The 47,674-nt window shown below is 62.2% G+C and carries 33 protein-coding genes (1 of these 33 only partly in view); 9 read left to right on the top strand and 24 right to left on the bottom strand.

Translation table 11 applies throughout. The annotated features are described in order from the left end of the window. The 8 genes from BCA01S_RS25155 to BCA01S_RS25120 all read right to left on the bottom strand — a co-directional run. The coding region (locus tag BCA01S_RS25155) for an AMP-binding protein (RefSeq protein WP_042319393.1) at window positions 1-3,680 on the bottom strand (3,680 nt) is incomplete at its 3' end. Window positions 3,681-3,771: 91 nt separating this feature from the next. Further along, entirely contained in the window at window positions 3,772-7,524 is a 3,753-nt protein-coding gene (locus tag BCA01S_RS35295; RefSeq protein WP_042319350.1) for a condensation domain-containing protein, read from the bottom strand. A gap of 224 nt (window positions 7,525-7,748) precedes the next feature. Then, entirely contained in the window at window positions 7,749-8,567 is an 819-nt protein-coding gene (locus tag BCA01S_RS25145; RefSeq protein WP_027779285.1) for an ATP-binding cassette domain-containing protein, read from the bottom strand. A 17-nt stretch (window positions 8,568-8,584) separates the two neighbouring features. Further along, window positions 8,585-10,231 carry a cyclic peptide export ABC transporter gene (locus tag BCA01S_RS25140; RefSeq protein ID WP_027779284.1) on the bottom strand — a complete coding sequence of 549 codons (1,647 nt, stop codon included), beginning with the start codon at window positions 10,229-10,231 and terminating at the stop codon, window positions 8,585-8,587. 101 nt (window positions 10,232-10,332) lie between these two features. Then, the gene (locus BCA01S_RS25135) at window positions 10,333-11,235 is read right to left on the bottom strand and encodes a YqcI/YcgG family protein (protein ID WP_027779283.1); all 903 of its coding nucleotides are present in this window, start codon (window positions 11,233-11,235) and stop codon (window positions 10,333-10,335) included. A 193-nt stretch (window positions 11,236-11,428) separates the two neighbouring features. After that, window positions 11,429-12,865, bottom strand: a complete 1,437-nt coding sequence (locus BCA01S_RS25130; protein ID WP_042319392.1) for a cupin domain-containing protein — start codon at window positions 12,863-12,865, stop codon at window positions 11,429-11,431. Between the two features lie 100 nt (window positions 12,866-12,965). Beyond that, window positions 12,966-13,775, bottom strand: coding sequence for a thioesterase II family protein (locus BCA01S_RS35290; RefSeq protein WP_042319347.1), 810 nt, complete (start codon window positions 13,773-13,775; stop codon window positions 12,966-12,968). An 18-nt stretch (window positions 13,776-13,793) separates the two neighbouring features. After that, window positions 13,794-14,027 carry an MbtH family protein gene (locus tag BCA01S_RS25120; protein WP_027779281.1) on the bottom strand — a complete coding sequence of 78 codons (234 nt, stop codon included), beginning with the start codon at window positions 14,025-14,027 and terminating at the stop codon, window positions 13,794-13,796. Window positions 14,028-14,330: 303 nt separating this feature from the next. On the opposite strand from BCA01S_RS25120, the gene BCA01S_RS25115 reads away from it, so the two are divergent. Together BCA01S_RS25115 and BCA01S_RS36555 are read left to right on the top strand one after the other, a co-directional pair. Beyond that, window positions 14,331-14,954: a nitroreductase family protein gene (locus BCA01S_RS25115; protein WP_027779280.1), complete on the top strand. Its 624-nt coding sequence runs from the start codon at window positions 14,331-14,333 to the stop codon at window positions 14,952-14,954. 256 nt (window positions 14,955-15,210) lie between these two features. Then, window positions 15,211-15,726 (top strand): BLUF domain-containing protein, encoded by a 516-nt coding sequence (locus BCA01S_RS36555; protein WP_027779279.1) that lies wholly within the window; start codon window positions 15,211-15,213, stop codon window positions 15,724-15,726. 67 nt (window positions 15,727-15,793) lie between these two features. On the opposite strand, the gene BCA01S_RS25105 is transcribed toward BCA01S_RS36555, so the two are convergent. Genes BCA01S_RS25105 through BCA01S_RS25095 form a run of 3 tightly spaced genes read right to left on the bottom strand, consistent with a single transcriptional unit; the run spans window position 15,794 to window position 20,013 of the window. Then, a complete protein-coding gene (locus BCA01S_RS25105) occupies window positions 15,794-17,269 on the bottom strand; it encodes an efflux transporter outer membrane subunit (protein WP_042319344.1) in 1,476 nt (491 codons plus the stop codon). A 16-nt stretch (window positions 17,270-17,285) separates the two neighbouring features. Next, window positions 17,286-18,878 (bottom strand): MDR family MFS transporter, encoded by a 1,593-nt coding sequence (locus BCA01S_RS25100; protein WP_027779277.1) that lies wholly within the window; start codon window positions 18,876-18,878, stop codon window positions 17,286-17,288. After that, entirely contained in the window at window positions 18,871-20,013 is a 1,143-nt protein-coding gene (locus BCA01S_RS25095; RefSeq protein WP_027779276.1) for an HlyD family secretion protein, read from the bottom strand. Before BCA01S_RS25095 ends, BCA01S_RS25100 begins: the two co-directional genes overlap by 8 nt. A gap of 95 nt (window positions 20,014-20,108) precedes the next feature. On the opposite strand from BCA01S_RS25095, the gene BCA01S_RS25090 reads away from it, so the two are divergent. After that, entirely contained in the window at window positions 20,109-20,903 is a 795-nt protein-coding gene (locus tag BCA01S_RS25090; protein ID WP_027779275.1) for a CerR family C-terminal domain-containing protein, read from the top strand. Window positions 20,904-21,063: 160 nt separating this feature from the next. On the opposite strand, the gene argE is transcribed toward BCA01S_RS25090, so the two are convergent. From argE to BCA01S_RS25070, 4 genes are all read right to left on the bottom strand, one after another. Continuing rightward, window positions 21,064-22,227: an acetylornithine deacetylase gene (gene argE, locus BCA01S_RS25085; RefSeq protein ID WP_027779274.1), complete on the bottom strand. Its 1,164-nt coding sequence runs from the start codon at window positions 22,225-22,227 to the stop codon at window positions 21,064-21,066. Next, a complete protein-coding gene (locus BCA01S_RS25080; protein ID WP_027779273.1) occupies window positions 22,220-22,897 on the bottom strand; it encodes a DUF1028 domain-containing protein in 678 nt (225 codons plus the stop codon). Before BCA01S_RS25080 ends, argE begins: the two co-directional genes overlap by 8 nt. A 10-nt stretch (window positions 22,898-22,907) precedes the next feature. Then, entirely contained in the window at window positions 22,908-23,345 is a 438-nt protein-coding gene (locus BCA01S_RS25075; protein WP_006048278.1) for a RidA family protein, read from the bottom strand. A gap of 62 nt (window positions 23,346-23,407) precedes the next feature. Beyond that, the gene (locus BCA01S_RS25070) at window positions 23,408-24,772 is read right to left on the bottom strand and encodes a flavin-containing monooxygenase (RefSeq protein ID WP_027779272.1); all 1,365 of its coding nucleotides are present in this window, start codon (window positions 24,770-24,772) and stop codon (window positions 23,408-23,410) included. Window positions 24,773-24,981: 209 nt separating this feature from the next. Here BCA01S_RS25070 and BCA01S_RS25065 point away from each other — a divergent pair, with 209 nt between their 5' ends. The 6 genes from BCA01S_RS25065 (at window position 24,982) to BCA01S_RS25040 (ending at window position 31,692) form a co-directional block, all read left to right on the top strand. Then, entirely contained in the window at window positions 24,982-25,908 is a 927-nt protein-coding gene (locus tag BCA01S_RS25065) for a LysR family transcriptional regulator (RefSeq protein WP_027779271.1), read from the top strand. A 181-nt stretch (window positions 25,909-26,089) separates the two neighbouring features. After that, window positions 26,090-27,253, top strand: coding sequence for an SRPBCC family protein (locus BCA01S_RS25060; RefSeq protein ID WP_027779270.1), 1,164 nt, complete (start codon window positions 26,090-26,092; stop codon window positions 27,251-27,253). 32 nt (window positions 27,254-27,285) lie between these two features. Beyond that, a complete protein-coding gene (locus BCA01S_RS25055; RefSeq protein WP_027779269.1) occupies window positions 27,286-28,467 on the top strand; it encodes an ABC transporter ATP-binding protein in 1,182 nt (393 codons plus the stop codon). Window position 28,468: 1 nt separating this feature from the next. Then, window positions 28,469-29,515, top strand: a complete 1,047-nt coding sequence (locus BCA01S_RS25050; RefSeq protein ID WP_027779268.1) for an ABC transporter substrate-binding protein — start codon at window positions 28,469-28,471, stop codon at window positions 29,513-29,515. Window positions 29,516-29,552: 37 nt separating this feature from the next. Then, window positions 29,553-30,806, top strand: a complete 1,254-nt coding sequence (locus BCA01S_RS25045; protein ID WP_027779267.1) for an ABC transporter permease — start codon at window positions 29,553-29,555, stop codon at window positions 30,804-30,806. Between the two features lie 58 nt (window positions 30,807-30,864). Further along, window positions 30,865-31,692, top strand: a complete 828-nt coding sequence (locus tag BCA01S_RS25040) for an ABC transporter permease (protein WP_020069962.1) — start codon at window positions 30,865-30,867, stop codon at window positions 31,690-31,692. 529 nt (window positions 31,693-32,221) lie between these two features. On the opposite strand, the gene BCA01S_RS25035 is transcribed toward BCA01S_RS25040, so the two are convergent. From BCA01S_RS25035 to BCA01S_RS35270, 9 genes are all read right to left on the bottom strand, one after another. Then, the gene (locus tag BCA01S_RS25035; protein ID WP_027779266.1) at window positions 32,222-33,067 is read right to left on the bottom strand and encodes a peptidylprolyl isomerase; all 846 of its coding nucleotides are present in this window, start codon (window positions 33,065-33,067) and stop codon (window positions 32,222-32,224) included. A 2-nt stretch (window positions 33,068-33,069) separates the two neighbouring features. After that, window positions 33,070-34,890 carry a ShlB/FhaC/HecB family hemolysin secretion/activation protein gene (locus BCA01S_RS25030; RefSeq protein ID WP_027779265.1) on the bottom strand — a complete coding sequence of 607 codons (1,821 nt, stop codon included), beginning with the start codon at window positions 34,888-34,890 and terminating at the stop codon, window positions 33,070-33,072. Further along, window positions 34,890-36,902 (bottom strand): two-partner secretion domain-containing protein, encoded by a 2,013-nt coding sequence (locus BCA01S_RS25025; RefSeq protein ID WP_027779264.1) that lies wholly within the window; start codon window positions 36,900-36,902, stop codon window positions 34,890-34,892. Before BCA01S_RS25025 ends, BCA01S_RS25030 begins: the two co-directional genes overlap by 1 nt. Before the next feature lie 536 nt (window positions 36,903-37,438). Continuing rightward, complete coding sequence (imm40, locus tag BCA01S_RS38105) at window positions 37,439-37,750, bottom strand: Imm40 family immunity protein (protein ID WP_156955085.1); 312 nt, start codon at window positions 37,748-37,750, stop codon at window positions 37,439-37,441. Window positions 37,751-37,753: 3 nt separating this feature from the next. Beyond that, window positions 37,754-38,407 carry a hypothetical protein gene (locus BCA01S_RS39470; protein ID WP_052369501.1) on the bottom strand — a complete coding sequence of 218 codons (654 nt, stop codon included), beginning with the start codon at window positions 38,405-38,407 and terminating at the stop codon, window positions 37,754-37,756. Window positions 38,408-38,485: 78 nt separating this feature from the next. After that, window positions 38,486-38,737 (bottom strand): DUF7660 family protein, encoded by a 252-nt coding sequence (locus tag BCA01S_RS39650; protein WP_027779262.1) that lies wholly within the window; start codon window positions 38,735-38,737, stop codon window positions 38,486-38,488. Between the two features lie 10 nt (window positions 38,738-38,747). Next, complete coding sequence (locus BCA01S_RS39165) at window positions 38,748-39,797, bottom strand: DUF637 domain-containing protein (protein ID WP_244145940.1); 1,050 nt, start codon at window positions 39,795-39,797, stop codon at window positions 38,748-38,750. Window positions 39,798-40,049: 252 nt separating this feature from the next. After that, the gene (locus BCA01S_RS37335) at window positions 40,050-40,253 is read right to left on the bottom strand and encodes a CPCC family cysteine-rich protein (RefSeq protein WP_244145950.1); all 204 of its coding nucleotides are present in this window, start codon (window positions 40,251-40,253) and stop codon (window positions 40,050-40,052) included. Then, a protein-coding gene (locus tag BCA01S_RS35270) for a two-partner secretion domain-containing protein (protein ID WP_042319340.1) crosses the window boundary here: on the bottom strand, window positions 40,253-47,674 show its 3' portion. 894 nt of this gene lie beyond the right edge of the window; 7,422 of the gene's 8,316 nt are visible here — the last part of the coding sequence; its start codon lies beyond the right edge, outside the window; the stop codon is at window positions 40,253-40,255. Before BCA01S_RS35270 ends, BCA01S_RS37335 begins: the two co-directional genes overlap by 1 nt.

The following is a 47,674-nucleotide window of genomic DNA, read 5'->3' as shown; positions in this document are numbered from 1 at the left end:
GTTGCAAATGAAGCGTCGTCGGTTGGCAGATCGCGCAGCCGCACGTGCGGGTCGTCGCCTTCAACGAGCGCGTTCGCGAGGCAGCCCAGCACCCGCTCGAAATACTCCGCGATGCGGGCAACCCCATCCTCGGACACGCGCGCGGCATGCGTGTGCCACTCCAGTCTCAGCGCGTCGCCGCCTCCCACATGACGCGGCGCGACGACCAGCATCAGCGGAAAATGACTGCGGTTATGTGCGTCGACAGCGCGTATGCGCGGCACGTCGCCAAGCGCATCGAGCGCGTCGTCGAGCGGATAATTTTCGAACACGATGAGGCTATCGAACAGCGCATCGACGTTCGAGTTCGCCCATTGCTGCAAGCTCGTTAGCGGGGTGTGCTCGACGTCGCGCAACTCCGCGTTTTGCCGCTGCAGCGCGGCGAGCCAGGAGCGCACCGTCGCGTCGGATTTCACATCGACCCACAACGGCAAGCTGTTGATGAACAGACCGACAATCGATTGCGCATTCGGCAGATCGACCGGGCGGCCAGACACCGTCATGCCGAACGTCACTTGCGCGCGCCCGGAGAAACGTGCGAGCACGAGCGCCCACGCTGCCTGGACAAGCGTATTCAGCGTGACCTGTGCGCGCCGCGCAGCGCGCGTCAACCGCGCGTGAGACGGGCCGTCGAGCTCGCGGATCAGCGCTTGTGCCGCTACGCCATCGGCGCTTTTTTCAGACGACGGCCGTGACGCACCGCCGAGCGCATCGGCGAGGCGCGCCGGTTCATCGCGCGTCGCGAGCCGTGCGCGCCAGAACGAAGCCGTGTCGGGTTGGCAGCGCAGCCAGTGGACGTAATCGGCGTAAGGCGCCGCCGGCGACGTGTCGGGGACACCGCCCGCGTCGAGCGCCGCATACGCGCGCGCGACTTCACTGACCACCTGCGCGGTGCTCCAGCCATCGGTCAACGCGTGATGGTGAGTCCACAGCAGATCGTGCGCGCCGTCGGGGCGCTCGAAGACGTCGACGCGCATCAGCGGCGCGACGTCCGGCTCGAAACCGCGCGTGGCAATCGCCCCGCGTGCGGCTTCGTATGCGGCGTTGTACTGCTCTTGCGTCGATGCCGCCGCATTGGGCGCGGCGATCGCAGCGGGCACAACGAACACATTACCTGCATGCAATTCGAACGGCATGCGCACGCGCCGCTCGACGACCTGCAACGGCTCGCCGCCGGCCGGCCACACGAAGCGCGTGCGCAAAGCCGGGTGGCGGGCGATTACGGCGTCCCACGCCGCGCGCATGGTGTCGATCTTCAACCCGTCGATCGTGAGACGCAATTGCGATACGTACATGCCTGGCTCGCCATCGAGCATGCCGTGAAACAACAGACCCTGCTGCATCGGCGTGGCGGGATAGACTGCGTCGACCATGTCGCGCGAAACACCGGCCTCGGCGAACCAGCGATCGTCGGCGGCGGGCTGCGTGGTGTGCGGCGGTGTTGCGGCGGCATGGGCCGTTGCGTAACTCGCGCTGGCGCCGGCGCGGGTCCACTCGCCTGTCTTGATGCGTGTCGTCGTGCTTGCCTGCTCGCCAGCGCCGGCACTCGCCTCCGCGCTCACCGGAACGCTTACGTTCGCACTTGCCTGCTGGCTTGTACCTGCACTTGCCTGCTCAGCCGAGCCTGCGCTTGCCCGCTGCTTCGTCCCGGCGCCCCTCTCTCCAGCGCTCCCATGTTCGGACGCCACCTTCAGGGGGACGGCGACGCGCGCCGCCGCCTCGATCGTGGGGTGGTCGAACATCTGTTTTGGCGTGAGCTTGAGTCCCGCGCCGCGCGCCTTGGCAATGATCTGCAAGCTGAGAATCGAGTCCCCGCCAATTTCGAAATAGTTGTCCGTTACGCCAATGTCATCGCGCTTGAGCACCAGCTTCCAGATTCCGATCAGCGTGCGTTCCGCGTCATTGCGCGGCTCGATACGCGCGGCGCCCGCCGTGTTTTCCTGCAGCGGCGCCGGCAACGCGGCACGGTCGATCTTGCCGTTCCGGGTCAGTGGCAACGCGGCCAGCACCTGAAGCGACGACGGCACCATGTAGTCCGGTAGTTCCGCGGCGAGACGGCCGCGGATCGCGTCGACGTCGAGCCGCTCTGCAGCACTCAGATACGCGACGAGGCGAGGCGCGACGCCGTTGCTATCCGCGTAGGCAATCACCACTGCGTCACGCACGCCGTGCTCATCGCGCAGACGTGCGGCGACCTCTTCCGGCTCGACGCGAAACCCGCGGATCTTCACCTGGTCGTCGAGTCGGCCGAGAAACGCGTATTCGCCGTCCGGCAGACGGCGGCTTCTGTCGCCCGTCCGGTAGAGCCGCGCGCCGTTACCGTCGGGATCGGGCACGAAGCGCTCCGCCGTCAGCGCAGGTCTGTTCAGATAGCCGTGAGCCACACTCGCGCCGCCGATGCACAGCTCACCAGTTGCACCTTTGGGCACCGCATTACCGTCGGCATCCACGATGCGAGCCTTCACGTGCGCGAGCGGCTTGCCGAGCGGCAGCGTCCCCGCGCGACTTTGTGCGCCCGCGCGCGTGAGTACGCCGACCGCGCTCTCAGTCGGCCCGTAGTGGTTGATCAACTGGCATTCGGGCCGCAACGTCGCGATGCGCCCGGCCAGACGCGTCGGCGCCGGCTCGCCGCCCAGCACGAGGCAGCGGCGCGGCAGCACCCATTGCGCCGATTGCGCTTGCAACAGCGCGTCGAGATGGCTCGGCACGATCTTGAGCAGGTCGATCGAATGCGTGTGCATGTAGGCGGCAAAGGCGTCCGGATCGGCGGCGACGTCGGCGTCGATCAGATGCAGAGTCCAGCCGTGCCACAGCGCGCCGAACAACGACGTATGGCCAAGATCGGCGGCGGTGGTCGACAGATACGCTGCGCTTGCAATACCTTCGGGCAGCCGTTCGGAGACGCCCTGCAAATAGGCGGCGAGCGCCGCATGGCTGAGCACGACGCCCTTCGGACGGCCGGTCGAGCCCGAGGTGTAGATCACGTACGCGGGCCAGATGAGGATGCTGTCGTCGCTCGATGGACCAGACATCGCGTGGTGAAAGGTTTCGCTGCCTGATGCGTTAGTTGTGTCGAGCACGTCAGCCGCAGCATCGTCGGGAACGCGGAACGCATGCGGGTCGAGTGTCGTCACGCCCTCGGGCAGCCAACTCGGGCCGTGGGTTCTGATTGCGGCGTTGGTCGCGTTGGTCGCGTTGGCTGCATGGACTGCATGGACTGCATGGACTGCATGGACTGCATTGGTTGCATCAGCTGCGACAGCTTCCACCACCGCATCCACCGCCCCACTTGCCAGCGCAGCGCCCGTCACCACCACGCGTGCACCGCAGTCCTCGGCCTGCCAGCGCAACCGCGCTTCCGGAAGCGCCGGGTCGAGCGGCACATAGCATGCGCGCACCCGCCACACCGCGAGAATCGCCGCGACGAACGCCGTGCAGCGCGGTAAAGCGAGCACCACGCGATCACCGGGCCGCACACCTTCAGCGACGAGCGCCGCCGCGAGCGCACCGGACCACTGCCACAAATCACTCCAGACCAGCGGTCCCGAGCTGTCGACAAGCGCAACGGCATCCGGCCGTTCGATGGCAAACCGCGCGACGCGGGCGGGCAAAAAATCGGTGTCGAAAGAGATAGCTTGCATGGTGTCCGTGGTGTGATCCAGGTGTCTTGCACTCGCGCGGGCAAGCGCGGGCTCGATGCGTCGATGCGATGTCAGGACGGCGGCCGCGTGCTCAAAGCGAGTAGGCTCCAGCGATTGGCGCAGTGCCGTCGACCGCTTCATCGTCGTCGAGGTTGAATTCGCCGATCGCGCGCTCTGGGGCGTCGGCGATCTGTTCGAGCAGACCGACGTAGTGCCGCGCGAACTGCGCGATAAAGGCGTCGTCATAAAGCTCGGCGGCGTACGCAAAAACGCAGCGCAGTCCGCGCGCGCCCTCGCGAAACACATCGAGCGCGATTTCGAACCGCGCGTCGCTCGCGTCGGCGTCGACCAGCGCGCAACGCACGCCGCCGAGATTGAGCGCGCGTTCGAACTCGTCGTGCAGCACGAACTTGATCTGCGCAAGCGGGCTGACGCCCGCGCGCCGGCCGACCTGCAACGCGGCCACGACGCGCTCGAACGGCACGTCGGCGTTCGTCTGCGCGTCGATGCTGTCGTCGCGCACCTCACGCAGCAGCGTCGCGAACGACTTCGCGCCCTTCACGGACGCGCGCATCGCCAGCGTGTTGATGAAGAAGCCGATCAGCTCCTCCGTTTCGATCCGGTCGCGGCCGGCGACGGGCACCGCGATCGCCACGTCGTGCGCGCCGCTGTAACGTGACAGCAGCGCGGCGAATGCAGCGAGCAGCACCATGAACAACGTGGCGTTGTGCTCGCGCGCGAGCACTTCCAAACGGCTCGCGAGCACGGCCGGTATATCGGCGCCGACACGCTCGGCGCGAGGCTCATACGGACGGCCGCGCTCATGCAAGATCGGCAGATCGAGCAGCGCGTCGTAGCCCGCCAGACGGTTGCGCCAGTAATCGAGTTGCACAGCGAGTTCGATGCGGCCGCGGCCGTCGTCGGAAAACCGCGCGCGTTGCCATGCGGCGTAATCCGCGTATTGGACCGCCGGAGCCGGCAAAGCCGGCATGCCGCCGAGCCGCGCCATGCGATAGGCTGCCGCAAAATCGCGCAGCAGCACATTGATTGACCAGCCATCGCAGACAATGTGATGCATCGCGATATGCAGCACATACTGCTCCGGACCGCGGACAAACAGCGCCGCGCGAAAGAGCGGGCCGAGCGTCAGGTCGAAGGGCTCGCGAGCGCGTCGGCGCAACTGCGCGTAGAAGTCGCCGGTGGTAAGTTCCATCGCGTTCACATATTCCCAGCGCCAGGCGTCGGTCCCGTCAGCGACGGGACTGATCAGTTGACGCGCCACGCCGTCGACATCCGCAAAGCGCGTGCGGAGCATCTCGTGGCGGCGTACCACAGCGTCGAGCGCGGTTCTGGCGGCATCTGTATCGAGCGGCCCCGTCAGCGAAAGTGCAGCAGAAATGTTGTACGCGGGGCTGTCCGGATCGAGTTGCCACAGCATCCATAAACGCTCCTGCGGCAGAGATAGCGGCGCCTCGCCGCGCTCGCTTTCGGCGCGGCGCGCGAGCGGTGCAACCGGGGCGACCGCATTCGACGGCGTTGCCCAGCGAGCATCGAATGCCGCGGCAAGGTTCGCGAGCGTCGGGTGACTGAACAACAGCCCGACTGGCACGTCGCGACCCAACCGTGCGCGCAGCCGCGACGCGACTTTCGCGGCCAGCAACGAACGGCCGCCGAGCGCAAAGAAATCATCCGATGCACACGGCGTCGGCACGTCGAGAACCTCGCTCCATACTTGTGCAATAGCGCGCGCGGTGGGCGTCAGCATGTCGCCGCAACCGGTCGCCGCGATTGCATCCGCCGGGGCTGTGTCTGTCGCAATGCGTTGCGACTGCTCGGACCTGGCGTCGCGCACTGCGAACGGCACGAGCGCGCCGCTCTGCCACGCGGCAACACACGCGCTGCGCTGCAGTTTCCCGCTCGACGTCCGCGGCAAATCGCCTGGTTCGAGTAACAGGATCAACGCCGCTTCATGTTGGAACGCGTCGCCGAGCGCGGCCGCGATCGCGGCGAAGATAGTCTCGGGCGCCACCTGCCGCGCCCTGCCGCGCGGCACTTCGGCGGCCACGCCGATGGCCTCGGCGCCGTCGGCCGCTTCAACGGCGAACGCGGTGACGCGCCCTCGCCTCAGCCATTCAATGCGATCGGCCAGTACTGTTTCAAGATCCTGCGGATAGATGTTTTCGCCACGCAGCACGATCAGGTCCTTGCGGCGTCCGCAAAAGAACAATTGGCCGCGCTCGACGAAGCCGAGGTCGCCGGTGCGCAGCCAACGCCCCGGAAAACCCGGCGCGTCGTCGAGAAATACAGCAGCGCTCGCTTCGGGATTGCGCCAGTAACCGCGAGTGATGCTCGGGCCGCTGCACCACACTTCGCCGACGTGTCGATCCGGCAAACGCTCACAGGTATTCGGGTCGACGATCGCGAGCGCATGGCCCAACGCGGTCACGCCGCAGCCGACCACGGCCTTGGTGTCGTCGTCGCTTTCGTTATCTTTTTCGCCATGCTTTTCGCCGTCACTTCCGCGGCCGACCGGCAACGCGACCGGCACGCGCCGCGCAAGCGCCGATGCACAGAAGCGCGTCTCGGGCGCGCCCGAGCCGACCTCGACGCCCGTGAAAAACAATGTCGCCTCGGCGAGCCCGTAGCACGCATACATCGCCTGCGGATCGAGGCCGTGCGTGCTGAAACGCGCGGCGAAACCGTCGAGGGTAGTCTGGCGAATAGGCTCCGAACCGCAGAACGCGACGCGCAGCGACGACAGGTCGAGCCCGGCGAGTTGCGCATCGCGCACGCGGTCGGTGCACAGCCGATACGCGAAGTCCGGGCCGCCCGTCACCGTCGCGCGTTCACCTGCAATACCCGCAAGCCAGCGTGCCGGGCGTTCCAGAAAATGCAACGGCGAAATCAGCGTGACCTGGAAGCCGCACAAGACCGGCATCAGCACGCTGCCGATCAAGCCCATGTCGTGATAAAGCGGCAGCCACGAGAACATCCGGTCGCCGGCACGGCAACCCATGCCTCGCGACATTGCGCTGACGTTCGCGCATACGTTCGCATGACTAACAATCACCCCTTTCGGCGACGACGTAGAGCCGGACGTGTATTGCAAAAACGAAACTGCATCGGGCGCCGCGCTGTCGATGCAAAAGCCGTTGCCGTGAACGTCCGCATCGGCGGCGTCGGGCGACAGCAGCGTCGCGCCATGCAAAGAAAGCTCGTCTCTGATGCTGGCAAACGACCCATGCGATGCCTGATCGAGCACCGCGATGCGCGCCATGCAATCGCCGGCGATGCGTCGCAGCCGCGCGAGGTGAGCGCTTTGCGGCGCATCGGGCGGATACGCGGGAACCGCGATCATCCCTGCGTACTGGCAGGCGAAGAACGACACGATGTAATCGAGCCCGCTTTGCAGCATCAGCAGCACCCGATCGTTGGGCGCGCCATGCCGGCGGAGCACGGCCGCGAGACGCCGCGCGCGCTCGTCGAGCGCCGCGTAGGTGATTTCGCGTGCGTCGGCGTCGCCGTCGGCGAGGAATCGCACCGCCAATTGATCGGGGCGCTGGCCGACGTGCAACTTCATCACCGAGACAAGGTCGTTTGCTGGCGCTGCGGCCCAGGTCGCGGTGTGGGGCGCCGTGCTGACCGTTGCGGCTTCGGCTGTTGCGTTGGCCATTGTGTCGGCCGTTGCGCTCGTAGCGCTACCGGCCGCAGAATCGGCACCCGTAATCGCCGCAATATCACCTGCGCCACGATCCACCCTATCTTCTGCCGCGTTGTCCGCGGCGGCCGCACCCGCCGCATGCAGGTTCACGCCATCCTGGCGCGGCGTATTGATAACAGACATCCTCGCCTCCCGAGATTTACCGCGCGCCGCGCGGTCGTCTTCGCCGTGCACCGCATCAGCGCGGCGCACGCAGACCGTCGCCGACGCATGCTTGCGTCGACAACCTGAATTTCGTCATTGCGGGGAAAGCAAGGCGTCTCTTGGGAGCGCCGTTATCTGCTGTCGGTCATGAATGCCGGCAGCGATGCATCATGACGATGCGAGAGCCGGCATGCGCATGCCGCTCAATACGCGAAGCTTATCGGCATGCCGCCGCGCGGATGGGCGACCGTGCCCATCGGCACGCCGTAGATCGCGCCGAGCATCTTTTCCTCGATCAGCTCTGGCGCGGTGCCGCTTGCTAGCAGGCGGCCGCTCTTCAACGCGATCAGGTCGTCGCAGAAACGCGCGGCCATGTTGATGTCGTGCAACACGACGACCACGCCAAGACCGCGTTGCTGACTCAGCGTGCGCACGAGATCGAGCACTTCGATCTGATGCGCGATATCGAGCGCGGAGATCGGCTCGTCGAGCAGCAGGCACTGGCTATCCTGCGCGACCAGCATCGCGATCCATGCGCGTTGCCGCTCGCCGCCCGACAGGCTGTCCACTACACGATCCGCGAATCGGGTGATGTCGGTCAGCTCCATCGCCTCATCGACCTTCTCGCCGTCGACGCCGGTAAAGCGGCCTAGCGCGCCGTGCCAGGGATAGCGGCCGAGCGCAACCAGTTCACGCACCGTCATGCCGCTCGCGGCCGGCTGCTGCTGCGGCAGATAGGCCACCTGTCGCGCGAACTCGCGATTCTCCCACTCGCGCAAAGGGCGGCCCGCGAAACGCAGCGTGCCCGTCGTGGGCGACTGTTGACGCGCGAGCAGTTTGAGCAGAGTCGATTTTCCCGAGCCGTTGTGACCGATCAGGCCACACACGCGACCTCTCGGCAGAGTGAGCGCAAGTGGATGCAACAACACCCGCTCGCCGATGCGAAACGACACGTCATCGAGTTCGTACATCGGTTCGCCGTGCACGGCGCGTGCGGAATCAATGGATAGATCGGCATTCATGTGCGTAGGCATCCTGATCAGTTATCAACGGACGTGAGGTTGGCCGCATGCGCGGCGCCCGGCCCGTCCTCGACGATCTGGCCGAAATCGAGCTTGATGAAACGCTCTGCAAGATGGAAATAGCGGTCGTCATGTGTGATGACCAGCACGGTCTTGCCCTTCGCCTTGAGTTCGGGAAGCAGACGCTTATAGAACACGTCCTTGAAGAGCGGGTCCTGATCCGCAGCCCATTCGTCGAACACATAGAACGGCCGGTCCTCCAGATACGCGACGACGAGCGCGAGCCGCTTGCGCTGCCCTTGCGAGAGATCGAGCGTCGAGAACCTGCCGTCCTTGACGCTCACCTTGTGATCGAGCTGCAGATCTACGAGCAGTTGCTGCGCGAGCGCGTCGAGTCCTTCTGCGTGCATGCCAAGCAGCGTGTCGAACAGGAAGAAGTCGCTGAACACGACCGAAAAATGCTGGCGGTACGCATCGCGCCGTGCTTCGTCGACAGGCTCGCCGTTCAACAGCACCCTGCCGCTCTCCGGCACGTACAGGCCGACCAGCATCTTTGCGAGCGTGGTCTTGCCGCTGCCGTTGCCGCCGATCAGATAAACGAGCTCGCCGCGCCGGAACGTGAGATCGATCGGCCCGAGCGTGAAAACCTCATTCTCCTTCTCGCGAAAGTAACGGTGCGTGGCGCCGTCGAGCGCGATGGTGTCGAACGATGCGGCGACGGGCGGCTCGAGCATGACTTCGCGCGGCAGTTCCGCGTTGACCTGCTCGATCCGTTCGAGCGCGACGCGCGCCGAACTAAGGCTCGGTATCGCGGAAAGCACGGCTTCTATCGGCATGATCATGTAGACGAACACGATCGCGTAGCCGGACATGACATGCGGATCGACTTTGATGTAGCGCGCGAACACGAACAGCGTGAGGCCGATGAACGCGAACAGAATGAAGTTGCCCCAACTGGACGCAGCCGCATACAGCATGTAGCCGCGCGTGCGCTGCACACGCACCGCCTCGACGTTGCTTGCGAGCGTGTCCTCGACGAACGCGTGTTTGCGAGCACGGTGCAGCTTCAGTTCCTTCGCACCGTCGAAGAGTGCGCGGAAGTGCTTGACCAGATCGTCTTCGCGTTTGCGCGAAGCGCGCAGATGGAACATTGCGCGGCTGTGCGCGTAGCGAAAGCCTGCCATGCCCAGCACGATAGTCACGATCGCGACCAGCAGAATCGGCCACGACATGTAGCCGAGATAAGCAAGACAACCGACTATCACCGCGCTTTGCATCGCGAGCGACGGCATGCTCACGAAAAACACCACGATGGTGTCGAGATCCTGCGTGAGCACCGCGAGCGATTTCGCCGCGCCCTGCTTCTCCAGCTGCGCGAACGCGGCGTCGCCGATACGACGAATGGTCCGCATGCGAAGCGTCGCCTTCGCCTGCTGGCCGAGCCACATGAAGAGCGACTGTGCGAGCGCGCGCATCGCCAGAACGCCGAGGCCGATCGCAAGGAACTGCCAGCCGAGGCGCGCGAGCCCCTGCGGCGTCGCGACCAGCGCCTGATTGATGAGTGCGAGCAGCGCCGCATTGCCGAGGCCGCCGAGCACACTTGCGATGAGCGCCGCAGCGATCATCCAGCGTGACTTGCTGACCAGTTGCAAAAGTACGGACATGAATCTCCTTTCGTTGCGGCATGAGAGCAGGAGGACGGCAGGCCGGCTCGCAGTAGCGAATGCCGCGAGCGTCATGCAGACATCCTCGTGCGCCGGCCGCGTCAGTTATCGGCGCCTCGCGCAGTGTCTTTTTGCGCGAAGCCTCTTTCGTGTTCATTGGACGCATCTTGCGGAGCCACCTGACGGCGGGCCTGCCTGGACTGCACTTGCGCCGACTCTGCGTCGCGTGCCTGCGCGCGGCGTTTCAGAAACGGACAGCGCTCCTCGATGGGCACGTTTGCATCGTCGAGAAAGTACTGCTTCCATTCGAGATTGCCCGGATCGCCATAAAAGCCGAGATCGGGATGCGCGGGAATCTCGTCCCATGTTTCCAGACGCTTGCGCACCTGATTGCGCGCCTCGCGGCCAATGACCTTGTTCGTGATCGTATCGACAAACACCGAGCGCGGTTGAAACAGCAGCACCATGCCCGGGCCCAGGTTGCGGCTATGGCGCGCGCGAAACGACGGGCACGCGCACACCACGAACATCTGCACGCCCGCATACGAGAACTCCCACGCCTCGTCCATCGGGTCCGGCTGCTGGTCGGCCGCCGGATCCGGATCGCCGTCGTGCAGACGCTGCAGGACGCCCCAGAACAATGTCCGGTACGCATCGTGCGTAAGCGGCTGTGGGTCCGGTTCGAAAAATACCGCGATGTTGTTTCTCCTGTACTCGGGCTGCACGGCGAGCTCCGCGAAGGTTTGCATCGTCGCGGGCAAGTCGCGCAAATCGCGCCCGTTGACGAACGAGTAGAACATCTCGCCGCGCCGCTCGGCCATCGTGCCAAAAAAGCACGGATACGCCGGATCGAGTACCTGTTCCCGCAGCGTGGCATACGAAGCGCCCAGCCACGCAGGCGCGGACACCGCCGCGCCCGTCGCCCTGCCGGCAATGATCCGGCTCTTCCAGTCGCTGACCTCGAACCGATCGGCCTCTGCGATAGCACTGTTGCCTGCTTGCATCGTTCGCTCTCTCTTCCTGACCCACTGTTGCGCGCGCCGAACGCGCGAGGCATCCCAGCCTGCGCGGCCGGAACGTCGATATTGCTGTCGTGGGGAAGAGGCGCATTTTTTGTCGATCTCCGCCGTTAGCGCCTGCATGGTGCCGGCGGCCTTTTGCCGATCGGTTACGGATATACCGCGCGATCTGCTGCTGTCATGTCGAAGCCGCCGCCGGTTCGTCGAACTCGGCCACGAGGGCCTCGACCCAGTCGTTCGGAATGATCGGCTGGTGGTACGTGCATTCGTTCGATACGACCGTCGAGCCGTGCAGCCTGCCATCCGGAATCAGCACCATGTCGCCTTTGTGCATGGAAAGCTGCATGCCGACGTTGCCCCAGAACAGCATGTCGCCCTCCTCGATCGTGACGAGACGGTGATCGTTGTGCACGTGCGTCGTCGAACACATTTCTTGAGGCTCGACGAAGGTCTCACGGTCGATGCCGGGACACTCCGCGTCGATGCGCGAGCTGATGCGATGCGCGAAGCTCACATAGTCGCGAATCGACGACAGCCAGCGCAACTGTTCGCCAAGATCCCAACGCCCGCGTTCCGCGAGGCGCTCGCCTGCGACAACGCCTTGCACGCATTGAGCGCGCGCCACGTCGCCGAAGCCTTGTGCAACACGCTCCAGCGCACGCGCGCAGCGCTGCTGCAGCGCAGCCCTCAATGCATCGGAATCACCCGGGCCGCGGCTGGCCGGGTGCAGATGCGCGCAAGCCCGTTCGAGCGCGAGCCCGAACGCAAGCCACTCCGCCTCGGCTGCGAACGCCGCGCCGATAAGCGCGAACGCGCGGTCCGGGCGGCGAGCAAGCGCATAGAGCAGATTGCATTTCGCGATGCTCGTCGGCAAATAAAACTGCCAGTACGCATGTTGCCGGCGCGTAATGCAGCTTGCCTCGGCCACGCGTTCGAACAGTGCGTCGTCAGGCACTTGACGGTGAAGGCTCGGCCGCTCGTCGGGCGCGAGCATGTCGAAGAAGCCGCTTGCGCCGGCTCGCGCGAGCGCGCGGCGCTTCGATACCGCGAGCGCCCAGCGCTGCACCATGATGAAACGCAGCCCTTGTTCGAGGTAGTCGTTGCGCATCAACCGCTCGAACGTAGCGCTCCAGAATGCGAGTTCGTCATCGACGATGCGCGTCAGGCGCGTGCTCACGGCGCCTGTCTCTTCGCGGGTATCGACGTCCTTCGTCAGGTATTCGAATGCGTACGCTTCCAGGAACGGCGCAATCTGCGCCCCGAGTTCGCGCGTGTCTTCGCGATAGAAATCGGCAAAACGCTGCCAGTCGGCGGGCTCGCTACTTACCGGCGGGCGCGCGACGTCGAGCTCGTAAATCGACATCAGCGTGCGCCCGGACGCGAGCGCCGGCAGACGACTCACGTTGTGCTCGCGCACGGGTTTCATGAACTTGAGGAAGTCGAAGTCCTCTGGCCGCAGCGGGCGTCGATGGAAGTCGTCGTCGAGCAGCAGTTCAGCGACCGCCGCGCTGCGAAACGGCCCGGCCGCGGCAAACTGTTTGATGAGCGCCACATAGCGCTCGCTGTGCCCAACGAACGGCGAGAAATCGAAGATCGGCAGCGAAGCCTGGCTCATGGTCATTCGTTCCTTATCCGGGTTGCCTCAATATTTCAATTGATGATTACGGCGTGCACGAGGTCAGCGATTCACGCGAGCACTCCGCGCCACCGGTTCGTCATGCCACGACGCCTCGCGCCGGTTGCGCCCGTTGTCCATGCAGCAAGAGCGCTTTGGCTACGGCTGCGAGTACGGCTTCGCGAGCCGTGTCGATGAAGAAGTGCCCGCCGTCGAACCAGTGGACTGCGCATGGGCCGCGTGTCTCGTTTGCCCAGGCGTCGACGTCCGCGCGGTTTGCCGTGGCGGGGTCATCGCGGCCGATGAACACGTCGATCGGACAGTCGAGCATGGCCGATGTATTCGACGTTCCGGGCAGCTTCGCGCGCCTCGCAATATGCGCCGGATGCACGCCGCACAGGTGGAAATCGGCGCGCAGCATCGGCAACATGAAGTCGACGAACTCAGCGTCGTCGAGCAGCTCGGCGGGCGTGCCGCCGCGCTCCCGCAGGCAAGCAATCATTTCGGTATGCGAACAGTTCAGCCAATGCGTTTCGTGCTTGCGGCGGGCGGGCGAGATGGTTGCCGACGCACCGAACCAGACAGGAGCGCGTTCTCCGCGCTCGCACAGCGCGTGCATCAATTCGAGTGCGACGAGCGAGCCCATGCTGTGTCCGAACAACGCAAACGAAGCGCCGCCGACCAGCGCGAGCAGTTCATCTGAGAGTTGCGCGATGAGCGCGGGCCATTCGCTATGCGGCGATACGGACCGGCGCATGCCGTGGCCGGGCAATTCAAGCATGCGTGCCTGCACGAACCAGGGCAACCGTGGCTGCCAGTCCCGGTACAACGCCACGCTGCCGCCTGCATGCGCGAGACACACGAGGACTAGCGGGTCAGACCTACGCGGCAGACCGTTCGACGAGGTCATCGGCTGGACGCCTGTTGATCAAGCATTGGGGACGCTTTCGGCCGCAGAGCTCCCGGCCATGGCCTGGCGCAAGCTCAGCGGACGCATATCCGTCCAGACCTCGTCGATCCATTGCAGGCATTCGTCCTTCTTGCCCGACTTTCCGGCTTCACGCCAGCCGGCTGGAATCGCCTTGTAGCCAGGCCAGATCGAATACTGCTCTTCGTGATTTACAACCACAACGAAGTTCGTGTTTTCGTCACCCCAGCTCATCGCGGCTCCTGAATGAAGTTGTACGTCGGTTTGCGGCTGATCATTCCGGGCAGCCCTCGCAGAAGCGCGGAATATTGCTCCGGCAGATCTTTGAACCGCTATGCATTAAATGCGAATCATTTGCATTTAAATCTACTCGTTGCCCTTGATGGATGTCAAGGTCCATCGCTCGCCCTCTTTGTGTCGGGGCAATGACGGCACAGCTTAAAACAAAACCATTCATCGGACAAGCAAATAGGAATCATTTGCATTTAAATGCGATTGTCGCCATCATCCATCCGACAGAAACTCAATGACACCGTCATGGATACCTCCCAAGTCCGTCAGATCGAGCACACCGCTTCGCCGCGACAACAAGCATTCTTCGAAACGCTGCTCTCGCGCCAGTCGCACTGGCCGCTGGCCGAGCCGGGACCCGGCGCCACCGAGTTAAGCCTGATCTTCGACGCCGCCATGCGAGCGCCGGACCATGGTGCGTTGCGCCCTTGGCGATTCGCGCTGATTCGCGACGACGCGCGCGCTGATTTCGGCGAAGTACTCGTCGATGTCGCGGCGCGGCGCGAGCCGGCAACGTCCCGCGCAGATCACGAGCAACGCCGGCGACGCGCGTACACGGCGCCGCTCGTGATCGTCATAGCCGCAGCACCGACTCCGAATTCGCACATTCCGGAATTGGAGCAACTGCTCGCAGTCGGCGCGGCGGTCATGAACATGCTCAACGCAATTCACGCGCTCGGTTACGGCGGTTTCTGGGCGACGGGCGCCGATGCATACGACCCCCATCTCCAGGCCGCGCTCGACTTCGAGCCAGCCGAGCGCGTGCTGGGTTTTTTATTTGTTGGCACACCGAAATCTCGTGACCATTCGGCGGTGCGGCCACCGCATTCGCTGTATGTGCGTGAGTGGTTGGGGCGCGCATCGGTTTGAAGATGTCTGCAGCGATTGGACAGATCACCCCGCTTCACTAGAAGCTCCGCGAAACGCGGCAGAAAGTGCAATTTCCCAGCAAGCGTTCAAGCACATGATGCGGTCAGTCCCGCGTCAGCCCCGCACTAATCGGACAAACGCATAACGCGTGCCGTCAATTTCCGCCGCATGGGCGCAGCCGTCTAACGTTGGTCGAGTTTAGACAGCCGGCCCTGTACTAAAGTGGAAACGCGCAACGTCTTTTAGAGGTGTCCCTATGTTCTCAGACGAATCCAAACGTCTCGAAACGCGGGACCAGGATGAAACACTATTCGGCGCGGTCTACATCAGCAATGTTGCGTCGGGCGTGGGCATATCAGACGTCGAATCGATTGTGTCGGTGTCTCGCGTGCTCAATCGCGCCGATGCACTGACCGGTTTTCTCGTGCACGCGGGCCGCAATTTTGTCCAGTACCTCGAAGGCGATCCCGCAGCAGTGAGGGAATGCCTGCGCCGTATCGGCAATGACAGTCGTCACTACGACATGCGGATTGTCGCAATCGGCTCGCTCGAAAACAGGCACTTTGCCGAGTGGTCGATGGGGTACTTCACCGGCGACATTCACGGCTCCGAGCGCATCGAAAATGTGCTGACGAGCTGGTCGGGCACGGACCTCTCGCTTCTGGAGGAAGTCTGGCGCATCACCCAGGCTGCCAAAACGCTGCCGGAAGTGAGCGAATCGCATCTCGTAGCAGGCCGGTTCGACGTTCTGCTGCGACGCGGTGCGAAATGAACGGCGCCTTCGCATCGTTGGTGATCCCTTCGCGCTTTGCGCCACACCACGCAAACGCCCGACCGGACTACCCCTGCGGCGCTTGCCACCCGATGCCAAGGCTCTTCTGCAGCGACACGAAGTCCTTCAGCAACTCCGCCTGCCCTGCCACGACATTCTGCTGCGCGCTGAATTCCTGGCGCTGCGTGTCGAGCAAATCGATCAACGTCGCGACACCCGCTGTGTAGCGTTGCCGCATCAGCGCGGCAGAGTGGGTGGCGGACGTCTCCACTTTCAGCAACGTCACGACATGCTCACGCTGATGCCCATAGCGCGACAACGAAGAGTTCGCGTCCTGAAGCGCGCCGAGAACAGCCTTCGTGTAACGAGCCTCGGCTTCGTCTCGCGACGCCTCAGCCGCATGTACGCTGCCTAGCGTGCGTCCGAAATCGAATGCATTCCATTGCAGATAGGGTGCAGTAATCCAGCTGAAGTTGCTCTTGCGTATGAGATGGCCCGGATCGCTCGCGCTGAAGCCGATATCGCCGAACAACGTCACTTTCGGGAAAAAGTCCGCCACGTGTTCACCGATTTGCGCGTTGCTCGATGCAAGCCGCCGCTCCGCGGCTCGAATGTCTGGACGGCGCTGCAACATCGCAGAGGGGTCGCCAATGGGCACCGTCGCAGGCATGGGCGGCAGCGGCCGGGCAGACGCCAGTTGCTGATCCAGCGCGCCGGGTGCGCGCCCAGTCAACACCGCGAGGCGGTCGAGCGAATCGCTCATTTGCGCGTCGAGCGGAATCAGCGTCGAGCGCGTGTTTTCGACCTGCGTGGTCAGACGTTCGACATCGATATCCGCAGCCGTGCCGCGCTCACGCCGCTGCTGCGTCAGCGTCAACATTTTCTGTTCGATGTCCGCCTGGCGCCGCGCGAGTTCAAGCCGCGTTTGCTGGTCGCGCAGGTCGATGTACGTTTGCGCCACTTCCGCGGCAAGCGACACCTGGGTGTCCGCGAGATCCGCGTCGACAGCTTCGGCATTGGCCGATGCGGCTTCGATCGCGCGCCGGGTGCCGCCGAACAGGTCGATTTCCCATGAGGCGTCGAAACCCGCCGTGTAAAGCTGCAGCGGCCCCCTTCCCGACGACGCCGAACTGCCGCCGGACGAGCCCGCCGAACTAAGCGCGCTCAGATCGGGCTCGCGCGTGCGCAGCGCAGCCGCGTTGGCCGAAAGCTTCGGCAAAGCGTCTGCGCGCTGCGACTGCAGCTGCGCGCGCGACTCGCGCAGGCGCGCCTGCGCAATATGCATGTCCGGGCTATGCGCGAGCGCGGCGGCGATCAGATCGTCCAGTTGCGGGTCGTTCAGCGAGAGCCACCACTCACGGGGTGCCGGCGCCGCGGTCGTGCCCGCCGCCGGCGTGCGCACGAACGCGGCGTCGTGAGCATCCTGCGCAACGGACGGTGCACCGCGATAGTCGGGACCGACTGTGCAGCCCGGCAACACAGACAGCGAAGACAGAAGCGCCGCGGCGGCCAGGGCGAAACTCGAGGGACGGTTGAACATCATGTGAGATCAGAAAACATTAGTGTCCGGCGGACGGAGGCGCCGGCGCATTCCTGCGCGGCGTCTTCAGAAGCAACGCAAGAGGAATGCAGGCGACGAGCGCGATGGCGAGCAGATAGAAAGTTTCCGAATAGGTCATTACGATCGCCTGCTGCTGGATCTGCGCGCCGAGCTGGCCGAGCGCTCGCATTCGCGAGTACGCCATGTCGCCGGTATGGGTGAACCAGTTCGCCGCATTGGCGGCAATGCTGTCCTGACCGATCAGCGAATTCGCGCTCACCGATTCACGGATCATTGCCGTATGAAAGGTCGTGCGCCGGTCGATCACGGTGCCGATGATCGCAAGGCCGATCGAGCCGCCGAGATTGCGCGCCATGTTGTAGAGTCCCGCGGCGTCGCCGGAATCTTCGCGTGACACCGCAGCCATGGACGCCTGATTGAGCGGCATCATTGCGAGCATCTGTGCAGTGCCGCGTATCAGCTGCGACCAGACGAAATCGTGCCCGACGCTTTGCGCCGTCAGGCTGATGTCGAGCATGCAACTGAGCGCGTACAACACGAGCCCGGTGATGACCAGAAGACGGAAATCGAACTTGCCAAGCAGCCGCGGCAGCACCGGCATGATCAGAAATGCCGGCAGCCCCGAGAGCAGCATGATCGCGCCCGACTGCTCCGCGTTATAGCCCGCCACCACGCCGAGAAACTGCGGCAGCAGATACGACACCCCATAAAGCGCGGCGCCGACCGCCGACACGATCACGATCACGCTTGCATAGTTAGGATTGCGCATCAGGCCGAGGCGCACGATCGGCTTCTTTGCCGTCATTTGCGAAACTGCGATCAGGATCATGCCGAAAACCGATACGCAGGTGAGCAGGACGATTGTCGACGACTCGAACCACCGCTCACGCTGCCCTTCCTCGAGCACCACCGTGAGCGAACTGAGCCCGATCGCGAGCCCGACGATGCCGAGCCAGTCCGCCTTGAAGAAAGCTTCCCAGTGGGGCTTGTCCGACGGCAGGCCGACAATCAGCAGCGTCATCAGCGCAAGGCAGATCGGCAGGTTCATGAAGAAGCACCAGCTCCAGCTGACGTTCTCCGCGAGCCAGCCGCCGACCACCGGTCCCAGCAGCGGCCCGAGCAGCACGATCAGGCCGAACATCGTCATGCCGACCGGCAACTGCGAAAGCGGCAGCCGCGTGCGGATGATCGTCTGCGCGGTAGGAATCAGCGCGCCGCCAGTAAAGCCCTGGCCGATACGGCCGGCGATCATCATGGGCAGCGTGTGCGACCAGCCGCACATCATCGAAAATGCAATGAAGAGCGCCGAGTTGGTGAGCAGGAAGTTGCGCAGGCCGAAGACGCGTGTGAGCCATGCCGCGAGCGGAATCATCACGATCTCGGACATCAGGTAGCCGGTGGAAATCCATGTACCCTCCGTTCCTGTCGCGCCGATTTCGCCCTGAATCTGCGGCAGCGCGGAGTTCGTGATGGAGATGTCGAGCGTCGCCATCAATGCGCCGAGCGCGCCGGCGGCGACGGCGATCCAGTCGCCGACGCTCGCCCGCTCTTCACCGTGTGGTGCGGCAGGCGCCGCAGTCGCGTCAGCCACGACGGTTCTCGGCATCGATACGCGCATCGCGCTCACGCGCAGACCGCGTGTCGACATCGACCGTCACAGAGAGGCCAGGCAATAAAACGCTGCGCGTTTCCGCCCCCGTATCGATACGAATCCGCACGGGCACACGCTGCACAATCTTCGTGAAGTTGCCGGTCGCATTCTCCGGCGGCAGCAATGCGAACTGCGAGCCGGTGCCCGGCGAGAAACTGTCGATCACGCCATGCAGCGTATGACCGGGCAACGCGTCGACATGCATTTCCACGGGCTGGCCGACACGCATGCGGCCCACCTGCGTTTCCTTGAAATTGGCCAGCAAATAGGTGCTTCGTACAGGAACGACCGTCAGCATCCGCGTGCCGGGCTGCACGTATTGACCGACGCGCACGGTGCGGTCTCCCACCTTGCCGCCGAGCGCACTGCGCACCACCGTGTTCTCGAGATCGAGCCGCGACTGTTGTGCGCTTGCCTCGGCGGCTTCGAGTTGCGCGCGCGCCTGTGCGAGCTGCGCGGTGGCAGAGCCGATTTGCGAACGTGCGGCGTCGACCGCGGCTGCGTTTGCGGCAAGCGTGGCATTCGCCTGGTCGCGCGTGCTGGTCAGCTCGGCCATGCGTTCACTGCTTTCAGCGCCGGTCGCGATGAGCGGAGCGTAACGCCGCACTTCGTCGCTCGCATGCTGTGCACTCACGCGGGCCACCCGCTCTTGCGCCTGTGCCTGCGCGATATTGGACTGCTTCTGTTTGATGTCGGCCTGCGCGCGTTCTATGTCCGCCTTGCGTGCGTCGATGGTGGCGAGCGCCTGGTCGAGCGCGACCTGGTACTGGCGCGCGTCAAGATGCACGAGAGGATCGCCCGGCTTCACCATCTGATTGTCCGCGACATAAACTTCCGTCACATAGCCGGACACCTTGGGAGCGACCGTGACGCTGTCGGCCTGCAGATAGGCGTCGTCGGTACTCTCGATAAAGCGGCCTACGGTCCACCAACGCGCGAGCCAGACACCTCCGGCAATGAGCGCGACGACGCCGAGCGCGATCAACACCGTGCGCCGGCCTGGACGGCGCATGCCTGACGGCGGCGACTCTTCAGCGGGTCGGGGACGGGACGGGGAATCTGCGGTCGTTGACATCTCAGTGGTCCAATTATTTCCAGTTGGCAGAATTATTCCAGTCGATAGAATTGTGTCAAGTGATATATTTGTGTGGAAGTAATGGAGAGAAATGCATGAATCCCGCACAGAAAGTGCGTCGGTCGCCGGAAGGCGGCTACGCGCGCGGTGACGAGACACGTCAACGAATCATCGAAGCAGCGATCCAGCTGTTTGGCGATCACGGATTCGAAGGCGCGTCGACCCGCGAGATCGCGGCTTGCGCCGGCGTCAACGCGCCCGCGCTGCAGTACTACTTCGAGAACAAGGAAGGGGTGTATCGCGCGTGCGTCGAAGCACTGGCCGACGATGCATGGAGAACCTTCGGCCCGGCCATCGAACACGCACAGGCCGTGGTGCGCGAAAACGCCGGGACCAAAGTGTTGATCGACGCTTTCATCCGGATTCAGGAAGCCATGGCGGACGGCGCGTTCACGAAAGCGAGCAAGCCGGGCCGGCGGATGTTCTTTGCACGCGAGCAGGCCGGCTACGAGCCGGAGAGCGCCACGCAGATTCTCGCGTGCCGGATCCGTCAGCCGTTGAACGAAGCGAGCGCCGCGCTGGTCGCGCGTATCTGCGGGCTAGCCTCCGACGACCCGGTCACGCAGATTCGCACTTTCAGTCTGCATGGACAGCTGGTGGTCTTTCACCTCGCGCATCGCTCGACGCTGTCGGTTCTCGGCTGGAAAAGCATGGATGCAGAGAAGGCCGAGCAGTTGAAGTCCACGGTACGCGATCAGACGCGAATACTGCTCGAACACTGGAGCCGGGAACGCGACGCGCGGCACGTGAAAGGCGCGAAAGCCGCGAAAGCCGCGAGCAAACCGCCGCGTTCGCGCAAGCAGGCGCGAGGCGATGACGACGGCAACTGAAGCACGGCCCGGGTATCGGCCGGGGCCGGCCTGGGAGCCGGCCTAGGGACCGGCCGATCACGCGGCGAGCGCCGCGAGTGCTCTGTAAATCGAAGCCGAGGTTTCAGCGCCAGAAACCAAGGTTGAATCGCGACCGCGCGCTGTCGCCAGCGCGTGCGTTTCAATCCATAGCCGAAAGGTAATCCGCCAGACGAGCAAGCATTGCATCGCAATCGCTCAATTGCTGGCTGGTGAGAAATTCATCTGGCTTATGCCCCTGGTCCATACTGCCTGGTCCGCAGACCACGGTGGGAATGCCCGCCTGCTCGAAGAGCCCGCCTTCGGTGCCGAACGCCACCGTGCCAAACTCGTTTGAAGCGGTCAGCAACGTTAGAAGACGCGCCGCTTCGCTGTCGGGCGACGTAGCCAGCCCCGGGTAAGCCGAGAGCGACTGGAAGCGGATGTCGGCGTCGGACTTCACGGCACGCATCCTGTGAAGCAGCTCGGCTTCGGCGTACGTTTGCAACTCATCGGCTACCTGGCCGGCGTCGAAACCCGGCAGCGCCCGGACTTCGAAATCGAACTCACATTCTGCCGGTACGATGTTCAGCGCGCGACCGCCTTTGATAACTCCGGTCTGCACGGTCGAGAACGGCGGATCGAACCGTTCGTCGCGATACTCGGGCTGCGCGAGACGGTCGCCAATCTCTTCCAGACGGCTGATCATGCGCGCCGCGTACTGAATGGCGTTGACACCATACGGCGCATAGGCCGAATGGCACGGCGCACCCTTGACCTGACAGCGCATCGCCAGTTTGCCCTTGTGTCCGAGCACTGGCTTGAGTTCGGTCGGCTCGCCGATCAGACACAGCACCGGCTTATGCGGACGCCGTTCGAGTTCAGCGAGCATAGGTCGCACGCCAAGGCACCCGACTTCCTCGTCGTATGAAAAGGCGAGATGCACCGGGAGCTTCAAATCGCGTTCGACGAAGCTCGGCACCGCCGCGAGCACCGATGCGATGAAGCCCTTCATGTCGGCCGTCCCACGACCGTACAGCCGCCCGTCGCGTTCGGTGAGACGGAAGGCGTCGACGCTCCACGCCTGTCCTTCGACCGGCACCACGTCGGTATGGCCTGACAGCACGATGCCGCCTCGCTCACGCGGACCGATCGTCGCAAACAGGTTCGCCTTGGTACGCTCGGTGTTGTAGAAGAGTTCGCTCTCTACACCCAGTTCGTCCAGGTAATCTCGAATGAACGCGATCATGTCCAGATTCGACTCGCGGCTGACCGTGGCAAAGCCGATCAACGTGGCGAGCAGCGCGCGGCTGGACCTGTCACTCATTGCCGGGCACTCCGTAGCTCGGCGCGGCGGTCGGATTCAACGCGCGAGTCAGATAGTCCTGCATTTGCGGCTGATACGCGCGCCACAAACCGTCGAGTTGGCCGATGGGATCGTCGTCCGCCCAATCGACACGCAAGTCGACGATCGGCCAGCTCACATCGCCCACGATTCTGAGCGCCGCCGAATGCACGGGCCCCGCCTCGCCGCCTGCGGCCATCGCCGCGTGCATGGCCGCGAGGAGCCGATTGGCAAGCGGGCCTGCGGTCTGCTCGAACGCAGGGACCATCGCCTCGATCACTTCGACGCCGGCGAGCATATTGCCCGCTGCCACGCATTGCTTGCCCGCAACCGCGTGATACGTACCCAACGCTTCCTTGCCGCTGAAGAACGCCGTGCGGCCCTGGCTATCGACCACCGTCACCTGACGATATTCGCTCCAGTCGCTTGCCCCTAGCGCACGATCCAACGCGGCGGCGGGATCGAATTGCCCGCTTTCGAGAATATCGAGAATCTGCGGTCCCAGTGCTGGCAGCGTGACGTTTTGCGTCGCGACCACGCCGACGCCTGCACGCACCCAAGGGCATCGGGCGCCCACTGCAATGCTCGAAGAACTGATCGCAACCCCTAGCTGCCCCGATTGCGCGCAGCGTCCGACAATGGAGAATGTCATATCCCGCTCCTCAGGCTTGCGGCCGCGTCCATCCGTCTGGAATGACGGCGATCACGTCGATCTCCATCAGCCATTGCGGCTGACCCAGCGCAACCACGACGAGGCCGGTGGAAATCGGAAATACGCCCTTCAGCCACTTGCCGACTTCCTGATACACAGGCTCGCGATAGCGAACGTCGGTCAAATATGTCGTTGTCTTGACGACGTGAGACAAGTCGCTGCCCGCCTCTTCGAGCAATTGCTTGAGGTTCTTCATGGCCTGCTCGGCTTGGGCGCGCGGGTCGCCCAAGCCGACCAGACGTCCTTCGAAATCGGTCCCCACCTGGCCGCGTACATAAACCGTATTGCCTGCGCGCACGGCCTGACAGAGGTCGTTGTCGAGCGTCTGGTTCGGATACGTGTCCTTCGTGTTGAACATGCGAATACGGGTATGCGTAGGTTGGCTCATGAGTGCACCATTTATATGGGGAGAAAGATGGGGGGAGGCGGATCGCGGAAGAGACGCGTGAATCAGTTCACGCCCATTTCGCTTACTTTATGAACCTTTGAACCGGCGGACGTGCCGTCGGCGGCTTCAGTACCTGCTGTGCTCTCGTCGCGGCTCGCTACCTCGCGTTGCGGTCCATCGTAATACGCCAGATATTTGCGCTGGGTGCTGATGTGATCGGCGACGTGCTTCGCGTCGTGCCACACGCCCCAGATAAACGCAGAGCCGCGACGCGACAACCACGGCAGTCCGAGAAAATAAATGCCCGGCTCCTTTGATACGCCGCGCTGATGCGACGGCTTACCTTTTTCGTCGAACGCGTTCACGTCCAACCAGCCGAAATCGACTGCATAACCGGTTGCCCACACAATCGACGTCACGCCGGCTTCTGCCAGATCGAGTTCGCGAAGCGGATGCGTGACGCACTCGGGGTCGGCGGGAATGGCGCGCGCCTCCGGTTCTTGCGGAAGATCGAGACCGTTGCGCTCGGCATACGCGTCGGCCGCGTCCAGCAGCGACAGATAGTTCTCGTCGCCGCGCGCGATGTTCGCCGCCAGATCGTCTTCGAAGACAGCGACGCCATTGTCGAAGGACTTCGTGAGACCCACGAGCGTAATGCCCTGATGCGCGAGACGCCGGAAGTCCACCGTATGACCGCCGCGCGACCCGCTTACTGCGATCGTCACGTGTTCCCTGCCCGGCTTCATGACCTCCGCGTCCCATTCGCCGAGCACGCCGAGCCACCAGCAAAAATCGCGACCGCGATAAGCGCGCGGCGGACGGTCGTGCGCCCCGACCGACAGATAAACGCGCCTGCCTGCACGCTGCAACTCGTCCGCGATCTGTACGCCGGACGATCCCGCGCCCACCACCAGCACGCCTCCTTCAGGCAATTGCCCCGGGTTGCGATAGTCGGCGGAATGAATTTGCGTGAGACGCGTGTCTTGCGGCGCAATCGGCGGAATGACGGGACGCTGGAAAGGGCCCGTTGCAACGACCACGCGATTAGCCTCGATCGTGCCCTCCGACGTTTCGACCGTAAAGCCCGGACGTCGGGCATTACGCACGACGTGCTTCACCTCCACGCCAGTGCGGATCGGCGCATCGAACTTCTTTGCGTATGCGACGAAATAATCCGCGACCTGCTCCTTCGGCGCAAAAGCGTCCGGGTGAACGTCCGCGAACTCCAGGTTGGGGAAACGATCGTGCCATGCGGGACCGTTCGCAACCAGCGAATCCCAGCGCCCGGTACGCCAGCGCTCGGCAATACGGGCTCGCTCCAGTACGAGGTGCGGCACCCCGAGCCTCGTCAGGTGTTCGCTCATGGCGACGCCGGCCTGGCCGGCGCCGACCACCAGCGTATCGATCGACGTTGTTTCGAGTGTCATGACTGTGTCCTTCAGAAGAGGCTATAGCGAATCGTGCTTGCAGACGGCGTGTGCCGCCCAGGCCGTTCGTCTCCCGTCAAAATCTACCCGCCCGTTCCGAATCCGAAAAACATATTAAAAAAATGCAGCGCATCGGTTTTTCCTATGCAGCGCTTTTTGACCGCCTCACAATGCCGCTCGTTGAAGACCTTGAAGATGGAGCGTCGTCGATGGAAAGTCACCCGTTGCGCTATTCATTGCGCCAGTTGCGCTATTTCGTCGTCACGGCGGAAGCGCTGTCTTTCACGGCGGCGGCAAAGCGCCTGCATATTTCGCAACCGTCGATCTCGACGGCGCTTGCGGATCTCGAAGTCTCGTTCGGCGTGCAACTCTTCATACGACATCATGCGAGCGGTCTTTCGCTCACGCAGGCCGGACGCGATCTGCTCGGCCAGGCGCGCAATCTGCTGAAGATCGCGGAGGAACTGCAAACGACCGCGAAGGAAATGGACGGCGGCATGACGGGCGCGATTGCGCTCGGCTGCCTCGTCTCGCTCGCGCCGCCGCTCATGCCGCGGTTGATCAGCCGCTTTACGGGCGAGCACGCAGGCATTTCGTTTCGCACCGTCGAGGCGCATCAGGACGGCCTTTTGCGCGGCCTGCACGACGGCTCGCTCGACATCGCCCTCACCTACAGCCTCGACCTGACCGAGGACATCGCCTTCACGCCGCTGCTTTCGCTGCCGCCTTACGCGATCCTGCCGCGCACGCATCGGCTCGCCCGCGCGCGCAAGGTATCGCTCGCCGACTTATTGCCCGAGCCTTATGTGATGCTCGACCTGCCGCACAGCCGCGAGTACTTCGCCGCGCTCTTCGACGCCGTGGGCAGCCGGCCGGTGCCGGCGTTTCGCTCGTCGCAGCCCGAGGTCGTGCGCGGCATGGTAGCCAACGGTCTCGGCTATAGCCTGCTTAACTTTCCGCTCAAGTCCAATCGCACGGTAGATGGCGAAGAGTTCGTCATTAAACGCTTCAAAGACAACGTCAACGCAACGATGCTAGGCATCGCGCAATCGCGCACGATGAAGCCTCGCCAGGTCGTGCATCGTTTCGCGTCGTTCTGCGAGAACTACATCCGGCGACTACATATAGACGAGTGATTCACCGCGCTTGGTCGACTGCTTTCAAATTGCGTTCGCTGCATAGACAAAACCTTTGCTTTGTATCTGAAAACAATATTTTGGCTTGCAAATTGGCTTGATAGATTGGTGGCCATGTTGAGCGCTACGCCGCGAGGCTTTACGCCGGCTCGCTCTTACCGTCACGAATCGAGGGGGACGCATGACCGACCTGCCAACGACGACTGCAGTGCAAGGACTGGTTGAAAACCTGCAGACAGGTTGCGAACGGCCATTCGGCGATGCGCATGCAATGCCGCCCGGTGTCTACACGTCGCCCGAATTCCTGGCGCTGGAAGAGCGCGCCATCTTCTCGCGGGAATGGCAATGCGTCGGCCGCGCGAGCGCGCTGAAAGCCCCAGGTGATTACCTGAGCGCGCGCATCGGCGCGCAACCCGTTGTAGTTCTGCGCGACGAACAGATGCAACTCAGGGCGATGTCGAACGTGTGCCTGCATCGCATGTCGGTATTGCTCGAAGGACGCGGAAACGTGCGCCGCATCGTCTGCCCGTATCACGCGTGGAATTATTCACTGGACGGCGCATTGCACGGCGCGCCGCTCATGGACCGGCAACAGGGCTTCTGCAAGGAAAACTACCGGCTGCCCGCAGTGCGTTGCGAAGAATGGCAAGGCTGGCTCTATGTGACGCTCGACGAAAACACGCCGCCCGTGCGCAAGCAGCTTGCCGATCTGAGCGAACTGATCGGCGCATATGGCATGTCGGACTACATTGAAACGTTCTATGAAGAGCACGTGTGGGACACGAACTGGAAGATCCTCGCGGAAAACTTCATGGAAAGCTATCACCTGCCCATGTTGCATCGCGCGACGGTCGGACCGCATTCGCGGCTCGAAGAAATGGAATGCCCGCCGGGTTATCCCGCGTTCAACTATCACTGGATTACGAAGGAAGCGTCTTTGCCGATCGGCAACGCGCATCCGGAGAACACGCGACTTACCGGGCATTGGCGCAAGACCACCGCGCTGCTCGCGATCTACCCGACGCATCTGGTCACGCTTACCCCAGGTTACTTCTGGTATCTCGTGCTGCAACCTCAGGGCGTAGGGCGCGTGCATATCCGCTTCGGCGGAGGGCTTGCGCCGGAGTTCATCGCGGACCCCGAGGCGAACGGGCACATGGCGACGCTGAAGAAACTGCTGGACGACGTGAACGCCGAAGATAAACGCGGCGTGGAAGCGGTCTTTCGCGGCGTGCACGCGCCGCTCGCCAAACCGGGCCATTTGAGCCATCTCGAACGCCCCAACTATGACTTCGCGCGCTACATTGCCAGCAAGATCGCCGCGACGCAGCCCGGTACACATTGATTACGACGCATCATCGACAGGACGCGATCACGATGTCAAACCCTTCCTTCATTTCGCTCTCGCGCGTGAGCAAATCGTATGACGGCGCCCAATATGTCGTCGATGACTTGAATCTCGAGGTGGGCAAGGGAGAATTTCTGTCGCTGCTCGGGCCCTCCGGCTCGGGCAAGACAACCACGCTGATGATGCTCGCGGGATTCGAAACGCCCACTCACGGCGAGATCCGCCTCGACGGCCGCCGCCTCGACGACAAGCCGCCGCATCAGCGCGACATCGGCATGGTGTTTCAGAACTACGCGCTCTTTCCGCATCTGACCATTGCGGAGAACGTCGCCTTTCCGCTTTCCGTGCGGCACGTGAGCCGCGCCGAGCAGAAGGTGCGTGTGAAGCGTGCGCTCGACATGATCGAACTTCCGCATCTGGCGAACCGGCGTCCCGCGCAACTCTCCGGCGGACAGCAGCAGCGCGTCGCGCTCGCACGTGCGCTCGTGTTCGAGCCGAGTGTCGTGCTGATGGACGAGCCGCTCGGTGCGCTCGACAAGCGCCTGCGCGAAACGATGCAATACGAAATCATGCGCCTGCATCGCGAACTGTCGCTCACGATCGTCTACGTGACGCACGATCAGGCGGAGGCGCTGACCATGTCGAACCGCGTGGCCGTGTTTTCCGATGGTCGCATCCAGCAGGCCGCCACACCGAGCGAGCTCTACGAAAACGCGCAGAACGCGTTCGTCGCCAACTTCGTCGGCGAGAACAACGGACTGACCGGGCGCGTGGCGAATACGGGCGACGGCTCCGCAACGCTCGCGCTTTCGGACGGCAGCATGATTCGCGGCCGTTGCGAAGAGGGCCTGCGCGCCGGCGACGAAGCGATGCTCGCGTTGCGCCCCGAACGCGCGCATATCCCGAGCGCGGAAGGCACGCTCGCCGCCGAACACGACAACGTAGTGCGTGCGCGCGTCGACGAACTGGTGTATTGCGGCGATCATCACCGAGTACATCTGACACTCGGCTCGCGCGATTCGATTGTCGTGAAAGTGCCCAACACCCAGCGCCATGCGCTGCCCTCGCCCGGCAGCACCATCGACGTCGCGTGGCGCCACGACGACTGCAAGATCCTCGCCGCACCTGCGCTCCGAAGCGCGCCCGCAATCAACGTAACCACACCGCCCTCACCTTCCATAATCACGACCGCACCAGCAGGAGCCAACTGACATGCGCACCCTCATCAAAGCACAATGCGCTGCACTCGCCGTAGCCGCATTCGCCACCGTGACCACCCAGGCAGCGGAGACGCTCTCCGTCGTGACCTTCGGCGGCGCGTACGAAGCGGCGGCCAAGAAGGCCTACTTCGAACCGTTCACGCAGGCCACGGGGATCGGCTTCTCGACCGAATCGTATGACGGCGGTCTCGCCAAGCTTTCCGCGATGGAGCAGGCCAAAAACACCACGTGGGATCTGATCGACCTCGAAACCAACGATGAGATCACCGCCTGCGACGAAGGCCTCCTGCAGAAGTTCGACAAGAAGACGATCGGCAAGACGAGCGACTTCATTCCCGGCTCGATCAGCGATTGCGCGGTCGCGAGCATGGTGTGGTCGACGGTCTATGCGTACGACGCGAGCAAGCTCAAGACCGCGCCGACCACCGTCAACGACTTCTTCGACCTGCAGAAATACCCGGGCAAGCGCGGCTTGCGCAAGTCGCCGAAGGTGTCGATGGAATGGGCGTTGATCGCGGACGGTGTCGATCCTAAAGATGTTTACAAGGTGCTCGGCACGCCCGCCGGCGTGGATCGCGCGTTCAAGAAGCTCGACACGATCAAGAAGAGCATTGTGTGGTGGGAGTCGGGCGCGCAGGCGCCGCAGTTGCTCGCGGACGGCGCGGTCGTCATGACGCAGGCCTACAACGGCCGCATCTCCGATGCCGCGAAGAAGGACAACAAGCCGTTCAAGGCGGTCTGGGACGCGCAGGTCTACGACTTCGACTGGTGGGCAGTGCCGACGGGCGCGAAGCACGCCGACGCCGCGGCGAAATTCATCGTCTCGGCTTCGCAACCCAAGGCTTACGCGGATCTGTCGAAGTACATCGCGTACGCGCCGCCGCGCAAGGACGCGATTGCGCTCATCGACAAGCAGCGTCTTGCCGATCTGCCGACCGCACCCGAGAACTTCAAGCGCGCGCTGCAGATCAACGCGAACTTCTGGGCCGACAACGCGGACCAGATCAACAAGCGCTTCCAGGTGTGGCTGACGCAGTAACGCCACCGTTCGACGAGAGCCCAACTTGACTACCAGCATGCCCGCTTCCGCCCAAGGTACGGTCCCGGGCTCTCCGACGAGAGCCGAAGGCCGCGCGTCGTTCCAGAAGGCGCGCCGCCGCGCATCGTTGCAGGCGCTGCTGCTTGCACTGCCGTTGCTCGTGTTTCTGCTCTCGACGTTCATTGCGCCGATCATGCTGCTGCTCGCGCGCAGCGTCGAGAACCGCGAAGTGCCGGACAGCATGCCCGCACTTACACGTGCGCTCGATGCATGGGACGGTCGCGGCGTGCCGGACGAGGCCACGTTCGCGCTGCTCGCCGCGGGGCTCAAGGAGGCCCAGCAAAGCGGACAGCTCGGCACCGTGGCGCGGCGGCTGAATTTCGCACAGCCCGAGTTTCGCAGCCTGCTCATGCGCACCGCGCGTCAGCTATCGGGCGATGCGCCGCCGGCGTGGAAGCCGGCGCTCGTCGAACTCGACGAACGCTGGAACTCGCCCGAGACGTGGCGCTTGCTGAAGCGAGCCGCAGCGTCGCCGACGCCCGACTATCTGCTCGCCGCGGTCGATGCGCAGGTGACGCCTCAAGGCACGCTCGCTTTCGTCGCGGATAACGCTTCGGTCTATCGGCAAGCGTTCGTGCGGACCATCTCGATCAGCGCGACGGTCACGCTGCTATGCCTCGTGCTTGGCTATCCTGTCGCGTGGCTGCTGGCGAACCTGCCCGCGAAAAGCAGCAACCGGCTGATGCTGCTCGTGATCGTGCCGTTCTGGACTTCGCTGCTCGTGCGCACGACAGCGTGGTATGTGTTGCTGCAACCGGGCGGCGTCATCAATAGTCTGGTGACGGGTCTCGGCCTCGCCACTCACCCGCTGCCGCTCATTTTCAATCGTACAGGCGTTCTGATCGGCATGACGCATGTGCTGCTGCCGTACATGATTCTCGCGAACTACTCGGTCATGAAAAGCGTGTCGCCGGTTTATATGCGCGCCGCGCAATCGCTCGGCGCGCATCCGCTCACCGCGTTCGTGCGGATCTACGTGCCGCAGACGCTGCCGGGCGTCGGCGCCGGCTGCTTCCTCGTGTTCGTGCTCGCGCTCGGCTACTACATCACGCCTGCGCTGCTCGGTGGCGCCGGCGACGAGATGATCAGCCAGCTCATTGCAATGCAGACGAACACGCAGCTCAACTGGGGCCTCGCCGGTGCGCTCTCGGCCTATCTCGTGATCTTCACGGCGATCTTCTATTTTCTCTTTAACCGGATCGTAGGCATTGACCGCTTGCGCTTCGGGTAAGCACCGTTCGAACGCACACGCGACGAAGCAAGACGAAGGGACACGACGAAGGAACGATATGCAAGATCAACGCAACAAGATGCTGACCGAACGCGTCGCCGCGCGCTGGGTGCGGCTGCATACCGCACTCGTGCTGTTCTTCCTGATTGCGCCGATTCTCGCGATCATCCCGCTCTCGTTTAATTCGGGATCCTACTTTTCGTATCCGATGCAAGGATTTTCGCTGCGCTGGTATGAGCAGGCGCTCACGAGCGCGGACTGGCAACGTTCGCTGCTCAATAGCCTTGGCATCGGCGCGGCTTCGACGGTGATTGCCACGTGTCTCGGCACGCTCGCCGCATTGGGCCTGTCGCGCTCGCAGTTTCCGCTGCGCTCGCTGATCATGCCGCTCATTATTTCGCCGATGATCGTACCCATCGTCGTGGTCGCAGCGGGCTTCTATCTGATCTTCGCGCCGCTCGGACTCGTGAACTCGTATCCCGGTGTGGTGCTTGCGCATGCGGCGCTCGGCACGCCATTCGTCGTGATTACCGTGACCGCTTCGTTGCTTTCGTTCGACCACAGCCTGTTGCGTGCCGCTTCAGGGCTCGGCGCGCCGCCGTGGGTGACATTCAGGCGCGTGACGTTGCCGCTCATCATGCCGGCGATCGCCACCGGCAGCGTCTTCGCGTTCGCGACGTCATTCGACGAGGTGATTGTCATTCTGTTCATCGGCGGCCCGGACCAGACAACCGTGCCGCGGCAGATGTGGAGTGGAATTCGCGACTCGATCGACCCGTCGATCCTCGCCGTCGCGACAATGCTGATCGTGTTCGCAGTGCTGCTCTTTGCGAGCATCACGTGGCTGCGCGGGCGGGCGGCGGCTGCTAGTAATGCTCTTGTTTGATGGAGGGGAGGCTGTTGCCGGCCCGATGCCAACCTTCATGCTTAAGCCAAGAACCCCACTGTCCATCGTGTGAATGACCATTGTTTCCCGAGACCAACAAAGGCAACGCCGCCATAGACGAGTGCTGGACCCAAAAACCATGAAATGAAGACTGCCAACGCCCACCAGGGTACATCGCAATGGTCGATCTCATAGCACCCGTGGATAGCGCCTTTTCCACGCGGCCAATCGATGTGACTCGTCACATAACCAAAGAACCATGCCACGAGAAGCCCAAGACCCATTGCTGAAATGACACCCGACAGTCGTCTCATTTCAGTGCCCAAAAGAGAATTTTCTTCGACTTACCCAAATCTGAATAGCCCGGTCCGAGTGCCTTGCCCGCCGACACCAAACACGTAATTCGGAGCGGCCGCGTCTAAAAGCGACGCCGTAGGCTCCCTTTCTGAACTAGAGCGGCACGCCGATGACGAAGCTGCCTCATGTATCGGTGTCTGTGACGCCATCCACTCATGTGACACCTCCCTTCTCACTGCCGGATCGCTGCTGTTTGAAGCTGTTCGCTAACGAAAGCCGCCGCGGCTTTCTCCAAGGCGAGCGTTTTCAACTGCGCACGGATCGCATCCTTTGCTTGGTCGAACGTCGGCACATTGGTGGGACGCTTCGCGTCGAGTTTCACAATCACGCGTGCATCGGCGGTCACGATCGGCGTCGGGGTGATGCCGCCAACGGGCAACTGGATGATTGCCTGCGCGAGCGCGATAGGCAGCCCTTGAGTCTTACCTTCTGTCACAGGCGTCTTGAAACTCACCCACGGCAGCTCGCCGCCGGCCGACCTTGTGGGTGCCACACTATATTGGCGGGCCACAGCGTCAAACGCCGCGCCCGCTTTAAGCTGAGCGATGACTGCGTTGGCCGTCGCATCATCAGCAACGGCAATCACTCGTGCCTTGTAGTCTTCCTTGCCGAGTGATCCGACGATTTCGTCATAACGGGCTCGAATCCGCCCATCGGTCACGGGCTCCGGATGAAGGTTGTCTCTCAGATAGATTTGCGTTTCGGCGTTGATCTTCGCGACACTAATCGCCTGCTGCACCTCCGGCTTGGCATCGTAATGCTGCTTCTCGGCGTTCTGTCTGAAAAGTTCGCGCGCAATGAGTTGCTGCTTGATAAGCTGGCGCAAGCGCGTTGTGTCTGGCTGATGGGACTCTTGTACTGCCGCATCCAACTCCATTTGCGAGATCGGCATCCCATTGACAAGTGCCACGACACCCGCTGGCAAGTCTGCCGCAGCCGCCTGTGCAGAAACGTTAAAGGCAGCGCCCAGACAAAAAGCGCTCGCTGCGACGAAGGACAACGGGGAGTATTTTTTCACGACTAGTAATTCCAGTTAATTGTTGCAAGCGCCAAAGTTGCCTTGGGGCCAAGCGCAGCCGGTTGAGTCAGCGCACGGCCAACGAGCGCTTCTGCCGACAGCATCTGTCGATGCCACAACCATTGCGTGCGCAATCCCGCGCCTGCTCCCGCGAGTGTTGGAAAACCCGGCACGGCGACGAGACTTGCCTTGCCGGCATCGCAGAATATGTAAGGCTCTACACGTCCGTCATGCCATGCCGGAACGTTCAGCCATGCGATCTCATTGCGCGAATACAAGCCTCTATCGCCGGCGATCTCGCCCGAACGAAAGCCGCGAACGGTATCCATTCCGCCGAGGTACAACTGTTCGGAACCGTAGAGCGCGACATTGGTGAATTGTCCGCTCAAGGTTCCGCGGTAGGCGAGCGCCACCCGACCGAGCTTCGGCAACGGAACTGTGAAAGAAGCCGTGGCATCGAGCTTCGTGAACTGACTGTGTGCATCGTCACGGCCGATTCCGTGCGGATCATGATCTGCCTCCAGCCACGGCAACCCCTCGGCAATGCCTGCATCGAAAGTGATGTTACCTGCGGCGTCGTTCACGACGAATTTCCGCAGCCAGTTTGCACCAACACGTAAAACAGCGATGTGCTGCGGGTTTAGTTCGATATTGTTGATTTCGCGATCCGTGCGCCGCCACGATAGTGTTGCGTCCAGATTCGTAATGCCGGCCTGACTGCGATCGAGTGTGTAATTCCATCCGAGAATATGGCTCAACGTGCGTCCATACATCAGCGCACTCGTGCCTATCACCTGTTGGTATTCCGAATCCGAGAACGTGTAGCTGAATGTATGTCGCCCATATGGCATCGCGAACGAACCGACGAACGCATTGCTGTCCTCGCTATTAAGGAAATTCAGACTGATCGACTCCTGCAAGCCAATGAGGTTGTCGGCTTCGACACCTGCGCGATAACGCGTAACCCCGGTCGCGGAGCTGCCGTAATTGTCGACGCCTAGCGTGTAGTAAAGTCGGTCGCCGGGGCGATTGCTGATCGCAACAACAGAATCGCCCGGAGATTGGCCAGGAAGAATCTGGATTTCGGCCTGATTGCGGCGCAGACGGTTGATTTGTGAGACACCTTGGTCAATATCGGGCAACCTGAGCGGGTCGCCAGGTGCTGCCGGGAATGCCCACTCGGACCCCGCGTCCGTCAGCAGGCCACCGCCAGCAGACTTTTCATCCTTCTTCAGCCGTTTTCCCAGCGGCTTCCCGTTCAGCGTGTACTCTGAAATGCGACCGACCTGGACTCGGATCGTCAGCACGCCAGACTCAAGATTTTGCGGTCCGAGAAACGCACGCGTCGTAATGTAACCGGACGACACGAACGCATCGGTAAGCCGCTTGAGCAATACGTTCAGACGATGTGAGCCAAGGGCGTGGCCGACGAACGGCGTCACAATCGCGTCAACACCCGTTTGAGGCAGAACCGTATTGCCTTCAACCGTGATGCGGGTGATCGGAAACGCGGGCCCGGGCTCATGAATCTGGTCAACCGGTGTATCTAGGGGAACGTCTAGCGAACCTTGCGACGCAGACTCCGGCAAGGTGATCGACGGTGGTGCCTGATTTAGCTGTCTCTGTGCCGCCTGCTCGCGCTGCTGGTCGATGATCAGCTGCGCGGGATCCTGCACCGGGCGAGCTAGTGGTAGCGACTGGAGCGGAATAGGCGGAACCGGCGGCGTTTGTGCGAGAACAGCTGCACTCGGCGCGAAGACGAGCGGCAACACTCGAAATATCAGCGAGCGCTTCGCACGTGACTTACTCGATACTGACTGCATCAATGCCACCACCACGTTGTCATGCCCAAGTGCTGGCCAAGCTGCACCGGAGTCGACGCAGGAGCACGAACCGTCGTTATGCGGCCACTTGCGGAAACGCCTTTGCCGCCGACGATGTAACCGCCATCGATAGTAGCGCTGCCTACCAGTGATACTGATCCGTTGGCCGTAAAGCCACCGCCTACATCGGTCGCGATAATTTGCGCCCATGTGCTGCCAAAAAATGCCTTGAATCCGCGGCCTTGATTTATCGCCGAATAACCGGTGACGCCTTGTGCGTAGGTCATGGGAGCGGACACGGCAATATCACCACCGGCGAAAACGTTCCCGCCGATGTTACGTGCGACGGTCCCTGCGGAAATCGCGATGTTTCCACCGGACTGGATCGTGCCACCGTGAGGCATCACATTGCTTGACGCGCTTGCATGACAGAAAACCCAGCAACTGCGCGCATAGCTGGCCTGCCCAGAAAATACCGCTTCGTTAGTGAACGCCTGCTGGGCGGTGATTGAAATGTCGCCCTCGTTGGACTGGATGAGGCCGCCCGAGTTGATGACGTTTCGCCCCGAAACCTTGACCGATCCCGCAGTCGATGCAATGTATGCGAGCTGTCCCGGTTGGGCGACGGTACCGTAATCGACGTCAAAGCCGCTCGTACCGTGAGTGAAAAACAGGAAACTGCCGCCTGTATGCGAGTAGGCGACAGGCTGTCCACTGTTTGTTCCGTCGGTATGATCGATGATGTTGGATATGTCGCCTTGCGCGATTACACTGGTTTTTCCATTTGCCAGTACGCGACCGTTCTCATTGGTGATGTTGCCTTGTGCGTTCAGCGACGTCTGGCCGTTTGCCGCAAAGACAATGCCAAGATTGGCCACACTCGATCGATTCAGGATGCTACCGGTGGCGTTCAACGTCACATCGCCGCCGACGGTAACGCCACCCGAGGTGGTCCCGCCTGACTGGATCAAACTGCCCGTGTTGGAAATGTCGCCGGTACTGGTCAGTTGGACAGCGCCGTTTTGTGCGGTAAGCGTAGAGGCACTTGCAGCGTCATCGACAAGCGTAATGCCGTTCGCATTTACCGTCGCCCCATTGGCAGCAGACGTCTGTGCTCCACGCAACAGGAACGCGCCTGACGTTGTGACCTCAATATTGTTTTCTGCCTTGATCGATCCGCCGATTACGCTCACGTCACCAAGCGCGGATACAACGACATCACCAGCGCTTGCGTAGATCGAACCGAGATTACGCACGCCCGCACCCTTGTCCGTGACCATGAGTTGCACGCGACCGCCAGTCAACCCACCGAGCGACGTGATGTCGACAGCCAATGCCGAATTCGTCGAGCCGGGAGATGTTGAACTGACGAGCCAGTCGTGGTTGTTATCACTGGGCGACAGGCTCGTGTCAAACGTGTTGGTGCTGTCTCCGATAGTTGCTCGCACTCCGCCCGTCGACGTCGTGAAGTTGTTAGTCACAGGACCGTTCACTAACAACTGCTTAGCAATCAGATCGAGATTGACAAGGGTGCCGCTGAGTCCGCCGGGACCGATGGCGATCGCGCCGCGATTCGTGGTTAGAACGACATTTCGTTGCATGACACCTGGTGCCGGCGCGAGATCGTTAAAGCTCACCTGACCTGTCGACAGAACAACGTGGCCGGCGTTGACGAAGCTGCCGCCGTCGAAAGTGATGCCGTTTGGATTCGCAAGGATGACATTCGCGCGTGGCCCGAGCACGGTGATGTCGCCCTGGATCAGGGACGGGTTTGTGCTGGTCACCTGATTCACGATTGTGCGGGCGTTGATGCCGACGTTGTTCAGATTGGCGCCGGCTTTCGATACGTTGAATGAGGTGTACGTGTTGTCGGAAACTCCGCCGATTGCGGGGGCGATATTTACGGTTTGACGCCCACCCGGTGAGATGGTGACAGTTGTCGCCGTGCTGCCGTCGACCACAATGCCCGCGGCGTAACCGGCGCTCGACGTGACAACTGCGCTCAATGCAATGAATGTGAATAAATAGAACGACCGCCGCTGGCGCTTCGTTCGTCCAATGCTGGTCTTCAAGTGCTTCCCCGATTTCGCTTACATTTCCCGCTGATTGTCAGTCGAATGTTATATTCATTGCGGACAAAGCCCTTGGTCGTCCGCGAAGTAGTCAGGTGACTATGCGCAAATCGCAAATGGAACTGCCATCGATCCTGGTTGCTTTAAGCCGTCTATTCAGATGATCTCGATAAGACAACGACCAGACAATCCCCTTCGCGTCAGTGTTCGACTGCGCGATCAAGCTCGCGCACGATCAAGGACGCACACGTGCACATTTTCTAGAATGTCGCTCATCGCGCAAAACTAAGCCGCGCTTCAACGTTGCTTTCAGCGCTATTGAAGCATGCATTCACCGTACCAATATCCGCGTAGAACCAGCAGCTTCAACATCCGCCGCCATACGTGCAATGGAGCAGGCTGCGCAACGCACAGTCTCTCGAACGCAGCCGGCGGCTGCAAGCAACAAGTGCGGCGCTCAATGGTTGGGCGAATACTTAATCGCGATCCTCAACGACGAATACGATGTACACGGGCCGTCCTGCAAGACCACTCACGAAATCACGAGCTACCGCAACACTTTGTAAGCCATCCACTCCATCATAGAACCAATTTTCGTAGGTCGGCTCGAATCGGCCACTCTCGTCCAACCGATACACATCGCCACCCAGCACATGCCATCGCTGCTGACTAAACAACTGTAGCGCGGTATCTGCATCCGCCAGTGGGAGCGCTGCCTCATTCAGACCATTGTCAATGAGGCTATGTCCATTTCGCGCATAAAGCTCAAGGATTTTAGATACTGGCATAGTTTATTTGTTTGGAACAAACAACCGGTGATTGATAGTGCCATCGGGGTTACGGATGTATTCGAACACCCCGCTCTTTCCATTGTAAGACCCCGGTATCGTCAACCGCCAGCGAGCGACACCATCGTTTCCGACAATCGGGGTGACCGATCTCTCCCCGGAGAAACCATCAGTTGACTCGGGAAAGCCGTGATAGTCACCCAAAGCAGCCTGGCCTAGCACTTTGGGCGTGTACTGAGTCCCGTCGAAAAAATTTTGTGCCGTCACAGGCCGGGCGGAGCTGTTGGCGGCTCCTCCCAGTCCGCCGATCGCATTTGAGCCCGTTTTGTAAGCTACGCCATCGTCACGCGTGACCGTTGTCGATTCGCCCAGTAACTGCTTTTCTTTCTCAAGCCGCGCGCGTTGTTCATCGAATTCCTTCTGCGATTCGGATCTGCCGTCCCCGATGTGGGTAGCCGAGTTGTTCAACGCCTCGTTCTGCGCCGCCGTGGCCGCGCCTTGTACGTTCGCCCCACCTAAGGCCGCCAACGCACCACCGGCCAGCGTCGCAAATCCCGCGAGCGCGGCCATCTGCCCGGCGTCGAGCGGTACGCCAGCCGCGTCTATTCCCTTTATGAAGTCAGGCGAGAGTGCCGCGCTCGCGGCCGTATCCAGCAAACCCGGCGCATGGCCGGGTTCGTCCCATTGCTGCTTCCGGCCAATAACCGGCGCAAGCCTATCCTGCGCTAGCGCAGCCTATTCGTACATTCGGGCAGCAAACAAGATGTCCGCGAACGTTCGCCACGTAGGCGTATCTGGAATCGGCTGCCCCGTGTTCTTGTAATACCCGTCCATGTCTCGAATCCAAGCCTCCATAGCACCGAGAAACCTGTCGAGACTAACGTTTTCCCACTCCCTCGCATTTTCTTGCACGTCTCTTGCCAGGGCGGCAACGAAATCTGCCAGCCGCTCTTTCGAGTCAACGTCGTTAATTTGTTCCGATAGCATCCTGGCCTCACTACTTGGGCACGCCTCGAATGCATATGATGCATCCTTGGTTTGGCGTTGTGAACTTCCACGCTTGGCTCGTTATTTCCTGAGGTGTTGCAGGCGTGATGTTAACCATTGTTCCCGCCTGCGATGTCACAAACAAGCGGCGATTATCGAGGGTATAGATCTGCCCGTTCTGCTCATACACGCGGATCGGCGGCAAATCGCTGGGAGACAAGACCCCCGATTTCAACGCTCCGATTGCATCTTGCAAAGAGGACCCATCCGAGAAAGTCGAACTGATACTGCTCTGCGTAAACCTGATCGAACTCGGGTTCGCCAAACCACTTAGGCTACTCGGCACGCCACTGTTTGTGGCAGCGGGCAATCCCGCCAGCGGCGTTCCCTTGCCGACTCCGAGATTCTGCCCGGCTTGTTCCTCGTCGACCGCTCCACCACTCTGCGGCAAGACCTGGTGCGTATACGTGTGCTCGTTCACCTTCTCTGGGTCGTCGCCGCAGGCGTGTGCGCATGAATTGTTCAGCGTCTCGTTCGCAGCAGCATTCACAGCCCCTGCTGCGTTCTGGCCCAGTGCCGCTGCAACGCCGCCGCCCAGCAGCGTCGTGGCCGCCGTAATCATAGCAAGCTGTGACGGGTCGGTAACACCCTGACCACCCGTCACCGCCGTCGCAATCGCGTTAGCACTAAACGCGGACACGGCCCCGCCAATCGCGCCTCCAGCACATCCGGTTCCCTCCGCCGCCGATGCGGCGCACCCTAATGCCGCATGGGCCAGCCAGTAGCCCGGAGTGCCAGCCGCAACCAGTGAGCCGGATGTGAGTGACGCGTTCCCGATCGCATAGGCGCCGGCAGCCGCAACGTCACTTACCGCGCTATTGCGCAGGTTGGTCAGAAAGCTTCCACCACCGATTGCAGTTTGCCGGGTTTTTGCAAGCGCTTTGGCGCGTGCGTAATGTGTGTAGCTTAAACAGGGGGCTTTTGATGACGAACAACAACGATCGATTGCGCAATTCGGCGACGAGACAGACCGATCGGCAACATGACGAACATCGCTCAATCGCCAATGAGTGGCTACGCCGTGCAATCACCGGAATTAAGGAAATGCACAGCAGCGAGGACGCTCGAAGGGAAGTCGCGCAAAGACTGTTTTAGCCCTCGCGACGCCGAACGCATTGCGGCGACGAATTGCTCAAATCGAACGACGGCGCCGCGATGCGCTCCAACGCCATAAAGCACAAACCCGGCGCTCGGGCCGGGTTCGGGTCACTGCTGCTGTCCGGATAAAAACCGGCGCAAGCCTATCCTGCACCTAGACGCTTCTCGCCTTCCAACGCACCTGCGCCTCGTTCAAGCTGCTTGAATTGGCTCCCCCTGCATATGCAGGATCGGCCGATTGCACAGGGTCGTCCTCCCAACCACACACCTCACAGATTTCGTAGGCACCTAGCTCATGAAGCGTTAAGTGACCGCAGCAAGGACATGGATTTAACGAATGTTTTTCTTTCTCTCGCATCATTGCTTGTTCCAATATGTCATCCCGCCCTGCGGTCTGAACATCGTTCGTGGCGCACCATTTATTGTCTTGACCGCGAACGTGTTGGTCGACGGGTCATACAACAAAGTATCGCCATTGGGACGCGTCTTAGTCAAAGTCCCAACAGGAGGATCCAATACAAAGTCCTGCGCACCTTGGACATATTGAACCGAATTCTGATACTCAGGAAACTCGGACATATGCTTGTCCCAGTGGCCGTAGGCATTTTCGACTGCGGTACTGGAGCCAGTCGAGGACCAGAACGAACTGCCCCCACTGTTTGTGGCAATCGCTTCCGCTTCCGCATCGGCTGCCCCCTGGCCGACTCCCCTCGTCGCCAGCGCAGCGGTCAGGAACTCGGCGGCAGGTCCAACCTGATCGCCCGGCGAATACGGCAACTTCAGCGCGCTTGCGGATATATACCCCGGATCACCCGGCGAAGCGAACGGCCCACCATTGGGGATGTTCGCAACCATCTCACCAAGGCCAACGAGGCCGTTCCATACCCCTGCTGCCGAGTTACTGGCTGTCGCAAAGGCGCTCTTTGCCGCACCAATTGCCGCCTGGGTATGCAGCAGCGAAGCCAGGTCGTTGTTCAGCGCCTCGTTCTGCGCCCATGTCGCTGCCGACGCTGCGTTCTGCCCAAGCGCCCCGGCCACGCCTCCGCCCGCAAGCATCGCGATGGCCGCGATCGCAGCTGTCTGCCCAGCGTCCGGTGCCGTCCCATCGGGATCGATACCCGCAAGCGCAAACGGTGTCACCACCGCACTCGTCGCCGCTCCTAGGGCACCCCCCGCGCATCCGTTGCCTTCGGCGGCGCTTGCTGCACATCCGAGAACTGCATGTTCCGCAACGTTCGCAAACGTCAGCGGATCAGTCCCACTACCGATCGCGTACGCCCCGGCCGCCGCGACATCACTGACCGCATCGTTTTTCAGGTTGGTCAGGAAGCTGCCGCCTTGAATTGCAGTCTGGACGCCGGCCTGGACCGTCGCTTCCGCCGCGATCGCCGCCCCTTGCGTAAGAACGGTGCTTGCCGTAACAGAACCTGCCTGCGGCACCAACGCCCCGCCGACACTCTGCACGCCGGCCAACGAGGCAAGACTGTTGTGCGACGCGGTCCAAGTCCATCCCAAGCTCCCATCGCTTACTGTGATTCCGTTCGTAAGCCCCGCAGTCAACATTGCGGTAGCGCCTGCCTGGAACATGGCGCTCATGCTAAATGTGCCGTTCGCAGCCTGGCCCAACGCGCTGCTAGTCATGCCTGCGACGCCCGCGGACAACACGATGTTGCCCAACCCCGCAGATACGGCATCCGCGGTCGTCGTAGCAGCCGTGCCTGCTGCAAACGTGCTGCCTACGGTTGCTCCAGAACCTATCGCAGCCGACGCCGCTCCAGCCGTGATAACTGATGCGACCACCATGACTGCCAGCATGCCAATTGTCTGGAATGCGCCCTCGCTTTCAGCAAGGGACGTCACGCTCGTATGCAGATCGTTCTGGACTGTGCTCTGCGTGAAGCTGTTGCCGAGTTGCGCCTTCAGCGCAGCGAGTTGCTGTTGTGTACCCGCGGTGTTGACCGTGCCATCCGCATTGAGCTTCTGCAATGCGCCGCCGATCTGGTCTACTGCATCTACATTTAACTGGTAGTTCCCAGCCGACATGAAACCGCCCTGCTGGGCCACCGTCCCCGTAGTCGTGATCAGCGTGTAAAGATCGGGAATGAAAGTGCTCTGGGTGCCAATGTCCGTTGAACGCTGCTGGTTGGTCAGCGAACCAGCGTTGACTGTCAGCGTGTCCGTCGCTGTGATGGAGCCGGTATTCGTGATCGTCCCGCCGTTCGACGCCGTAAGCGTGACGTTCTGCCCGCTGATCGTGCCGTCGTGCTGAACCACGGCATAGTTTTGCGGCAGATATACCTGTGGCATCAGCGCATCAACGGTCGGGCAGGTCGCCGTTCCAGTCGCGGTACATCCCGGCTCAGGCACGGTCTCTTCCACGTACCAAAGCATAGGTTTGTCGAGCGCGGCGATCTGATCCTGTGTCAGCGCTGTGCCGAGCGCAATGTTGTTCGCCTCGGCGTACTGGATGGCGTTACCGTAGAGCGCTTTTTTTTCCTGATCGGTGATGGACGACTGCTTCGTGTTGTCATACGACAGCCCGCTGACAAAGCTCGCCTGCCCTGTCTGCGTCAAGGCTGCCTGCTGCAGCAGCTGATCTTCGGTGAACGGATCGTAGTAAAACTGTGTGGTGTTGGGCTGAAGGCTCGTCGGCAGATTCGCAAGCAACTGCCCCGGCCCGATGTTGCCGATCACCAGCGAGGCCGGGCTGTTGACCAGATAGCTGATGCTCGGCGCGCCACTGGCAGCAGACGCTCCCGTCGCTACCGACACGCCTGGCGACGCCGGCGCCGACGAAGAAGCGACGCTCACGATAGGGGCGCTAATTGTCCCGGCTGCACTACCCGGCGCAGTGACGGGTGCCGACGTGCCGCCCGCAGTGTTCAACGACCCGCTCGACCCAGCCGCAATGCCGCCCGCGATGCCTGAGGCTCCCGCAAGGCCCGCGCCGATAGCCACCATATTGGCGGTCAGGTTCGCTGCGTTTGACGCAACGACCGGCACCCCAACAGGACCCAATGCGATGACCTGATTCGAGCCTGTGGGCTGTGGCGTGTAGACAGCGGGCGATGTGAGACCATTGACGAGCGTCGCACCCGTCAGCGCAACCTGCTGTCCTAACACATTGCCTGAGTTCTGCAACTGGCCACCGGCCGTCACTAACAAGGAGGGGGCCTGGATCGTGCCAGAAAGGCTCTTGTACGGTGTCGGCGGCTGAACGCTGTCGCTCGCGTGATACGCACTGCCGAAAAGCGTTGAGCAGTTTGCTGCCGTTCCGCAGCCGAAGTTATCAGGCGGCTTCGACCCGCCGATCACGCCACCGTAGAAGGCGTCATGCCAGTAGGCGTTCAGCGTCTGGTCTTGATTGGTCACCGTCGATGTCGCCGCAATCGACGCCTGCGCGCCCGCCGTGATCAGGCTACCCGTGTTGAACAACGTGCCCACGCTGAACGACAGGTTACGATTCGCCGTGATCGTCGATGCATCGCCTGACTGCTGGTCGGTGAAGGCGTCGCAGTAGTGCAGATTGGCGCCGCTGCAACCGGCCACGGCGGTCTTGCCGAAGTTCTGATAAATCTGCACGGGCGCGGCCAACGCATTGGTCAACGCAGCGGTATTAATCGCGATATCGCGGCCCGCCTGGATATTGCCCGATGTATTCGTCACGCTGGCCGACTGCGTGAGACTGGTCTGCGGGTCGTTCGGGTCGGTGTTGCTGCGCGTGGTCCCCGTACCGCCGATCACGACGTCGCGGCCGGCGAGCAGATTGCCGTACGTGTTGTTCACGGTCGGCGCGGCGATGATCAGATCGCGGCCGGCGAACACCGTGTTGTTCGTCTGCGTGTAGCTGTAGCTTTGCGTGGTGGTCTGATCGCCGTAGACCAGCGTAGCGTCGTTGCCCGGCCCATAGGTCGCGTTGAAACTACCCGCAAGCGCCCAGAAGAATTGGGAGCTCGTCATCGCATCGGTGACATCCTGCCCCGGCCGCTGATAGTAGATGTCGTTGCCACTCGGTGACCAGATCACCGTTCCTATGTAGCCGCATTGCGGCGTCGTAACGCCCGCCGCACAGCCCGTCTTCGACGTCACGGATTCGCTGTGGTAGCCTTGGTTCGTAAAGCTGCTCGCGGTGATACGCATGTCCTCCACCGCGTACAGACTCCCGGCGTTCGTCAGCCCGCCCGCGGTTCCGGTCAGCGACAGATCGTTGCCGGCGACAATCTGTCCGGCGTTCTGGTTGGTATAAACAGTGACCGTGGACGTCTGCGCAGCCGGCGGCGCGCTCGTCGTGAAGATGTTCGCGGAGGTCGGGGTATAAGCGCCGGGTGCCGGATTGCCTTGATCGTCGATGGATTGAAGCATCGGGACCAGCGTGCCCGCTGTATAGGCCGCCTTCAGTTGCGTCAGGAAATTTGCGTACGCCGCGCTATCGATACTGTCCGTGATCGTCGAAGTCGCCGCGTCACCGCCGTTATCGAGCGACGCCACGTTCAACGTGATGTTGTTCCTGGCGGAGATCGTGCTGCCGTGGTTGTTTAACGCGCCGGTGGTGATCGACAGGTCGTGCCCAGCGGCAATCACGCCGGCCTGCCCGGTGGGCTGGGTCGTCGTCGTGGTCTGCGTGACCGTGGGCAGCGCGATGCCGTTGAATGTCCCGCCGCTCAAATCGGCAGCCGTCACATCCGTCGCGGAAGCCGGCTGAAAATCGCCAACCCGGCCCGTAAGCGAGCCTGAATAATTGTTGGTCGAACCGTCGATCTGGTTTGTCGTGGAACCGGAGAAGGTCAGCGATCCGATCGCCGTCGATAGAAACGCTGACCCCATCCCCGCCGCCGCGATCGTGGTACTCGACGTCGTCGTAGTCGTCGTGTTCGCGCCGGCCCGGCTGTTGTTGACATCTGCTGCCGTGATCGTGATGTCGTTCTGCGCGGTGATCTTGCCGCCGATATTCGTCAGGTCGCCGCCCAGGTTCGCATTCAGATTGCGCCCTGCCGCCGTCGTCGCGCCGCTGTTGTCGTAACTGCTGCCGCCAAGGTTGACGTCGCGCACGGCGCCGACCGTTCCCTGGTTGGTCATGGCGCCGGTGAGGTTGACGTCCTCGTTCGCGTGGATGGTCCCACTCCCCTGATTGACGATCGTGCCGGACAGATTGACGTCGTTGCCCGCGCTGATCGTGCCGCTATTGATCAACGTGCCGTTGGTCGACAGCGTGATGTCGCCTGCCTTGCTGATAATGCCGCTGTTGCTGACACCTTGCGTTGCGATGATCGACACGCTGTTGCCCGGCATGGCCCACGTACCGGAATTGTTCAATTGCAGGGTATTGATCGTCAGTGCGTTGCCGAGATTGAACGTGCCGCTCGAGACAGCCGAAGGGTCGAACGCCTGGTTCTGCAAATTCAATGTGAGGTTGTGCTGCGCGAGAATCTGGCCGCCAGCGTTATTGAACGTGCCGTTGCCGCCCGTCACGGTGACCGTCGCATCACCCGGTGTACCCGGGCTCGTGGCACTCGTGCTACCGGCGAAGATGACGCCGTTATTGTTGCCAGCCAGATTCGCAGTCGTGACGTTCAGCGAATTCGTACCGATGATCGCGCCGCCGTTATTCGTGAGAGCGCCGGCCGCCGTGACCCCTGTCGTCAACCCGGCAATCGATCCCTGGTTATTCAGGTTCGTTGCATTAACGGTCGTCGTCGCCGTGGAAATCAGGCTTGCGTTCGATGTATTCGTCACGTTCGCGCCAGTCACCGTCAGCGCACCGCCCGCAAGCACGCTACCCGTGTTCACGACTGCGTTCTGGCCAGATAATGTGGCGAAGCCTTGGACGAGGGTCTGGGCACCCGCCGTCGTCAACTGGTTCGACGCGTTCGCGCTTAAATTCCCGCCGATCAACGCGTTCCCGGTTCTCACATTGGTACCGGAGAGGGTTGCGTTCTTGACGACATTCAGTTGTCCCGCAGACAGGTCGAGACTGTTCTGTGCGGTCGCCGCAAGACTGCCTGAAACGGTAGTCGTGCCGCCCGTACTGATGTTTGTACCTGTCAGGATCGCGTCTCCGCCCACCTGCGTCGTGCCTGTCACTGCGACGTTTCCAGCTGCAGCCAGGCTTGCGTCGCCGGCGGAGTTCACGTCGCCCTGCGCGATGAGATTTCCGCCTTGGGCCGTGAGAGCCGTTTTTCCAAGACTCGTCACACTGCCGGTCACGATGAGACTGCCAGTCGCCTGAGCGTTGAGGTCTCCACCACTCAGGACCGCGCCGTTGATCGTTGCGTCGCCGCCGTTCGCCTGGAGCCGGGCGTTGCCCACCGCGGTTGCAGCACCCATCGTCAGGCTCGTCCCCGCACTCGCATTCAGATTGCCGCCGGTTTGCAGTGCTCCGGACAGGTTGATCGCCTGCCCTGCGCTCAAGGCGGCATCTGAGCCAAAGCCTGCCGTGCCACCGCCTGACAGATTGCGTCCTGCACTCAGAGTCCCCGAGCCGTTACCAGTGATCGAGCCAGAGACAACCGCGTCCGTAGCAGCGGTCACCACCGTGTTGCCACCGGTAGCGAGCGCACCATCGATCGTCACGGCACCGTTCGTCGCGATCAGAGTCGAGTTGCCCACCACGCCCGCGCCGCCTACGGTCGCGTTGTTGCCAGCGGTGACGGAGAAATTTCCGCCGGTTTGTACGGCGCCGGCAAGGTCCACGTTGCGTCCCGCATTGACGATCGCGTCCTGCCCAAACGTCACGGTCCCGCTCGACGAGACATCACGACCAGCACTCAGGTTGCCAGCTTTGTTACCCGCAATGCTGCCTGAAACGGCCACGTCCGTTGCAGCGGATATGGCAGTGTTGCCGCCACTCACGATCGCACCGTTAACCGTTGCAGCACCGCCGCTAGCAGTCAGCGTTGTGTCCCCTGCCGCGGTGGCGGAAGCCACGGTCAGACTATTGCCTGCGGTGACATGCAAGTTCGCTCCCGCCGTCACGGCGCCTGGCAGCTTGACGTCATGACCGGCAGCAAGCGTCGCATTTTGACCAAAGGTGACCGCACCGTTCGTCGTGAGATTGCCACCCGCCCCCAATAGACCATTGCCATTGCCCGCCAGGGTGCCGGAAACATTGAGATCGTCACCTGCGTTCAGTGTCGTGCTGCCGTTTGCCGCAACGTTGCCGCCAAGCGCCATTGTCTGGCCCGCGGTGGCGTTCAGGTTGCCGTTGGTCTGCACGTCCCCTGCAGTCGTTACGTTGCCTGTTTGCCCGACTAGCGTGAGATCGCCAGACGACGCTACGCGACCATTAACCGTCGCGCTGCGCTGCGCGAGAACCTGCACCGTAGCGCCACCGGTAAGCGCGCCGCTCACCGTCGCATCTCGAGCGGCATTCAATGCGATTGCGCCAGGCGCGGACACAGCGCCTCCAACGGTTATGTCGCCATTGCCTGTACTTCCGGTCGTCGTCATCGACAGGTTGTTGCCTGTCTGCACCGATCCCACCGTCATGTCCGCGCCAGCCCGAAGATCGACACTTCCATTGGACTGCGCGGTGGCAACATTGAGGCCGCCGCCCGCGGTCATATTGAGGTCTTGCACCGACTGCACGGATGCACCCGCAGCGGCTATGTCCCCTCCCGCGCTGACCGTGTATTGATTGGCGAGATTGCCGCCGGCCATCGACACCTGGCCAACACCCGTAAGACTGGCCGTCTGTTGCGCGTACGTGGTGTTGACTGCGATGTCGCCGTTCGACGTGACGGTGAGATTGCCTGCCGTCGCCGTCAACGCGCCCTGCGTATT

Source organism: Paraburkholderia caledonica NBRC 102488 (genome assembly GCF_000685095.1).
Classification (GTDB): Bacteria; Pseudomonadota; Gammaproteobacteria; order Burkholderiales; family Burkholderiaceae; genus Paraburkholderia; species Paraburkholderia caledonica.
Note: the sequence above shows the minus strand (reverse complement) of the source record. Positions and strands in the feature narration are given on the sequence as shown.

What these genes read in the sequence shown, in the direction of transcription:
- BCA01S_RS25105 (WP_042319344.1), bottom strand. Translation starts at nt 17,269, where the DNA reads ATGATGTTCAACCGTCCCTCGAGTTTCGCCCTGGCCGCCGCGGCGCTT.
- BCA01S_RS25040 (WP_020069962.1), top strand. Translation starts at nt 30,865, where the DNA reads ATGCAAGATCAACGCAACAAGATGCTGACCGAACGCGTCGCCGCGCGC.
- BCA01S_RS25055 (WP_027779269.1), top strand. Translation starts at nt 27,286, where the DNA reads ATGTCAAACCCTTCCTTCATTTCGCTCTCGCGCGTGAGCAAATCGTAT.
- BCA01S_RS35290 (WP_042319347.1), bottom strand. Translation starts at nt 13,775, where the DNA reads ATGACCTCGTCGAACGGTCTGCCGCGTAGGTCTGACCCGCTAGTCCTC.
- BCA01S_RS25060 (WP_027779270.1), top strand. Translation starts at nt 26,090, where the DNA reads ATGACCGACCTGCCAACGACGACTGCAGTGCAAGGACTGGTTGAAAAC.
- BCA01S_RS25080 (WP_027779273.1), bottom strand. Translation starts at nt 22,897, where the DNA reads ATGACATTCTCCATTGTCGGACGCTGCGCGCAATCGGGGCAGCTAGGG.
- BCA01S_RS25065 (WP_027779271.1), top strand. Translation starts at nt 24,982, where the DNA reads ATGGAAAGTCACCCGTTGCGCTATTCATTGCGCCAGTTGCGCTATTTC.
- BCA01S_RS25120 (WP_027779281.1), bottom strand. Translation starts at nt 14,027, where the DNA reads ATGAGCTGGGGTGACGAAAACACGAACTTCGTTGTGGTTGTAAATCAC.
- BCA01S_RS25030 (WP_027779265.1), bottom strand. Translation starts at nt 34,890, where the DNA reads ATGCAGTCAGTATCGAGTAAGTCACGTGCGAAGCGCTCGCTGATATTT.
- BCA01S_RS25145 (WP_027779285.1), bottom strand. Translation starts at nt 8,567, where the DNA reads ATGAATGCCGATCTATCCATTGATTCCGCACGCGCCGTGCACGGCGAA.
- BCA01S_RS37335 (WP_244145950.1), bottom strand. Translation starts at nt 40,253, where the DNA reads ATGCGAGAGAAAGAAAAACATTCGTTAAATCCATGTCCTTGCTGCGGT.
- BCA01S_RS35295 (WP_042319350.1), bottom strand. Translation starts at nt 7,524, where the DNA reads ATGTCTGTTATCAATACGCCGCGCCAGGATGGCGTGAACCTGCATGCG.
- BCA01S_RS25075 (WP_006048278.1), bottom strand. Translation starts at nt 23,345, where the DNA reads ATGAGCCAACCTACGCATACCCGTATTCGCATGTTCAACACGAAGGAC.
- BCA01S_RS25135 (WP_027779283.1), bottom strand. Translation starts at nt 11,235, where the DNA reads ATGCAAGCAGGCAACAGTGCTATCGCAGAGGCCGATCGGTTCGAGGTC.
- BCA01S_RS25095 (WP_027779276.1), bottom strand. Translation starts at nt 20,013, where the DNA reads ATGTCAACGACCGCAGATTCCCCGTCCCGTCCCCGACCCGCTGAAGAG.
- BCA01S_RS25130 (WP_042319392.1), bottom strand. Translation starts at nt 12,865, where the DNA reads ATGAGCCAGGCTTCGCTGCCGATCTTCGATTTCTCGCCGTTCGTTGGG.
- argE (WP_027779274.1), bottom strand. Translation starts at nt 22,227, where the DNA reads ATGAGTGACAGGTCCAGCCGCGCGCTGCTCGCCACGTTGATCGGCTTT.
- BCA01S_RS25115 (WP_027779280.1), top strand. Translation starts at nt 14,331, where the DNA reads ATGGATACCTCCCAAGTCCGTCAGATCGAGCACACCGCTTCGCCGCGA.
- BCA01S_RS25090 (WP_027779275.1), top strand. Translation starts at nt 20,109, where the DNA reads ATGAATCCCGCACAGAAAGTGCGTCGGTCGCCGGAAGGCGGCTACGCG.
- BCA01S_RS25045 (WP_027779267.1), top strand. Translation starts at nt 29,553, where the DNA reads ATGCCCGCTTCCGCCCAAGGTACGGTCCCGGGCTCTCCGACGAGAGCC.
- imm40 (WP_156955085.1), bottom strand. Translation starts at nt 37,750, where the DNA reads ATGCCAGTATCTAAAATCCTTGAGCTTTATGCGCGAAATGGACATAGC.
- BCA01S_RS25050 (WP_027779268.1), top strand. Translation starts at nt 28,469, where the DNA reads ATGCGCACCCTCATCAAAGCACAATGCGCTGCACTCGCCGTAGCCGCA.
- BCA01S_RS25140 (WP_027779284.1), bottom strand. Translation starts at nt 10,231, where the DNA reads ATGTCCGTACTTTTGCAACTGGTCAGCAAGTCACGCTGGATGATCGCT.
- BCA01S_RS36555 (WP_027779279.1), top strand. Translation starts at nt 15,211, where the DNA reads ATGTTCTCAGACGAATCCAAACGTCTCGAAACGCGGGACCAGGATGAA.
- BCA01S_RS25070 (WP_027779272.1), bottom strand. Translation starts at nt 24,772, where the DNA reads ATGACACTCGAAACAACGTCGATCGATACGCTGGTGGTCGGCGCCGGC.
- BCA01S_RS39650 (WP_027779262.1), bottom strand. Translation starts at nt 38,737, where the DNA reads ATGCTATCGGAACAAATTAACGACGTTGACTCGAAAGAGCGGCTGGCA.